Source organism: Herbaspirillum sp. AP02 (assembly GCF_015767275.1).
GTDB lineage: Bacteria > Pseudomonadota > Gammaproteobacteria > Burkholderiales > Burkholderiaceae_D > Herbaspirillum.
In genome coordinates this window covers 115,344-173,014 of record NZ_JADWMY010000010.1, presented here as the reverse complement: position 1 = coordinate 173,014, position 57,671 = coordinate 115,344, and the positions used below count along the sequence as shown (strand labels likewise).

Here is a 57,671-nt window from a genome sequence, read left to right as displayed (position 1 = left end):
GAAATATCCTACTTTAATATATTTATCATTTATTGAATAAAAATCACCGCTTAAACAAATAAAAATCACGAATGTGGTTGTATTTTAACTATTAAAAAATGATGAAAATAAAAAATATTAAAGTTTGAGCTATCTGGGTTTATAATTTTTTTGAGAGCTTATCTGGACTTCTCACTTTAAGAAACGTATTGCATCTGCGACCTTTTCGCCGCAATCAGGGGTGGCGATAACAGACGCATAGACTCTGTCCAGCATCGCTCTGCAGGCTTGCCTGCGTTGACAGCGACGCCCGATAAGGGTGGGCTGATCCGATGAGGGCGAGTTGAGAACGCGCCGAGATCGAGTATCCGAATGAACATCCGGAGCGGCGTCGATCAAGGTGAGCGATAACAAATCGGGGAACGCGCCTACGTAAAATAAAAATGGATGACATGCAATCTGAGGAGCGATTCCAGCGGCTGAACTGGCTGGCTGCGGAATTGCTCGACGTACCGGTGTCGTTGGTGGGACTGCTTGCAACCGATACCGTGATTTTTCGCGGAGCAGTAGGCTTGCAAGTCGATGAGACGTCGCGCCCACACGCCTTTTTCAGGCACACGCTGAGGCATGAAGGTATTTTGCTGGTGCCGGATGCCAGTCAGGACATGCGCTTTTATCAAGAATCCTTGGTCGTGACACCGCCGTTCGTCAGGTTCTTTGCCGGTATCCGGCTGTTGTCGTCTGACGGGACGCCTTTCGCCGGTCTCTGTGTCATGGATACCGAACCAAGGATTTTTCGCGCGCGAGAGAAACGTGCCTTCGAGGGGCTGGCAATGATTGCTGCAGACATGCACAAGCTCTACCTGTTGGAGCGTCAGTCCCATTAATGGAAGGGGGGGTATCGCTCGTGGCCCACCCTTTCCCAAGATCGCATTTCGAAATAATTAACCATGTCGCCCAATATTTCGCCGTCCTTGATTGCATCCGTACCGTTGGGGCGGATGGACGATCGTTCGCCTGGACATGATGTATTAGGTAACCCGCTGGACGAGGAAACCGGCTACGCCAGAGGCGAGATCCTCCGGTGCAACGCAGACGAGGCGCAGCGCTTCCAGCATGCGCAGCGATTGAGCGCGGAAAGACTACACCTGTTCGGTGAGGCCTCCATCGGCGTCTTTACCGGTAACGCCAGGGATTTTTTCCTGCGTCATGGAGACATGCGTAACTGGTGTGAAGAGTGGCTCGGTCCGGGTCGCATGGATGCGTCGTTCCAGAACGTGGCGCGCATGCACTTGGGTGCCCCGGTTCATGCCGGAGCAGCTTTGTTGAATAGAACGTCGGCAGGGATCATCGCAGCTTCCGGTGCGCTTGCAAGTGAGGGAAGCATCATTTCTCTTCTCCCGCCATGTTCACGTTCGCACGTCTCGGTACGTCGCGGCGCAGCACTTGCCAGAGCCCGCTTCCACGAGTTCACGGTTGGACAGAACTGGGTCCAGGCAGCCGAGCGTATCAGGCCGGCCCTGGTGATCGTCACTCCGGTCACTTGTGAGCTCGAGATCCTGCGCGACGACACCCTGCTGTACATGATCCAGATCGCCCACTCGGTGGGGGCTGTGGTACTGGTCGACGACGCATATGGAGCGCGATTGCGCCCCGTGATGTGCAATGGTGTATCAGCGATATCGCTGGGCGCCGACCTGGTCATCACCAGTTGCGACAAGGCCGGCATGCACGGGCCGCGAGCGGGGCTGATGGTGGGAAATCCCGCCTTGGTCGCGATGGTGCAGACGCAGGCGCAGCAATGGGGAATGGACGCTCGCGCACCGGCGATGGCTGGCGTGCTCAGGGCTTTGCAGGCCTATACGCCACTGTTGCTGCTCAGTGAAGCGGCGTATGGCCGACGCCTGACGGAGGCGGTGCGCCATGAGTTCGGTGACTGGATCAGGCCGACCCCTCTGGGGCCCTTGCTCAATGCCGAGGCGCTATTGAGTCATCTGCTCATGCTCAAGGACATGGCGGTCGAGTCCTGCCCTTTGGTCCCCTGCGAGGCCAGTGCAGCGGTGGCAATGGTGCTGCTGCGCGATTTCGGCGTCTTGACGGCGCGGACCCATGGCGACCCTGGGGAAACGGCCGCGTTGCATCTCAAGCCGAGCAGCAAGGCCCTGGCACGCGCGGGCGGGGTTGCCGCGGTGGTGCAGGCGCTGCGTGACTCGTTCAACACGGTGGCCGCCATGATCGATCAACCCGATCAGCTCAGAATCCTGCTCTTCGGAAAGGCGAGCCAGTGAGGTTTCGCCGTCCGTTAGTGTCCAGATCAACCAGGAAAATGCCTGCAACGTATTACTACAAAGAGGGGGGGATCAATGCTTTCTTCACTAACGGTCGCTAAAAAACTCGGGCTCGCTTTCTCGTCCATCGTCGTCGTATCGCTGGTTGGAAGTGCTATTTCGCTGATGAGCTTTCGACATCAGGAACAGGTCAATGCCCTGAATCAACATACCTATGAGGTCATCGAAACGGGTGGAGCGATGTTGATCAACATGGTCAACATGGAAACGGGGGTGAGAGGCTATCTGGTGTCGGGCAACGAAAACTTCCTGGCACCCTATCGGCTGGGCAAGGAGAACGTCGACGGTGCGCTTTCCAGGGCAAAATCCCTGACGACGGACAATCCTGTCCAGCAAAATCGGCTGATCGAGTTGCAAGGCCTGCGAAGCAGGATCGAAGACATCGATGGCGAGTTGATCCGACTGCGCGAGAGCGTGAATACGGGGGCCTCAGAGCAGTCGCTGGTCAGCTACTTCTCCGCTGGGCATGACAAGATCATCATGGATCGCTACCGCGAAACGATCAGGCAGTTCGTCGAGGAAGAGCAGGCCCTCTTGTCCGTGCGTCGCGACGACCTGAGTGCATCCAGCCGGATGACAATTTTCGCGCTGCTCGGCTCGGGCGCCTTCATCATCCTGCTGTCGATGGGCGTTGGTTACGTGCTGACCCGTAGTATCTCCAGGGCGTTGGGTGGAGAGCCCGAGGATGCCAAGACGGTAGCCCAGCAGATTGCGGCCGGCAATTTATGCGTCCTTGTCCCGGTCAAGACCGATGATGACCATAGTCTGATGAGCTCATTGGGTAGGATGAAGGATCAGTTGACGGTAACAGTGCGAGGGATTCAGGCCTCAGGGGAATCGATCGCACTGGCCGCCGGAGAGATCGCCACCGGTAATACGGATCTGTCCGAGCGCACCGAAGCGCAAGCCAGCTCCCTTGAGGAGACAGCGTCAAGTCTGGAGGAGCTGACCGCCACCGTGCGCCAGAATTTCGAAAGTGCCAAGCAAGCCAATAACCTGACGATCAATGCTTCCCAGATTGCCGCCAAGGGCGGTGAAGCGGTGGGGAGGGTGGTCGATACCATGTCCGACATTTCCGAGAGCTCGGCCAAGGTGTCGGAGATCATTGCGGTGATCGAAGCCATCGCTTTCCAGACCAATATCCTGGCCTTGAACGCCGCAGTCGAATCCGCGCGGGCGGGAGAGCAGGGTCGCGGCTTTGCGGTCGTGGCCAGCGAGGTGCGGTCTCTGGCCCAGCGTAGCGCTGCTGCGGCCAAGGACGTGAAGGACTTGATCAAGCTTTCTTCGGAGCGGGTGGCGCGAGGAACCCGGCTGGTCGTGGAGGCCGGCGAAGCCATCGATGATACGGTCATTGCAGTTCGTCGCGTTACCGACATCATGCGCGAGATCACGGAAGCTTCGTCGGAGCAGACCATTGGCATCGAGCAGGTGAATCAGGCCGTCCTTCAGATGGACCAGATGACGCAACAGAACGCCGCATTGGTCGAGGAGGTGGCGGCTGGTGCCAAGACCATGGCCGAACAGGCCATCGAGTTGCGGTCTGCCGTGAGCGTATTCAGGCTCGACCAGGCATCGGAGGCAGCTGTATCAGCGCATTCTGCCGCCGGTCATCGGGAAGAGCAGCCGATGTCGTCGGTTCACCCAATGGCCGGCAATTCGTCCGCGCGCATGCGCAACGAAGGGCAGAAAAAGGAAGATGCGCGTCGTCAGGAAGCGCTCGACTGGGAGCTTCTATAGGCCAGTTCGCCCTGGATCGTATTGGTAGATCCAAGCTCGAACGGCATCCGTCCTGAGCGGATATTTTCAGTGGAACAGAGCAGGCTAGGTCCTCAGTCTGCAGCTAACCGGACAAGGTCAATAGCGTGAAGAACCCTCAATTAGGCAAGTTGAAGATCGCGGCAATGCAGCCGCAAGAGATCAGGACCATGATCAGTTCAGTGACCAGGCTGACCGAACAGATGGCCATGCTCACGACTTATTTCGAGCGTGCCGGGGATCGACTGCATGTACAGAAAACGGAAGAACTGGATCAGGCAGTCGAGCGGATCCTGCATGAGCAGTATGGCCTGGATGATGACACCCGTGTCGAATTGGCGTTGGCCATGACGATGATGCGTTCGCTGGGCGCGGAACTCTTCGTCAAGAAGCTGCTCTGGGGCAGCGATGAGCAGGATCGGGGCCTGGCTGCCTCGCTGGCGCAAGTGATCCCCCGATTCGAACTGTTGGTCCAGGAACATCCCATATTGCTCTTGAGCCAGGCCGCGGATTGCCTGGCTGCCATCGAGAAGCTGAAACTTTCCGGAGTCGCCAATGATGGTCGCACGGCGTGAGGCAATGGCGGGCCGCGACCTTTTATTCCCCATCATCCTGCACGGTCCGGGCAAGTACCGACCGTATCCTTGAGGAGGGGCGACTTGCGATGAGTACCATGAATCCGGCCTTGAAATACGCGCACCGTCTGCGTGATCTTGCTCTTCAGGCGAGCGCTGGCGAGGACATGATCGAGAAACTGCACTTTGCGCTTTCCGATGCGAAACTGGCCCTCGGTGGCAGTGCTTGCACCGCCGTGGTCGCCTGTCAGCAGCATCTGCTTTCATTCATGCGCGACACCACAGACGGCGACTCGGCCGTCATGTATAACGCTGTGCTGAATTGGGCGATCAGGGGTCTCGGCCAGGATTGAGCAGGTGCGCGTTCTTGCGCAACAGGTGCGTCAGCGAGACTCCAGGATGTGTAGCCTGAGGATGTCGGTGGCAAGCAAGGCGAGTTCTTCGAGGGCTTGCCGTTCGTGCGAGCGCAATATGCGCGGTTCGGTGTCGATGGCACACAAGGAGCCGAATGCCTTTCCCTCGTACATCAGGCGGATGCCGGCATAGAAGCGGAAAAATGGCGCGGACGTGACCATGGGGTTGTTCATGAAACGGGCGTCTGTCTGCGCATCCGTCACGCAGAACACCCCTGGCTGATTGATCGTGTAGTTACAGAATGCCCACGCGCGTGGCGTCGAGCTCAGATTGACGCCGTGAGCCGATCTGAAGAGCTGGAGCTCCGAGGTCAGGAAGGTGATCAGCGAAATCGGAACGTCCAGCAGTTCACTGACCAGCCAGGTCAGCCGGTCAAAGCGGGCATCGGCTTGCGAGCGTGCATTGACCTCTTCAACAAACCTGGACCGCCCGGCTTCCTCGCCGGTGATCGCATAGGTCGCCGTTCCCGGTTCGTCGCCAGCGGCGGTCGCATCCAGGGCCGGCATGTCCTGGTGCCCGATCAGCGTCATCACCGAGCTCAAGCGTGTCCGGCGATGGCCGCCAGGTGTCTTCCAGGATGCCAGCATTCCGCTCTCCATCCACATCTGGGCGGTGGTGATGGAAACGCCCAACATCTTTGCGGCCTCTCGCGAGGTCATCGCAGGGTCGGAGTTGGACATGTTCGGTCCTCCAAGTGGTGGTGTTGCGCGACCCATCAGTTGATCCCTTGCAGATAGTGTCGATTAAAAGCAATGTTTCAAGTTTTCATATTTCATATATTTATTTTAAAAATAATGGAAATATGAAATTTGATACTTGCTTCATCGTTCAGTGAAGGCAATTAAAAACGTTTTCATGCACCAATCCGCGAATTTGCACGATACGGAGGCATTCGTTCCAGGCCAGTTTTGATGGTTGTTGTTCTGAAAATGCCAAGATAGCAACACTGCTGCCTTATAGAACGCTGACCTAAAATCGGAGGATTGTAACCTACACGATATTTGATTGTTTGACATTGCAATGGCGTTTGATATTAAGGTGACGGAGATCATGGAACGTGTGAAGTTTGACCACAACTCAAGCTGGCCTTGGCTGCGAGATGAGGGATGGACGGCTGTTGTGATCCGACGTCCGGTTGAGATACGTCTGTCAGGGGAGCGGCGCATGGCATGGCGGTCGCCGGGCGGCAGGGACGGATGCCTGCATGCCTTGGATCCGGTTGCCGGATCCAAGCTCGGCGCGCTGTGGGTGGCGTAAGTCCATCTGGAGCATTTGATGCCCTCCAGGCAGGGTCAGCGACAACACACTGAGCCGGAACTCGTGCATGCACATCGCTTCAAGCGGGGATCTGGCCGGATCGGGGCCGGCCAGATGGGTTTACTTTTTGGGAGGGCGGGTCATCGATGAGTATTTCCACTCCTCGGGGAGAAACGTATTGATGTTGTCGATGTACGTCTGGATAAAGCGATTGTCCACATCCATGCCCATCTGTTGATTCAGACGTGAGGCATGGATGTCCGATAGCAGCTTGTGAAAATTCGGGTCATTCCTGGCAATTGCCGTCAGTGTATGCAGAATCGACGTATGTGCCTCCCGGATGGCAATGTCCGTCTCGAGCAGCTTCGTAATCTGGACCAGCATCAGATGCTGCTCCTCGGCGATCCGGGACAGCGCAGCAAGGTCATTTTCCATGATGTAGATAAGAGGGGTGGATGATGGGTCATTTGCGGCAGATCGATGTACTGAAATCATCCCGTCTGGCGCAGCCAGATCGCGGTGAAATCGCCGCTATGTTGCCGAAAAAAGGCCGCGATAGCGCCGGGATCTCCCGTTCTATTCCAGTTTCGAATACGCCTCGCAAAGTGCCAGCAGCGCCGGCATCGAGTCGATATCCGGGCGCTGGTGCAATATCTCCAGTACCTGTGCAATCTGTTTGCGACTCGGAATGATCTCGACGGCACTCTTGTAAATCCAGTTGCGTATCAATCGATGCAATTCGTCCAATGGCAATGCCGCTACCTCGGCGCGCGTGGGTACCCTGACGTTCCTGGGCCATGGGCGAGTCGACTGGTGGGCAATTGCCGCTTCGATGTTTTCCGAGGGGACATTGAAATAATCGTGGGATTGCATCAGGTATCAAGCTCCGGCGTGTTGTCTGAAAATGGTCTGTCATTGGGCGATAAATGAAGAAAGTCCTGTCCGCCTCGCGCAGGATCACATCGACAGTGACTGTGCACCTGCCCAGATGGTGTACGGGGGATGAAGTGGGCGCGACAGGTGTTGATTCCCGCGTAGCCGATACCACTACGGATGGCATTCCGTCTCTCCCTCTCCATTGGATGGCAGCTTATGGGCTCCCCATGGTGCGTCGGCGCTGCAGGATCTTGCTGATCTTTTCATCGAGGGTCGCTGCATTGAATGGTTTGACGATGTAGCCGTCGGCACCTGATTCGGCGGCCAGAACAATGTTCTCCTTCTTTGCCTCGGCGCTCACCATGAGCACGGGGAGACGCAACAATTTCGGGCTTTCCCGGATCTTCTTCAACAGGGTGAGCCCGTCCATGCCCGGCATGTTCCAGTCGGTGATCACGAAGCTGATCGGCAATGCTCCCGATTCCAGGATTTTCAAGGCCGATGTGCCGTCATCGGCATCGGTGGTTTTCAAATACTCCAGTTCCTTGAGTAGTCCGATGATGATGCGACGCATCGTCGAAAAATCATCTACCACCAGAAAGTGTTGATCCGTGCTCACTACCGGCTCCTTTCAGCCTGATGAACGTGTCTTGCTTGCGTTCAGGATTTGAAGTTCAGCGCGTAGCCACCTTGGCCAGCGCGCCTCTGGACACCCAGTCAATTACCGTTGATTGAGATCGGAGATCAAGAGGGATGTCGCCTAAAAGTACAAAATATACAAAAAGTGACCTATCCGCTGTACATAATATGCAAAATATGTAAAATGTGTAAGAACTTTTAAAGACGACTTGCATTCGGGCCAGTTGTTCATGGAAGTTTTTTATCAACCTGATTACGTAACTATCGTGCAAATTCAGGTGCTCTTACGCGGGGAGCTGGCTGATATGGCTGGCACAGACCAATAACGAAAGCTTCAGTAGCAGAGGTGGGGTAGCTCGCAATTGTCGTGGCTGATGGCGACTCGGATGTCCCAGTCCTGGCAAGGCCGTGTTCGAATCCCGACCGCCATTTCATCTGAAAGGAATTCACGTGGCCTTGGTTAAGAAAAACATCTTCAACTCATCTGCCGCCCTCTCGCAGGGCGACGCCGATCGCAAAGTGGGTGTTTCCGCGCGCGATGCGGAGGTGCAGCGCAAGCGTGCTCGCACGCTGGCCAAGCAGCAGCAGGCGGCAGAACGCATTGCTGCGGCCACTGGAGAACTGTCTTCGGGCATCAACGAGGCAGCCTCGGCGGCGGAGCAATTACGCCGCGCCGCCGACCAGATTTCCACGGGAGCGGAGGAAGCCTCCGGAGCGGCCCAGGAATCCACCAGCGCCTTTCATCTGGTGACGGAATCGATCGGCAGTCAGTTGCGGAATGCCGAGACCAGCGAAACCAAGGTCAATGCCTGCCAGATCCTTCTGGCACGAACCTCGGGTGATGTCGCCAATCTGATCGCCAACGTGGCCGTGGCCAGTCAGCGTCAGCTGGGTTCGGTCGTCATGGTGAGCGAACTGGAGGCGCAGGCATCGAACATCGGAGATATCGTCAAGGCCGTTGCCCGCATTGCCGACCAGACCAATCTGCTGGCCCTGAACGCGGCCATCGAGGCGGCGCGTGCCGGCAAGCACGGCAAGGGTTTTGCCGTCGTGGCCGATGAAGTGCGAACCCTGGCGGAAACTTCGGAGCGCAGCGCCAAGCAGATTCAGGACCTGGTCGGTCAGATCCAGCAGGACGTCAAGTCCATTGCCGAAGGCATCAACGATTCCGCCAAGGTTCTGGGCGGGGAGGTAGAGAACGGCAAGGTCATTACCGCGCAGGTCGAACGCATCAGCATCGATTTCCGTGATGTCGCTGCCGGCCTTTCCGACATCGCATCGGGGGCGAAGCAGTCCGACAATGCCGCGCAGCAGGCCATGAAAGGGTCCCAGGACATTGCCGCTGCAGCCTTGCAGCAGGCCGCGGCAGCAGAGGAAACCGCCAAGACCGTCAATGAACAGGCGCAGGCCCTGGCCGAGGCGGAACAGGCAGCACAGGCACTAGCCGAAGTCGCTGAGGATCTCAAGAATTCCACCGATGTGGGCAAGAGCGCCGAAGCGGTTGCCTCCAGCGCCGAACAGCTCTCTGCCGCCGTGGAGGAAATCAATCGCGCCAGTGCACAGATCATGGGGGCGTTGGAGGAAATCAGCAAGGGTACCCAGGTGGCGGCGGCGGCCAGCGAAGAGTCATCGGCCGCGATCGGTCAGATCGAGAAGGGATTGGATGTCGCGCAACAGCGGGCGGTGCAGAGTGGCGACAAGGTCAAGAATATCCAGGCCCTGCTGAGCACCAACAAGGACGATGTCGGCAAACTGATCGAAGGCATCTCCAATTCGGTCAGGACCACCCAGGACAGTATCAAGCAGGTGAAGGATCTGGAGCAGGTCTCGCGTCGCATTGACAAGATTGTCGAAGCGATCACGACAGTCTCGATCCAGACCAACATGTTGGCCGTCAACGGTTCGGTCGAAGCGGCTCGCGCCGGTGAATTCGGTAAGGGCTTCGTCGTGGTGTCGACCGACATTCGCAACCTGGCGCGTGACTCGGCAGAAAATGCCGATCGAATCAAGGACCTGGTCAAGGCGGTGCAGGACCAGATTGCTCTTGTCAGTGCCGACCTGGACGACATCGTGAAGTCAGCGACCGCCGAGGCAGAGAAGGCCAAGATCACCACCGAGAACCTGGTCCTCATCGAGACCGACGTGGCCGAGATCGAGCGGGGTACTGCGGCCGTCCTGGCCGCGGCAAGCGAGATCGCCACTGCCATCGGGCAGGCCAAGAAGGGCGTGGATCAAATTTCCAGCGCGGCACAGGAAGCGGAAAAGGCTACTCGCGAGGCCTCCGGTGCCGCCGAGGAGCAATCGAAGGGAGCGCGTGAACTGGCAGCCGCCATCGAAGAAATCTCCTCGTTGGCGGACGAACTGCAAAGCGCAGTCTAGGGTGTGGCCATGACAAGCGATATGGTCACTAGCAATGAAGTGTCGGATCCGGATGGGCAAGCGGGTCAGGAGCGTGTCACCACGCAGCAGTTCGTGACGTTCGTCGCGGGCGACGAAGTCTTTGCCGTGGACATGGCCCCCGTACAGGAAATCATCCGGTCGCCCGAGGTGGTCCGATTGCCCCTGGCCCCGGCCACGCTGGACGGATTGGCGAACCTGCGGGGGAAGATTCTTCCCATCGTCTCGCTGCGGCGCATCTTCGGTTTTCCCGATCGCGACAAGGACGACGCCACCCGGGCAGTGGTGATCAATGTGGGACAGCCACTGGGGTTCATCGTGGATCGGGTGGCCAGTGTCCTGGATGTGGATGTGGACAAGATCGAAGCCCCACAGGGATTGCAGAGCACCATCGATACCGAGCTGCTGGCGGGGCTGCTCAAGAATGTCGGCGACTATCCGGTGATCATGGTGCTGGACTTCAAGAAGCTGGTACAGCGTGAGTTTGCCCACATCGCCACCGCGGCCAAGAGCGAGGTACGTCTTCACGGCGGCCTTGAAGTGCAGAAACCGGAGGGTGAAGAACGTCAGAACGATGAACTCCAGTTGGTCAGTTTCCGGATCGCTTCCCAGGAGTACGCGATCGATATCGCCGATGTTCAGGAAATCGTGCAGGTGCCGCCCGGGATCATCCGCGTGCCGCATTGTGCGCCTCATGTGGTCGGGGTCATGTCGCTGCGCAACCGACTGCTACCGCTGGTGGATTTACGCCAGATGTTCGGCTTGCCTGTGCAGGTGCTGGATGACAGGTGTCGCATCGTGGTCCTGGCGCACGGAGCCAGTTCCATCGGGGTGGTGGTCGATGGCGTGAGCGAAGTGCTCCGTGTTGCCAAGGAACTGGTCGACCCGCTGCCGGCCTTGCTCGCCAAGGGCGGCGAGATGCCGGAGATCGCCTCCGTGTGCCGGCTGGAGCAGGGCAAGCGCCTGGTCTCGGTCATCACCAGCAAGAACCTTCTTGATCACTCAGCCTTCAAGGATGCCATCAATATCATGAGTGAAGCCAATCTGGACGAAGCCGCGCAAGCCGACGAACTCGACACCACGGTCGACGACGATGAACAGGTGGTGATCTTCCGCTTGGACAAGGAAGAGTTCGGCGTTCCCATTCACAGCGTGCAGGAGATCGTCAGGGTCCCGGAAGAGCTGGTGCACGTTCCGGGTGCACCGGATTTCGTCGAGGGAGTCATCAATCTGCGTGGAAGCGTGCTGCCCGTGGTCGACTTGCGCGCGCGGCTTGGATTGCCCGGGATCGAGCGCAGCGATAGCCAACGCATCATGGTGTTCCTCATTGCCGATGTGCGTACCGGCTTCATCGTGGACCAGGTGGCTGAAGTGCTGCGCATCGCCAGGGACGTAATAGAACCTGCCCCCAGTTTTTCGGGACAGCAAAGTGCGCTGCTGGCGCGCATGGCGAACATGGAAAAGCAAGGTCGAATGGTGCAATTGCTGGAACCTACCCAATTGGTCAACGCCGATGAAATGGCTGGCCTGGCCAGCCTCGGGTAAGTAGAGCCTGCGTTTATTTATGAATTGAGTTCTGGAAATGATCAAACTTCTGATCATTGATGACTCTGCCTTGATGCGGCGTCAGCTGATGCAGATCTTCGAAAAAAAAGAGGAATTCGATATCCGCCTGGGGCGAAATGGGCGGGAGGCTGTCGAACTCAATCGGACTTTTGAGCCCGATGTCGTCACTCTGGATATCAACATGCCGGAAATGGATGGGCTGTCGGCATTGTCGATGATGATGCTCGACAGGCCAGTTGCGGTGGTGATGGTCTCCTCCCTGACCGAACAGGGTGCGCTGGCAAGTTTTGAAGCGATGAACCTGGGAGCGGTCGACTATGTCGCCAAGCCGGGTGGGACGATCTCGCTGTCGATCCACGAGATCGAAGAAGAGCTGGTGAGCAAGGTGAGGGTGGCGGCCAAGGCCAGGATCAGGTCGCGTGGGAATGCGCGCCCGCCAATACGCGCTCCTGCATTGCGAGCGAAGGCTGAAAAGACTGCAAAGGCGGAAAAAACGGAAAAGGCGGAGGGTGGGGCAGGCGATCCGCAACGGCGGGGAGGTGATGGCCTGGTGCTCATTGGTGTTTCTACCGGGGGGCCGAGCACGCTGGAAGAGATCCTGCCCCACCTGAGTGCATCGTTTCCCTGGCCGGTTCTGATTGCCCAGCATATGCCGGCCTCCTTCACCAGGTCTTTCGCAGATCGTCTCAATGGCCTCTGCGCACTGAATGTGACTGAAGTGTCGGCGCCCACTGTGGTCGAAGGCGGCAATGTCTATATCGCCAAAGGCGGCGCGGACATGGTGGTGGTTCGGCGAGGTACGCGGTTGTCGGTGCTCTCCAAGCCGGAGTCACCCTCGCACCTCTGGCATCCCTCGGTGGAGTTGCTGGGCCGCTCGGCGCTGGAACATGTGGACGCAGGCAAATTGATCGGCGTCATGCTGACCGGCATGGGAAACGACGGCGGTTCTGCCTTTCTTGAGATACGTCGCAAGGGGGGGCGCACCATCGCCGAGTCGGAATCTTCGTGTGTGGTCTATGGCATGCCCAAGGATCTGGTCGATCGGGGCGGGGCCAGCATCGTGCTGCCGGCATCGAAAATCGCAACCCAGCTCAACGTCTGGGTGGAACAGTAAAGGAGTAGAACATGGCATTGATCAAGGGGACGCATTCCCTTCCGCCTTCCGGGTCGCCGTCCGGCCGCGATTGCAGCACGTTGCTACAGGAGCTCGCCGCCGACGATGCCTCCGCGCGCCGTTCGGCGGCACGCGAGCTCGTCCACTGCCCGGATGCTTCTGCCGCGTTGCTGCAGAGATTGAAGGTGGAGATCGTACTCTCGGTACGAGAGGTCATCATCACCACCTTGGTCAGGCTGGGCGATCCCGCCGCTGCTGCGGGATTGATCGAATGCCTGCGCAGCGACGATGCGGCCCTGCGCAATGAGGCCATCGACGCCATGAAGCAATTGCCCAATGAGGTCGCGCCGCTGATGCAAGAGTTGCTCGCTGACGGGGACGCCGACATCAGGATCTTCGCCGTCAACGTCCTTGAGTCCATGCGTCATCCCAAGGTCGAGGAATGGCTCACCCAGGTGATCCTTGCCGATCCCCATGTCAATGTCTGTTCGGCAGCGCTGGATTTGCTCAGTGAGGTGGGAACGATGAAGTCCTTTGCGGCAATAAAGCAGGTCAAGGCACGGTTTGCCAACGACCCCTACATCCAGTTCGCTGCCAACTTGGCTCTTGGTCGCTTACGCGAAGAATAAATTCGACATGAATGAGATCGTCATCAGTGAATCCGACTTTCTAAAGTTCAGAGAATATTTCTATCGCAAGACGGGCATCAATTTCGAGGCAACCAAGAGGTACTTTGTCGACAAACGTCTGGTCGAACGCATCGAGGCGACCGGCAGCGTGAGCTTCCGTCATTATTTTTCCCTCCTGCGGTTCGAGGCTGACGGCAAGGAACTGCAGTTGCTGACCAATCTGATGACCGTCAACGAAACCTATTTCCTGCGCGAAAAGTACCAGTTTGATTGTCTCGTCAATTCCATGTTGCCCGAGATCACCGGCATCAAGCGCGACAACGCCCCCATACGGATCTGGTGCATCCCCTGCTCGTCGGGAGAAGAGCCTTATACGCTGGCGATGTACCTGATGGAATACTGGGCAGGCATTGACAAGTGGGATGTGGAAATCATTTCTTCCGACATCGATACCGGGATGCTGCGCAAGGCACAGATCGGCCGCTATTCTGCACGTTCGATCCAGAATGTCCCTGCCGCCTGGAAGAGCAAGTATTTCCGTCGGGAGGGGGATGAACACCAGATCTGCGATGAACTACGCAGCGCCGTGGAGTTCACCCGGGTCAATATCGCCAAGGCGGAAGATACAAGAGGCTATCGCAATTTCGACGTGATCTTCTGCCGCAACCTGCTGATCTATTTTGACGATGTGTCACGCAAGGAGGCGGCCGAGACCTTCTACGAGGCATTGAACCTGAATGGGTTCATCTGCCTGGGACATTCCGAGTCGATGAGCCGGATCTCTTCGCTGTACCGAGTCAGGAAATTTCCCGAAGCCATTGTTTATCAAAAAACTGCGGAGGCCCAATGAAGCGCATCCTGCTTGTCGATGATGCGGCTACGGTGCGCATGTACCATCGCAACATTCTTGAAGCTGCCCATTACGTGGTGGAAGAAGCCGTCAATGGCATCGAGGGCCTGGAAAAGGCATTGCAGCAACCATTTGATCTCTACATCGTGGATATCAACATGCCCAAGCTGGATGGCTATGGTTTTCTGCGCCAGTTGCGGGGGGAGCCGCTGGTCCACGCGCCGGCCATCATGATATCGACCGAGTCCGAAGCCAATGATCGTACCCTCGCCTATCGCGCCGGTGCCAACGATTATCTGGTCAAGCCGGTCACGCCAGCGCAACTTCTGATGCATGTCAGGCTGCTGGTGGGAGAGGCTGAACAATGACTCTTTTGCGTGATCAATTCATCAGCGAGACACGGGATCTGCTGCAGGGCATCAGTGAAAAGCTGATGCAACTGGAGGACGTTCCCGAGGACGTGGAACTGCTGGAATCGCTGTTTCGCATGGTCCACACGCTCAAGGGAAATAGTGGTCTCTTTGATGTGCCGGAGATGACCCGGGTCCTGCACGCGGGCGAAGATCTGATGGATGCAGTCCGGCGCCGGCAGATCAGTTATAGCGAGGTATTGGCCGATCGTCTTCTCGATGCCATGGATTTTGTGGCCGCACTCTGCGATGGCATGGAGAGCGACGAAAGTGGCGGGCCGACGCGAGTACAGGAGGCGCTACAGCTCTCCGCTGCGCTGCGCGAGCTCATCGCAGATGAGGCAGTGGCGGAGGAGCCGGCAGCGAACCATGACATGGGGGCGGGCGCAGTGCCTTCGGCACGGCAGATATTGCCATTGTCGGATATTCCGGAGTCATTGCGCATCGAGGCCTTCCGTGAGGCCCATGCCAAGGGCGAGCTGCATTGGGTCGCCTACCATCCTGCCGGGGACTGTTTTTTCCAGGGCGATGACCCCTTTTACCGTGCCCGCAATACGCCAGGATGCATCTGGGGAGCGATTCAGGTTCCCCCAGCCTGGCCGCCGCTGGTCGAACTCAACGCCTACGATTGTGTCTTGCGCTTCCAGATGCTGGTGGTCGCATCACATGCAGAACTGATGGATTACTACCGCTATGTTCCTGATCAGGTGGCGATCACGTCTCTGGACCCGCCATGCCTGGTCGTTGCGCAGGGCGAGCACGCACATGATGAGGAATCTGCCAGGCTGGTCGAAGTGCTGGTTTCCGCATTCGAAGCGGGTGACCTGGCGCTGCTGCATGACCCTCTCGGAACAGCCCTGCGGACGGCCACACCGGGATCCTGGCTGGCATCAGCCCTGCGGTGGCTGCAACTGGTGGTGCAGGTCGTCCCCGGCGACAGGGAATTGATCAGGAAGCTCATCGGGTCCATGCAGACCATCGTCTCCGAAGGAGAGGGTGACAAGGCGATCCGGCAGCCCCGGGAATCGGGAATGCAAGCCGATCTGTCGATCGAGGAAATCGGCCGGGCAATCGACGAGATATTTGCCATCCAGCAGCAGATATTGCAGTCCGAAGCCAACATGGGATGGCAGGACGGTCGTACCCAGGCGGTCGCGTCGACGTTGATGAACTGCTGCTCTTCCATGGGATGTCTCGATCTGGTCGGTGAGCTGGAAATAGCGCGCCAGCAAGCGTTGCAATTGCGAAGCTGCGAGCCGTTGCTGACCTGGTTGAATACTGGTCGCCGGCCCTTGCCACGCGCCGGCGAAATGACAATGCATCAGGACGAGGTTCCTGCCGTGACCCATGTTGCGCTACCTAATCGGGTCAAGGAGAGTCCGTCCGAGGAGCCGGGCAGAGCAGGTCGGCGTGCCGAGGACAGCATCTCGACACCCCGCAGCGTCAAGGTGGAACAGGTCAAGATAGATCGGCTCATGAACCTGATTGGCGAGATGGTCGTGTCCAAGAACGCTCTTCCATATCTGGCGCAGCGTGCCGAAGACCAGTTCCGCGTCCGTGAACTCTCGCGCGAAATCAAGGCGCAGTACGCGGTGATCAACCGCATCGCCGAGGAAATGCAGGACGCCATCATGCAGGTGCGGATGATGCCGGTATCGGTAGTCTTCCAGCGCTTTCCCCGACTGGTCAGGGATATCTCGCGCAAGCTCGGCAAGGAAGTGCAATTGGTGCTGGAAGGCGAGGAGACGCAAGCCGACAAGAACATCATCGAGGCTCTGGCCGATCCACTCATCCACATCGTGCGCAACAGTCTCGATCATGGTCTCGAAGAGCCAGGGCATCGTCGTAGTGCCGGCAAGCCAGCTATCGGCACCCTCACGATCAGTGCGGCCCATCAGGGCGACCAGGTCGTCATCGTGATCCAGGATGACGGCCGCGGAATCGATCCGGCCCTGGTCAAGCGCAAGGCCTACGAAAAGGGCCTGATCGATGAAGTCCTGCTGGAACGCATGAGTGACCAGGAAGCGGTCAATCTGGTGTTCGCTTCCGGCTTCTCTACGGCAGAAGTCGTCTCCGACCTCTCCGGTCGTGGAGTGGGAATGGATGTGGTGCGCAACGCAGTGGAAAAGATCAATGGCAGCATTTCCTTGCAAAGCATGGTCGGCAAGGGAACTCGTCTGCAGATCTCGCTACCGCTGTCGATGGCCGTCACCAAGGTGATGATCATCGAATCGCACGGTCAGTTGTTCGGCGTGCCGATGGAGCATGTGATGGAGACCGTGCGGATCCCTCGCAGCGCGCTCAATTTCGTGAAGCGAAGCGCGACGATGGTCTTGCGTGGTCACGTCCTCGGGCTCAAGAGCATCAACCAGATGCTCAGCATTCCAGCGGAGCAGAAGACCAATGCCGATGACGAGGTGGCGGTGTTGGTGGTACGTGTCGGCGGGCAGTCAGTGGGGCTGATCATCGATGATTTCAGGGAAGCCATCGATGTGATCCAGAAGCCGCTGGTCGGCATCCTGGGGGGGCTCTCGATGTATTCCGGGTCAGCCTTGATGGGCGATGGCTCGGTGTTGATGGTCTTGAACGCAAGGGAAATGTTCTGATGTCGATTGAGTATATCGAGGATCTGGCGGTGTTTCGGGATGTGGCCTCCGGTGAGGATGCCGAGGCGTTGCTCGGTTGGTTGCAAGACAGGCCGCAGGCGAAATTGGATCTGCGGGACTGTACCCATATCCATCCTGCAACGCTGCAGGTCTTGCTGGCCACGCAGGTGGAAATCCGGGACTGGCCGCAGGAGCTGTCGTTGCGCGGGTGGCTGGCACCGCTGTTTCAGGCGGGACGGCGGTAGGCGTTTGCAGGCAACTGCGGTGGACAAGACGGGTTGCGGAGCGCATTTCAGCAATGGACATGCGTGCGATCTATCCCGACAGAGGGCGCGTTCCTGCTTACGCCAATTGAAGAAACAGGTTTTAGCTCAGAAGGGGAAATGTGATGTCCAAATCTATCTTCCTGGTCGATGACTCGGCCACGATGTTGATGAGTGTGCGCAGCAATCTCGAAATGGCCGGGTTCAAGGTTGAAACCGCCGAGGATGGCGTGAAGGCATTCAAGAAAATGCAGACGGGATACAAACCGGATCTGCTGATTACGGACATCAATATGCCAAATATGGATGGTCTGGAGTTGATTCGTAACGTCAGGGCGCTGCCAGGATGTCGTTTCCTGCCCATCCTTACCCTGACCACCGAGAGCCAGTCGGCCAAGCGCGATGAGGGAAAGAAGGCCGGTGCGACCGGATGGCTGGTCAAGCCGGTGGGAGGGGCCGATCTCTTGAAGATCGTCAGGCAGGTCTTGCCCGGTGCGTGATTCTGGCAAGTTTGTTGCAAGTCGAGATGCAAGAGACCATGAACGTTAAAACCAGATCCGGTGGTGTGTCCATTTTTCGGGAGGTACTGTCAAGACAGGAGAATCGCTGTCTTGTCGGGACGACGTTGTTGGCCTGGTTGATCCTCCTGCTGCATTTCGCGGTCGATCCGGGTGTCAGCCGGACCTCTTTGCTGGTGAGCGTAATGGTCGTGCTGGGTAGCCATCTGCTGCTCTATTGGCAGTTTCGCCAGTTGTCGATGCGCAGAGGCGATGTCATCAAACATGTCGTTGAACAGCATCTGGACCTGGAAAAGGAAATCGGGCTGCGGCTGGATGAGGCGGTTGGCGACACCGAGTTTGCGGCCATTGCACTGGTCAGGCAGGTCAAGACGATTCACGAAGCAGCCGCTTCCCTGGTGCGCTATCTGGATCAGACTTCTTCGCAATCGGTGGCGCTTGAGCAGGAAATCGATACGAGCATGGACAAGATCTCCACCATCGGCGATTTCATCCTGGAGCTACCCAATCGTATCAAGCGGGACATGGATGCCATTCACGAGGCTTCCAAGGAGATACAGCAGTTGGGAAAACTCGTGGTGCTGATCAAGCAGATCGGACGCCAGACCGAATTGCTGGCCATCAATGCAGCGATTGAGGCAGCACGCGCGGGCGATGTCGGACGCGGTTTCGCTGTCGTGGCAGCGGAGGTGAGGCAACTTGCGCTGAGTGCAACGCAGGCAGCCGGCATCATCGAGGAGGGCTTGACGAAGGCGCAGCAGAAGGTCGATGCGGGTCTCAAATTCAAATTCCTGGAAGAGTCGGCGCAGCAACTGAGCGAGGCTGCCATCCTGACCGAATCGACCCTGCGCCTGCGGGAGCATCACGAGGTGGTGAGACAGTTTTACAAGAGTGCCTTTTCCGTCGTCGCAACACATGATGCACAACTGGCTTCTGATCTGGGTGAGATTCTGGGCGAGATACAGTTTCAGGACATCGTGCGCCAGCGTATCGAACGTCTGCGGGAAGCCGGCGAGCAGCGCAACGCGCTGTTTGTCGAAATGACCGAAGGGGGAAACGGGCTCGATACCGGCGTGCAGGCAGTGGCCGAGAAGCTGAATCGGGTGATCCAGGACTACCTGGTCAAGGAATCGCGCCATTCCAAGATGATGTCCCAGGGCAGCAACGGCGACGGCGATCTACCCAAGTTCGAGTTCTTCTGAGCTGCCCGGCGATGTCTGCTTGCAAAGATGCGGCGGGCGCAAAGAGTGTATGCGACTGGTTGGAATCTGATGTGGGCGTTTCCACCAAGTTTCGTTGGATTGACACTTGATCACAGGGCCAGGAATGGAAGCCATGAGCAGAGATGCGCTCCGAGATATTGCGGAGAAATATGTCGTGCTGTTGCACGAGTTTCTCCTATCCACCGAACAGGACATCCTGGATGCGCAGCTGGAGCAGGCGCATCGTCTGGGGCATCTTCTCGTGCAATCGAGGATTGCTCCCGTCGAGATCCTGGAAATTCATCAAGGCGCGATACAACGGCTGGTCGGGGTATGCCCTGCAGTCAGCTTCTCCGACTTCGGAGCGCGCCTGAATCTGCCCCTGATCACGATGTACCGGGCGTATGAGAACGCATTCAGGGAGCGCATCGCCATGCGCTACCAGGACCTGGCCTCTTCCTTCTTCGGTGTGGCCGGCGAGCAGGAGTTGATTGCGCAACAGATCGGCGATGTATTCAACGATTTCAACACCCATCTGGGTAGTATCATCGGTTTTGCCGAGATGGTCGAAGATGAACTCTCCCGCAAGTCGTCTGCGCAGCAAAGCCTGCACATGCTGATGCAGAACCTGACGGCCCTGCTCAAGGCAGAACATGCCATTCAGCAGCGCATCAGCAACAGCGAACGCCAGTTTCGCACCCTGGTCGACAATTCCCCCGACGTGATTCTGCGCTATGACATTCACGGCAAGTGCATCTTTGCCAATCCCGCATTTACTCGCGAGACCGGATTGCGGGCCGATCAGGACATCCATACCATTCTGGATCACTCCGCCGGCCGGCGGCGCGGCGACGAATCGCGTGGCTTCGACGAGCGGGTCAGGCAGGTCGCAGCCACCGGCGTTGCCGATGTGGTCGTGCTGGAATGGCGCCATCCGCTGGGGCATCTGGTGTCCCATGAGATGCACATCGTTCCCGAATATGACGCCGACGAAAAGATCTTCGGCATGCTTGCCATTGGACGGGATGTCACCCGACGCAAGGAGGTGGAATTGAAGTTGCGCCACCAGGCCAACTACGATCTCTTGTCCGGCCTGCCGAACCGGCGTCTGCTGGGCGATATGCTGCAGCGGGAAGTGGCCAGTGCCAAGGGGGAGGGATATCCTTTGTCGGTTCTGTTCATCGACCTGGATCGCTTCAAGGATGTCAACGATACCCTGGGACATTCGGTGGGCGACCAGCTTCTGGTGGTGGCGGCGCAGCGGATACGTGCAAGTGTACGCGAGTACGATCTGGTGGCGCGGCTCGCCGGCGATGAATTCGTTGCCGTCCTGCCCAAGCTGGAGGCATCGGAATCGCTCACCCGTATTGGATATGACATTGTGGCGGCACTGGTCGAACCTTTCCAGCTGGGTCCGCACAGGGTCCGTATCTCGGCCAGTGTCGGGATTGCCATCTATCCACACGATGCAAGCACCGTCACCGCGCTCATCGGCTGCGCGGATCAGGCCATGTTCGCTGCCAAGGCGGGCGGCCGGAATGGCCTGGCCTTCTTTACCCAAGGCATGCGAGAGCGGAGCTTCGAGCGTCGTCGCCTGCTCAATGATCTCTACGATGCGCTTCAGGAGAGACAGTTTGAATTGCATTTCCAGCCGGCGCTGGAACTGGATAGCGGACATATCCACAAGGCCGAGGCGCTGGTCAGGTGGCGGCATCCGAGCCTGGGCATGATCTCGCCGGAGAGATTCATTCCCCTGGCCGAAGAGAGTGGCCTGATTTTCGAGTTGGGTCGCTGGATATTGCAGGAGGCTGCCAGGGTCTCGGTACGCTGGAATGCACTGGCCGGTTCGGTTTTTCGCAAGCAGATCAGTGTCAATCTCTCTCCGGCGCAATTCCTGAATGGTCACTATGACAGCGTGGTGCTGGAGCAGCTCGCTCAGCAAGGTTGTGCTTCGCAGCTGATTGCCATCGAGATCACTGAAGGGCTACTGCTGGATGATAGTGAAGCGGTACGGTCGCAATTGAACAATTTGCGGGAAGCCGGCATCCAGGTGGCGCTGGACGACTTCGGCACGGGGTATTCGGCGATGTCCTACCTCAAGAAGTTCAGCATGGACTACCTGAAGATCGACCGCTCCTTCGTCAAGGATATGGTCGATGCCGACAGCAACCGGGCTATCGTCGAAGCCATCATCGTCATGGCACATCGCCTGGGCATGAAAGTCATTGCCGAGGGCGTGGAGACGATGATGCAGGCGCAACTGCTCAGGGATGCCGGTTGCGAGTACGTACAGGGCTACCTGTACGCCCGCCCGCTACCCGAGGATGAATTCCTGAAGTTCGCCACCGCCGGGCAGCCGGTTGCCGATGTTGTGGTTCTTCGATAAGGAAGCGCTGCCCAGCATGCTTGCCGGCTTTGATATCGATGTCTTCAGTGACCGGGTGGTACATCTTCCGGGGCTTCGCCGTAGGCCGTGCAAGGATGCCGGCTCGCGTGAACCCGCTTGCCTGTTGGTTGCCCGCAGTGGGGCCGTGCACAGCGGTGGACTGGTCGCCATCGGGGCAGGATCATCGTGTGCCGACCTGACGGCGAATGGGGGCTAAGGTGGTGCGCCTGGAAAATAGCCAGCTCTCCGTGGCTTTTCTACTGTGGCCGGGCTTTCCCCTGCTGTCCTTGGCGGGATTTTGCGACGCCTTGCGGCTGGCCGCCGATGGCGTGGAGTCGAATCCATCCCTGCGCTGCTCGTGGAGCATCATCGGTCTGCAGGGCGAACAGGTACAAGCCAGCTGCGGTATTTCGGTGGCGGTGCAGTCGCCTCTGCCGGAGCCCGGTCAATTCGACTACATCGTCGTGATTGGCGGTCCGCTGTCACGCCTCGATGATATCAACGCTGGTTATTGGCACTATCTGCATTCTGCTGCGGCGGCCGATCTTCCGTTGGTCGGTCTGGGTACCGGCAGTTTCGTGTTGGCGCGGGCGGGATTGCTGGATGATCGTGTCGCCTGCGTCCATTCCTTTCACCATGAAGACTACCGACGCCTGTTTCCACAGCAGCGCGTGATCAGCCATACGGATTATCTGATCGACGGCAAGCGGATCACCTGTGCTGGCGGTATCGCTGTCATCGAACTGGCTTCCCAGCTGATCCGGATACATTGCGGGCCGGAGCGGGCGGCCAAGGTGATTCATCAGATGACGGTCAACCACGGTGGCCCTCTCCTGCTGGGCGAGCGACGTCATGTGTTGGGAGAACTGAGCGTGCAGGATGTTGCGATTCGTCATTGCATCATGCTCATGGAGGAAAACCTGGAGTTGCCTTTGTCAATAGCGACACTGGCCGATCATGTTGACCTCAGTTCACGCCAGCTGGCACGTAAATTCCATGAAGAGTTGGGGGTGGCACCTCAGGAGTTTTATCGCCGCATGCGCCTGCGATACGGCAGATGGTTGTTGCTGACCACAGAAAAGAGCATCACCGACATCGCCTACGAATGCGGCTTCGCAGATGCCTCGCATTTCATCCGCGGATTCAAGGAGGCCTATGGCACTTCACCGGCACGCTTGCGTGCCCATAGCGTACCGTCCATGTGATCAGGCGCATTGCCAGTGGTGGGGTCAGGAGCCGCACCAGTGTTGATTATGGCGGGGTTTCTACATGGAAATGGATTGTCAATTTTATGTCCGAAATATTCCATCTCCCTGCGCATCGATGCAATGCCGTTTTCTGCGCGCGAGTTAAAGTTTGCAAGCATTGTCGCGTTGCTATTCTTGATGCCCGATTTCGGACTGTTCAGGTGGCGAGATGTCCGGTGCCATGAGCGGGAAGTTGCCGGGCCTTCAGGAAAGGGGGCTGCGCATGTTCTTTGAAGAGGGAGTCGGTAGTTGCCGGACACGAGAGATATCTGAATGCTGAAGTTTATTTTACCGTCACAGTTGCGTCTCGGGATGTATGTCCAGTCCCTCTCCGGGGCCTGGCGGGCGCCGGCGTCCTTGCGCAAACCGTTTTTGCTGGAGAAGGAGGATGATCTGCTCACACTGCAGGACAGTCCTCTGCGCGCAGTCCTGATCGATACGTCCAGAGGTAGCGATACGGAATCGGACCCAGCTGCACGGCGACGAGGCGGCGATCCGGGTGATCGTGAACTGGACGCCCCCGACAAACACCCATCAGCGGTCCGTTCCACCAGGAAAGTCGATCTCAGACGGGAGAGAGAGCAGGCTGCACGGATCATTTCCAGAGCGGAAGAGACGGTGGTGAACATGTTCTCCGAGGCGCGCATGGGACGTACGATCGATTTGCTGGAGGCGGGCGATCTGGTGTCGGAGATCACCGCGTCGGTGTCACGTAATGCAGATGCCCTGGTGAGTCTGGTGCGGCTCAAGACGGCCGACAACTATACCTATATGCATTCAGTGGCGGTGTGCGCCATGATGATTTCGCTATCCAACCAGCTTGGTCTGCCTGCCGCTGAAAGGGAGCAGGCAGGTATGGCGGGATTGCTGCACGATATTGGCAAGATGGCTGTGCCGCTCGATATCCTCAACAAGCCTGGCCGTCTGACCGACGAAGAGTTCGCCACGGTGCGTTCGCATCCTGTGACGGGATACGGTCTGCTCAAGGAGCTTCCGGGGATAGGCAGCGCGACGCTGGACGTATCGTTGCATCATCACGAAAGAATGGATGGGGCCGGTTATCCCTACCAGCTCGCCGGTGAGAGGATATCGATCTTTGCCAGGATGGGGGCGGTATGTGACGTGTATGACGCCATCACTTCCAACCGACCTTACAAATCCGGCTGGGATCCTGCACGCTCATTGCAACACATGGCGCAGAGCAAGGGCCATTTCGATTTCGACGTGCTGCAGGGCTTTGTAAGGGCGGTGGGCATCTATCCTATCGGTTCATGCGTCACCATGCAGTCGGGACATCTGGCCATCGTACTGGATCAGCAACCAGGGCATCTGCTCAATCCGTTGGTCAGGATCTTCTATTCGATTCGCGACAACCGGGAGGTCGGGCCGGCGCTGCTGGATCTGAGACATTCCACCGACAGGATCCTCGGTCACGCCGATCCCGAAAAGTTGGGATTGATGGATGATGTCCTTGCCCAGCAGGATTTGAGTTACTGATATGCGGCGTACTCACGCCCATTGATGAGATGAGATAACTTTCAGCACATTGGAGGGAATGTGGATTCTTCAGAGGAGCTGGTCGCGGTGCAGCATACCTTGATTGAACTGACCATAAACGAGACGACCTACACCGTCGAGAACCGGATCTACGATGCACCAGGTGGTGAGCATGTGGCCGAATACCGGGTGCTGTTGGGCCAGCAAGTGATCAAGGACTGGACGCGGGGAAATTTCGTCAAGTACGTTCATACGCAATATAACGATAATCGACTTCATTGATTCGGACTCGCTGTTCCCCCCTTTCTCGAAGCGTCTGTGTCTCGAATGACGATCTCCCGGCAGGGTCTCTCTGACCGAAAGGGCCGCAGACGCCAGAACATCCGCCAATCAGGAGACAACGCGGGCCAGCCTTCGCCAGGAAGCTGGCTCTGTCTGCAATGTCGGTCGGGGGGACTGCCCACTCTCCTTTTGTGCATGCCGTTCACTCCATTGGCAAGACACGTCAGCCTGGAGAGCGCGTGGCGACCATGCAAACGGTGCACATCGTGGGCGTCGTATGCAACGTCCTTATCAAAGTCCTTATCAAAGTCCTTGCACAAGAGTGATATCACTCAAATGCATGCTGAGCCGGGGCGATGGAAGCTTGCGGATCTGCGATCGATATGGTCCATGAACGGGGCGGTAGTGCCTGTTGCCCACGGCCCGGCTTGGTGTGAGTGGGTAATGCGTGTGACACCATCGGGGCAGCGAGGAGGAAGGGGATGCAGTTCCTGACCCGGTCGACAGCTGCCGATAGATGCAGACGGCGGGTCATCGATTGGAGGTTGGCACGATGACTCCGCACTTCGTAATCATCACGCTGCCCAAGTGGCTGTGATATCGGGATGAAGTTCATGTACAGAAGTGCGAATCAAGAGACCTCGAAAGTAGCGCGATTATTCGTGGTGACGGTATGCGTGATTCTGGTGGTGCTCGAGAGCTGGTCGTTATGGCGCGAGCGGAGCACGGCGCTGGAACAGGCCAGTCGCTCAACGGCCAACATGGCCATGGCCTTGTCCCTGCATGCGGAGGTGACCGTCGAGGAAGTGGATATCGTCCTGAGGTCGGTATTGCGGGAGCTGGCCAACGAAAGAAATATGACGATGCATCGCGATCGCCTCCATGAGCTGCTCGTGGAAAACGTTGCGGCACTGCCGCAGCTGGCGGGGCTGTTTGTCTATGATGAAAAGGGGGAATGGGAGGTCAATTCGCAGCCCTTGCTGGAAACGAGATTCAACAACAGCGGCCGTGACTATTTCATTTATCACCGCGAGCATCGTCAGGCACAGCCTTTCATCGGTAAGCCGGTTCAGAGCAAATCGACTGGGCACTGGGTATTGACCGTCAGCCGGCGTGTGGACAGACCCGATGGTTCGTTTGGCGGTGTCGTGCTGGCCACGCTGGATCTTGGCTTCTTCGAGCGCCTCTATCAGCAATTCGATATTGGCAAGAAGGGGCGTATCTTGTTCGGTGCAAACAATGGTGTGCTCCTGTATCGCAGGCCGCTGTTGGCTAATTCGCTGGGCAAGAGCCTCGGTGAGTCAACGCTGTTCCAGAAATACATCAGGCTTTCCCGATCGGACACGGTCGAGATGATGTCGAACCAGGATGGCGTCCTGCGCGTGAACAGCTTCCAGCATGTTGCGGGCTACCCGTTGTTCATTGTCGTCGGCGTCTCCAAGGATGAAATCCTGCAGGCCTGGAACTCGCACACCCTGCGCAGCGCCATCGTCCTGATGATCCTGTTGGCGCTGGTGTATTGCGGCGGCATCAAGATCGTACGACAGGTTTCATTGAGAGAGAAAGCGCAGGCACAGACGGTGCGAGCGCACGAAGATCTGGAGAAGATGTTCCATGCGCTGGAGGCCCAGTCCCAACGGGATGGCCTTACCGGCGTCTTCAATCGCCGTTATTTCGATGCCGCCATGGATGCCCAGGCAGCCCGGTTTGCCCGGGGCGGCGGCAGTATTTCCCTACTGATGATCGACGTTGACCACTTCAAGCAATTCAACGACAGATACGGACATGTGGCGGGAGACCAGTGCCTCAGGAGCGTGGCGACGGCGATTGCGGCGACCGCGCGGCGCGAGATCGATATTGTGGCGCGTTATGGGGGAGAGGAGTTTGCGGTCCTGTTACCGTTTTGCGAGGAGTCGGGGGCTGCGGTCGTCGCCAATCAGGTCTGCCAGGCCGTCAGGGCATTGTGCATTTCGCATGTCGCCGATGCAGGAGGCATCCTGACGGTCAGTGTCGGGGTGGTCGTCCTGCAGTCGGGCCAGGGCATGCAATGCTCTGCCAAGGAGCTGGTCGACAGGGCGGACCAGGCACTGTATCTGGCCAAGGAGACGGGACGCGATAAGGTCGTCTTTTATCATCATCCGCTCCCCGAGCGTGATCGGGATCCTGCTCTGACGCCGGCCAGCCCTTGATGGTCCCAATCGCTTGCCGGTCTTCTCGCCAGCCCAGGCGAGCGCCGTGCGCTGACCGCCACCGCCGCTCTTGCCCTCCTTCCTTGCTTGCAGACCCGTGTGAGCAGCCAAATCCAAATGAGAATCATCACGACGTGATGTAAAAGCGACAGCAGACGAATAAGGCTTTACGACGAAAAGCCTTCCATGAGTAAATGTGAAAAATATATTAAATGTTAAATTTAAGAGTTAAATATTTTTAATATTGATATATTTTTCTTCTATCACATCAGCCCATGAGAATTTAATGAAAATATTGACGGAAATGAGGATTGGTGTGAAGCTCAGCCTGGGCTTCGCTAGTCAACTGATGATGTTGCTGGTGCTGGTCGGCACGGCCATCGTCGGGATCAATTCCTTGCGGGCGACCATCGAGCGAGCCAACCAGGTTAAGAACGAAAAGCTTGAGCCACTTTATGCTGCCCGGGAAGCGTTGGACCAGACGGGGATCGCAGCGCGCAATGCCTATGTTTTCATGCGTGACGCCGATGCACAGGCAGAACTGGCGATCGTCGACCAGCAGAAGATCCTCTACCTTGCCCAGCTACAGAAGCTGGAATCGCGTCTGGCAGACCGCCCCAATTTCAAGGTGGTACGCAGCGGCCTGCTGCAGATGGCCGACGAACTCAAGCTCCCACGTCAATATCGTGAAAGTGGGGCGATGGAAGCCTATCGCGATTTTCTGGTCAACCAGTGCAGCCCCTTGCGGCGCAAGATCGTGGCCGACATCAACCGGCTCCTCGACGAGATTTCTGCCGACAGCCTGGCAGCGGATCTGGCCGCTGAAAGTGCCGCCAAGGATGTGCTAAAGCTCATTTCCCTGCTGGCCATCGTGGCAACCCTGATTGCCGTGGTCATCGCCTTCCTGATCACGCGCAGTCTGTTGCGCCAGTTGGGCGGTGAACCGGCCTATGCGATGACCATCGCACAATGTATCGCCCATGGCGATCTGGCCGTCAACGTGGCCACTCGCCCTGGGGACGATAGAAGCCTGCTGTATGCAATCAGGATGATGCGCGACAGTCTGGCGGGCATCGTCGCCGAAGTGCGTCAGGGGACAGAATCGATCGAACGCGCATCGTCCGAAATCGCCAGCGGCAACATCGACCTGTCCAGCCGCACGGAGCGCCAGGCCAGCTCCCTGGAAGAAACCGCCAGTGCAATGGAACAGATCACCTCCGCCGTGCGCCAGAATGCCGAGAACGCGTCCCAGGCCAATACGCTGGCAGGAACGGCGTCGACCATTGCGCTTAAAGGCGGCCGCATGATGGGAGACGTGGTCGCGACCATGGAAGATATCCACCACTCGTCGGTGAAGATCGTCGACATCATCAGTGTCATCGACAGCATCGCCTTCCAGACCAATATCCTTGCACTGAATGCGGCTGTCGAAGCAGCGCGTGCGGGCGAGGGAGGGCGTGGTTTTGCCGTGGTGGCCTCGGAGGTGCGTACGCTGGCTCAGCGTAGCGCCGCCGCCGCCAAGGAGATCAAGGAATTGATCAGTGCCTCGGTGGCCAAGGTGGAAAGTGGCAGCGGCCTGGTCAAGGGTGCGGGCGAGACGATGGAAGAGATCGTGGGCAGTGTGCACAAGGTCAGCAGCGTCATCGCCGAGATCACCAACTCCAGTCGTGAGCAGAGTGCCGGGATCGAACAGGTCAATGATGCCATCACGCATATGGATGAAGTCACGCAGCAGAATTCGGCGCTGGTCGAACAGGCGGCCGCCGCGGCCGAGGCGCTCACCGCTCAGGCGAAGTCGTTGGCGGGCCTGGTGTCGACCTTCAAGGTCGCATCGGATGCGCACATGTCGAGGTAGCCCGGTGTTATTGGAGAACGAAGAAGCCGTAGAACAGGAGCCGGCATCGCATCGCGAGCGCCAGCGGCTGGTGCAGCTCAAGAGCTATTGCGTGCTCGATTCACTGCCCGATAAACAGTGCGACCAGGTGACCGAACTGGCGCGATCGCTCTTTGGTGTGGACATCGCTCTGGTCTCGCTCATCGATGAACATCGCCAATGGTTCAAGTCCAGGGCCGGGCTCGATGTGAGCGAGACGCCGCGCTCGGATTCGTTCTGTAACCATGCCATCGAGATATCGGGAGGCATGGTGGTACTCGATGCACAGGAGGATGTGCGCTTTGCCGGCAACGCGCTGGTGACAGGAGCGCCGCATATCCGGTTCTATGCGGGCGCCCCGCTGGTGACGTCGCGGGGACTATCGTTGGGAACGCTGTGCATCATCGATTCCAGGCCGCGCTCCGAATTCGGCGCGAACCAGCTGGCCCAGCTCCAGCAACTTGCTGCCATCGTGATGGAGCGGCTGGAACAGTTGCGCAACCGCGGCTACATCGACCACGTGACGACCTTGCCCAATCGCGCCCGCCTCATGGAGGTGTTGCGTACCCGCAGACATGAGGCCACAAGCTTGCCCTGTGCTGCATTGGCGGTGGACATCTGCCCGCGTGAGTATCTTTTCGATATGGTCAAGGCGCTGGGATGGGATTATGTCGAGGGTTTCCTGATGGAGGTCAGTCGCACGCTGCGACAGGTGCTGGCGGGCATTGAGGTCTATCGGGTGACTACGACCACCTTCGTCTACCTGGATGACAGCGATCCGGTGACACGCCGACGGCATATCGCCGACCTTCAGCAACGCTTTTTCCAGGTACTGGAGTTCCAGGGCATTCCGCACCGGCTCGCCATCGCCATCGGTGTGCTGCCGGCGCTCGACGAGATCAGCGGTAACGACGTGGTGCGCTCCTTGCTCACGGTCATCGACGTGAGCCGGGAGGAGGCGATATCGCCTCGCATCTTCGAGTCTGCGCACGCGGAAAACCAGCGCTATGCGTTCTGGTTGCTATCGGCCTTGCCGATGGCGCTCAATACGCCAGGCGAGCTGATGCTGCACTACCAGCCCAAGGTCCGCTTGTGCGATGGGGCCTGCGTCGGTGTCGAGGCGCTGATCCGCTGGCATCACCCTATCCAGGGCAGCATTTCGCCGGAGACCTTTATCGCTCTGGCCGAGAAGACCGGGCAGATCCGCCAGATCACCGCCTGGGTGCTGCGAGAGGCAGTCATGCAGGTGGCCCGCTGGCTGGCACAGGGCCGCTCGCTCCCGGTGGCGATCAATACCTCGGCGCGGGATTTCGATTCGGACGAGTTGTATCACCAGCTCTCCGCTCTGTTGATCCAGCACAAGGTGCCGGCAGAGCTGATCGAAATCGAGTTTACCGAGCACGCCATGGCCAACAATCCGGAATTGGTCCGCCAGCGAGTGCTAGCCATTCAAAAGCTAGGCGTCAAAGTGGCCCTTGATGATTTTGGTGCCGGTTTCAGCAACCTTGCCTACCTGAAGAACATTCCGGCAGACAGCATGAAGATCGACCGTTCTTTCATCTGTCGCCTGCTCGACGACCAGGTAGATCAACTGATTGTGCCCGCCATCATCCATTTGGCGCACAACCTGGGCTTTAGTGTCGTCGCTGAAGGTCTGGAGAACGAGCGTACCGCCAAGATCCTGCGCCATCTGGGATGCGATTACGCGCAGGGATATGCGATTGCCAGGCCGATGCCGGTCGAGGACCTGGAAGAATGGATGCAGACGCGCTGGTGCGAGGTATTCAATGTGCTGCCGTCTAATGCTGTTTCGCTTCCATGATCTGCAGCGCCAGCATGTCGGTCGCCAATGCCGCCAGTTTAAGCAACCCACGCCTCTCGTGGGAACGCAGGATGCGTGGTTCGGTATCCATGACGCACAGCACGCCCAGGGCCTTACCCTGATACATCAGGGGCGCTCCGGCATAGAAGCGGATGAAGGGCGCCGAGGTGACCATCGGGTTGTTGGTGAAGCGGGGATCCTTGCTGGCATCGGAAACGGCTAAGACGTCGTCGTCCGTGCTTGCGTGATTGCTGAAAGCCCATGAGCGTGGGGTGGCTGCGATATTGAGGCCATGGGTCGCATGGAAAATCTGCACATCGGACGTCAGAAAGGTGATCAGCGCGATCGGCACTTCCAGCAACTCGCTGGCGAGCCAGGTCAGCCGATGAAAGCGTGTCTCGGAATGTGGGTTTTTGATCGTTTGCGCGATGAAACGGCCAAGGTCAGCATCCTCCTCATTGGTCGGGTGGGTCGCTTCGATGTCGGGGAGGGCTTGCTCCGAAGCTTGCGCGCGCCGCTTGACGTCGCCGTGACCAAGCAAAGTCATGACCGCGCTCAGTCTCGTCCGCCGATGACCTCCCGGTGTCTTCCAGGACGCGAGCATGCCGGTTTCCATCCACATCTGGGCGGTCGTGATGGACACCCCCAGCATATTGGCGGCTTCCCGGGAGGTCATTGCGGGGTCGCTGGAGGGGGCGTCGCTTTCATGCAAGGTTGCAGCGCGTGCCATTTGGTTAATCCTCAAAAAGTATGGCGCTAAGTTGGGTAAATCGCATATTTGATATTTTATGAAGGCACGTAGCGCAGCGAAAGTGGAATATTTAATATATTCCACTCTACGATTAATTTAATGTTTAAAAAATGATGAATAAGAGATTTTTAACGTGACGCGCAGAAAACCTGCGTGCGTGGTGCGACTGGGAAAATATATGTTGAAAAATTAATAATATTATTTAGGCAAATTTCCCGTACGCTCGTGCAAATTCGGCATTGTAGTCTCCATTGAGCTATGCCGTCCGGGTAGCCCACGTTTCTGTATTCGCAGACTGACCTGGGTCAGGGATCATGCGCTTGCCTTCCAATAGGAAACACCCGGGCCCCTGCCTCAACAGGAAACCCCCAATATGAAGTTTTTGCCTGGACAGATCTGCGGCATCTTTGTTGACCGGGGAAAACAGGATTCTATTGCTCGCAGACAAAACCCGAGCCAGCCCCTTATCCATGCGGCTTGTATGGAGATTGTAGGGATCGGCCTCGCATTATGACGAGGTCAAGTGGTATGACCTCCTGCAGAAATGCACTGTTTGTGCGAACATTGTGCCCTGATGCGGTCAAGGGCAAGGCATTGCTGAGCTGGATTCTGGTTTGCCTTGTCGATTCAGCGGCCGCAATCCGCGCCAAATACAAGTTTCCTGAACGCCAGCCGGTCTCCACGCCGGCCGGCGTTTTCCACTCAAAGGAGCCTCCATGTCCACGTCCTGGAACACCGCCGCCATCGCTGCCAAGCTCGGCATCGCGATCAACGATCTTGCCCTCGAAACGATTTCCCACAGCGCCGATGGCGTCGATTACGAAAGCGTCCTGCTCTACAACAAGGCTCAGCCGCCCGTCTCGGGTGTGCTGTCGGTGCCCAACTATTTCGGCCTGCGCCAGCAGGCACTGGAAATCGCCGCCACCACCATCGGTGCCGGCCATGCCATCCTGGTCGCCGACGTGTTCGGCAAGTCGGTACGTCCTACCGATGGTGACCAGGCCCTGGCCGCCATCATTCCCCTCAAGAAGGACCGTGCAGAACTGCGCCGGCGCATGCAGGCGGCGCTGAAGGTCTTGCGCGAGCAGACCTTCGTCAAGATCGCAGCCGACAAGCTCGGCGCCTGCGGCTTCTGCTTCGGCGGCACGGCCGCGCTGGAACTGGCACGTGATGGTGCCGAGTTGCGCGGCACGGTGTCGCTGCACGGTGCGCTGGATACCCCGGCGCCGGCCGAGAGCAAGATCAAGGGCGCGGTACTGGTGCTGCACGGCGTGCAGGACCCTTCGGTTCCGCGTGAGCAGGTTAATGGCTTCATCGACGAGATGAGCGCGCTGAAGATCGACTGGCAACTGGTCAACTATGGCCAGGCCGGCCACTCCTTCACCGATCCGGATGCCAACAACCCCGGCTTCTTCTATCACCGCCAGACCGCCGAGCGCGCCGCCGTGGCGCTGCAGGCCTTCTTTGGCGAAGTGCTGGCCTGAGTTCGGACCGTGTTCGTGACCCTGCCGGTCGGCGCCAGGAGCCGGCCGGCAGGGGGCATCACCACAACAACAAGAGACAGGCGTCCATCAAGGGGGCAGGGTGCGCATTCCTGCTTCCGGCCATGGCGTAGCGTCCGCGTTTTCCCTCGTCAAATCCCACGTCCAAAGGATAGTCATGTCACAAGATAAAGAGCCGAGGCGGCGTTTCCTGCGTCAGGTATTGGCCATCGTCCCAGCAGCAACAACGCTAGGTGGCGCCACTACCGTCGCAGTCAGCCAGCCGGCAATCGCCGACAGCAGTACCCCGGGCAAGCCCCGCGCCTACACCCCCACCTACTTCAGCGCGGTCGAATGGGCATTCATCAATGCCGCCGTCGACCACCTCATCCCCTCCGACCAGTACGGTGCCGGCGCCCTCGAAACGGGCGTGCCGGAATTCATCGACCGCCAGATGGAAACCCCCTATGGCGCCGGCAAGCTGTGGTACATGCAAGGCCCTTTCCATCCTGACAGCGTCCCCGAACTGGGTTACCAGCTCTCGCTGGTGCCGCGCGACATCTATCGCCAGGGCATCGCCGCCTGCAACGACTGGTGCAGCAAGAACCACGGCAAGGTCTTCGCCGAACTGGACAAGGCCAAGCAGCTGGAAGTGCTGAAGATGATGGAAGGCGGCAAGATCGCCTTCGAGACCGTCCCGGCCAAGACCTTCTTCAGCTTCATGCTGGGCAATACCAAGGAAGGCTACTTCGCCGATCCGATGTACGGCGGCAACCAGAAGATGGGCGGCTGGAAGATGGTCGGCTTCCCCGGCGCGCGTGCCGACTACGCCGACTGGGTCGATCAATACAACGTTAAATATCCATACGGCCCCGTGTCGATTCTGGGAGAGAAGGGCTGATCATGGCTATCAAAAAAGACAAAGTGGATGTAGTGATGGTGGGCCTGGGCTGGACCGGTTCCATCATGGGCATGGAACTCACCGAAGCCGGCCTGAACGTGCTGGCGCTGGAACGCGGCGACATGCGCGACACCAATACCGACACGCCCTATCCCAAGGCGGTCGATGAACTGAAATACTCCGTGCGCGGCGCACTGTTCCAGGACCTCTCGCGCGAGACCGTGACCATCCGTCACACCCTCTCCGACGTGGCTGTCCCGTATCGCCAGCACGGCTCCTTCCTGCTGGGCGATGGCGTGGGCGGTGCCGGTTTCCACTGGAACGGCATGATGTACCGCAACCTGCCCGAAGAGCTGGAGATGCGTACCCACCACGAGCAGAAGTACGGCAAGAAATTCATTCCCGAGGACATGACCATCCAGGATCACGGCGTGACCTACAAGGAACTGGAGCCGTTCTACGACTTCTCGGAAAAGGTCATGGCCGTCTCCGGCAAGGCCGGCAACCTCAAGGGCAAGATCGTCCCCGGCGGCAACCCGCTGGAAGGCGAGCGCACCGACGAATTCCCGACCCCGCCGCTGCAATACCAGTACAGCGCCTCGCTGGTGGAAAAGGCCATGCGCGACGTCGGCTACCACCCGTACCCGGCGCCGGCCGCCAATGCCTCGCAACCCTTCACCAATCCGTATGGCGTGCGCATTGGCCCCTGCAACTACTGCGGCTTCTGCGAAAACTACGGCTGCTACATGTATTCCAAGGCCTCGCCGCAGACCACCATCCTGCCGGTGCTGTTGAAGCGCAAGAACTTCGAGGTGCGCACCAAGGCCCAGGTGATCAAGGTCAACCTGGACGCCTCCGGCAAGCGCGCCACCGGCGTCACCTACATCGATGCGCAAGGGCGCGAAGTGGAACAGCCGGCCGACCTGGTGCTGCTGACCGCCTTCCAGACCCACAACGTGCGCCTGCTGCTGCTGTCCGGCATCGGCAAGCCCTATGACCCGGTCACCGGCGAAGGCGTGGTGGGCAAGAACTTCGCCTACCAGTACAACGGCGGCATCAACGTGGTCATGCCCAAGGGCACCCAGTTCAACCCCTTCATCGGCACCGGTGCCGGTGGCGTGGGCATGGACGACCTCAACGCCGACCAGTTCGACCACGCCCCGCTGGGCTTCATCGGCGGCGCCTCGATCCGTCACGTGCGCTACGGCGGCCGTCCCATCAAGCAGGCCGGCACCATGCCGGGCGAGAAGGTGCCCAACTGGGGTTCCGAATGGAAGGCCAGCGTGCAGGATGCCTACCAACGCACCCTCACCATCGGCATGTCCGGTTCGGTGATGGCCTATCGCGACTGCTACCTGTCGCTGGACCCGACCTACAAGGATGCCAACGGCCAGCCGCTGCTGCGCATGACCCTGAACTGGAAGGAAAACGAAGGCAAGATGCTGACCTACATCGCCGGCGAGATGGAAAAGGTCGGCCAGGCCATGAACCCCGAGAAGGTGGTCAAGGCCGTGCGCAAGACCGGTTCGTCCTGGGATACCCGGGTCTACCAGTCCACCCACCTGACCGGTGGCGCGATCATGGGCACCACGCCCAAGAACAGCGTGGTCAACAAGTACCTGCAGAGCTGGGACGTGCCCAACGTGTTCGTGTATGGCGCGTCGGCTTTCCCGCAGAACATGGGCTACAACCCGACCGGGCTGGTCACGGCGCTGGCGTATCACTCGGCCAAGGCGATCCGCGAGCAGTATCTGAAAAACCCCGGCCCGCTGGTACAGGCATAAGGATAACGACCATGATCAAGCACTATCTCATCGCCGCCAGCGCGGCAATCATGACGCTGTCCGCTGCCGTGGCATCAGCGCAAAATGCGCCCGTGGACCAGCAACTGGTACAGCGGGGCGAATACCTGGCCAAGGCCGGTGACTGCGTGGCCTGCCACACTGCCAAGGGCGGCAAGCCGTTTGCCGGTGGCCTGTCCATCGACACGCCGGTAGGCAAGGTCTATTCGTCCAACATCACGCCGGACAAGGACAACGGCATCGGCAGCTACAGCGAGGAGGATTTCGACCGCGCGCTGCGTCACGGCATCCGCAAGGATGGCGCGTCGCTGTACCCGGCCATGCCGTATCCGTCCTATGCCAAGGTCAAGCCGGCCGATGTGAAGGCGTTGTATGCCTACTTCATGAACGGCGTGAAGGCCGAGCCGACCCCGAACCGCAACGTCGATATCGTCTGGCCGCTGTCGATGCGCTGGCCGCTGTCGATCTGGCGCAAGGTGTTTGCCCCTGCCGTGGCCGTGGATGGCGTGGCTGACAACAGCCCGCTGCTGCGCGGCCAGTACCTGGTCGAAGGACTGGGTCACTGCGGCGCCTGCCACACCCCGCGCGGCGTCGGCATGCAGGAGAAGGCCCTGACCGACGACAGCAGCCAGTACCTCTCGGGTGGCGTGATCGACGGCTTCCTGGCCAACAACCTGCGCGGCGATGCCCGTGACGGCCTGGGCAACTGGACCGAAGCGGACATCGTGGCCTTCCTCAAGACCGGTCGCAACAGCCATTCCGCAGCCTTTGGCGGCATGGCCGATGTGGTGGCGGAAAGTACCCAGCACATGACCGACGAAGACTTGTCGGCCATGGCCAAGTACCTGAAGTCCTTGAAGCCGGTCAAGGATGGCATCCCGGCCCTGGCCTACGACGACAAGACCCACCAGGCCTTGCGCAAGGGCAGCGACCAGAGTCCGGGCGCGATGGCATTCCTGAACAACTGCGCGGCCTGCCACCGCAGCAGCGGCAAGGGTTATGACGAGACCTTCCCGACCCTGGCACTGTCGCCCACGGTCAATGCGGAAAATCCGGCCTCGTTGATCCGCATCGTGCTGGAAGGTGCCGAAATGCCCTGGACCCACAAGGCCCCGACGCAGTTCGCCATGCCTGGCTTCGCCAGCCGCCTGTCGGACCAGGAAGTGGCCGACGTGGTCACCTTCATCCGCAGCAGCTGGGGTAACCAGGCCTCGTCGGTGAGCGCTTCCGATGTGGCCAAGGTACGCAAGCAGGTGCCGGAGAAGAAGACGGTGGAGGCGGGTACGGTACCGCTGGCCAAGCAGTAACGCAGTAATCCGCCAGTCAACGGCAATAAAAAACCCGGCGTCCGCAAGGACGCCGGGTTTTTGTTTTGGAGCCTGTGGTGCTGGTGTCGGCGCTTTATTCCTTCACCGCCCCGGTCATCCCCGAGACGTAATACTCGACGAAGAAGGAGTACACCACCGCCACCGGCAGCGAACCCAGCAGCGCCCCGGCCATCAGCGCGCCCCAGTGGTAGACGTCGCCATCGACCAGCTCGGTGACGATGCCCACCGGTACCGTCTTCACTTCGGATGAAGAGATGAAGGTCAGCGCATAGATGAACTCGTTCCACGACAGCGTGAAGGCGAAGATACCAGCCGAGATCAGGCCCGGCACCGCCAGCGGCAGGATGATCTTGACCAGGATTTCCCAGCGCGTGGCACCGTCGATGAGCGCGCATTCTTCCAGCTCATACGGGATCGAGCGGAAGTAACCCATCAACAGCCACGTGCAGAACGGGATGAGGAAGGTCGGGTAGGTCAGGATCAGCGCCCAGCGGGTGTCGAACAGGCCCAGCTTGAACACGATCGCCGCCAGCGGGATGAACAGGATCGAGGGCGGGATCAGGTAGGCCAGGAAGATGCCCAGGCCGACCTGCTTGGAACCCTGGAAGCGCAGCCGTTCGATCGCATAGGCAGCAAAGACGCTGGCCGCCAGCGAGGCGAAGGTCGACACCACCGAGACGATCACCGTGTTCAGCAGCCAGGCCGGATACTGGGTGTCGAACAGCAGCTTCTTGAAGTGCGCCAGGGTCGGTGCCACCACCCAGAAGGGATTGCCGGTCTGAGAGAGCAGTTCGCCGTCAGGCTTGAAGGCGGTGATCACCATCCAGTAGAACGGGAACAGCAGCACGAACAGGAAGATCAGCAGCGGGATGTAGATCGTCACCCAGCGGCGCGGTGTCGATTGCAGGAAATCCATGCCCTGGGTTTCCTGTTGGTCGTCTTTTTTCTTGGCCATTATTTGTCACCTCCTTGTTGCCAGCCGCGACGTTGCAGGCCGAAGTACGAGAACATGATCGCTGCCAGCAGGAACGGGATCATGTAGGTGGCCATGGCCGCACCCTCACCCAGTGCACCACCGGGGATCGCACGCTGGAACGAGAGCGTGGCCATCAGGTGGGTGGCATTCAACGGACCGCCGCGGGTCAGCACGTAGATCAGTTGGAAGTCGGTGAAGGTGAACAGCACCGAGAAGGTCATCACCACCGCGATGATCGGGGTCAGCAGTGGCAGCGTCACGTGGCGGAACTGCTGCCAGGGCGTGGCGCCGTCGATGGCGGCCGCTTCATACAGCGAAGGCGAGATGGTCTGCAGCCCGGCCAGCAGCGAAATGGCCACGAACGGGATGCCGCGCCAGACGTTGGCAAAGACGGTGGACCAGCGCGCATTCCAGGGGTCGCCCAGGAAGTCGATGTAGTGCTTGATCAGGCCCATCTTGGTCAGCGCCCAGCTGATGACGGAGAACTGCGCGTCATACAGCCACCAGAACGCCAGCGCCGACAGCGCGGTCGGCACGATCCAGGGCAACAGCACGATGGCGCGGAAGAAGGTCTTCAGCGGCACGTTCTTGTTGAGCAGGATGGCCAGCCACAGGCCCAGTGCGAATTTGAGGATACTGGCGCTGACCGTGTAGAACACGGTGTTGAACAGCGACAGCAGTGCCAGCGAATCGCCGGCCAGATAGGTGAAGTTGTCCAGGCCGACGAAGCTGCCTTCGCCACCGATCTTGGTGTCGGTGAAGCCCAGCCAGATGCCCAGTCCCAGCGGGTAGGTCAGGAACACCACCAGCAGGATCACGGCCGGGGCCATGAACAGCATGCCCAGTACGTTACGGTTGTTCAGGAATCGGGATAGCATGATTTGCCTCGATGAAAGGGCCGCAGGACAGGCCTGCGGCCGATACGGTGTTTGCTTCTGGTGCTGGCTGGACGCCGTCGCGCCGGGTCGGCAGGCCCTGACAACCTGCCCCTTGCCCGCTGTCCCGAGGGAACCCGGCGCGGCGCCATCCCGCCATCATGCCGTCGGCATCAAGCCTTGTAGTAGCGCTTGGCGCGTTCGGCGGCGCGGTCGATGGCCTGCTGCACGGTCTTGGAACCGCTGGCCGCTTCGGCCACCATGTCCACCACCACGTAGTCGGCCATGCAGGCCGCCGAGGCTTGTCCCAGCGGACCTTCGTGACCGTGGTCCAGCATCAGCGAAGCCGAGTCGCGGTAGACGGTGGCCTTCGGGTCTTCGGTCCAGATCGGGTTCTTCTCGTAGGCCTTCAGCGGCTGGCTGACGTAGCCGATGGATGCCTTCATCCACGGGTTGTACTGGTCCGGCTCGAACATGAATTGCACGAAGGCCTTGGCCGCATTGGGGAATTTGGTGTGCTTGAACACCATCATCTGGGTGATCTGCATCAGTTCGGTGGGCTTGCCGGCCGGGCCGATCGGGAAGTGCGCGTGCTGCGTATCCTTGCCGATGTCCTGCATCTTCTGATCGGTGGAGTTCTTGGCCGCGTAGTACACCGAGATGCCGTTGGCGGTCATGCTGATCTGGCCGTCCAGGTAGGCCTTGTTGTTGGACGGGTCCTGCCACGACAGGGTACCGGGTACGAAGGTGGCATACAGCTGCTTGGCGTACTCCAGTGCTGCACGGGTCTCGGGCGAGTTGATGGCGACCTTGCCGCTCTTGTCCACCAGCTTGCCGCCGTGCGACCACAGCAGCCAGTGCGCCCAGTTGTTGGCATCACCCACGGCCTTGCCGAGGGCGAAACCGACCGGGGTGTCCTTGGCCTTCAAGGCCTGGCACAGCTTGAGGAAACCGGCGGTGTCCTTGGGGATGGCGTCGAAGCCGGCGGCCTTGATCTGGCTTTCGCGATAGACCAGGGCATTGCCGATCACGCCCAGCGGCAGGGCGATCCACTTGCCGTCCTTGGTGCCGTACTTGCGGCAGACGTCGTACCAGCCGCCATAGCGCTTGCCCAGCGAATCGGCCAGGTCGGTCATGTCGATCAGCTTGGTCGGATACTGCTGCGGGTCGTCGAACCAGCCCAGCACGATGTCCGGGCCGCTGCCCACGTTGGCCGCCACGGCCGACTTCGGACGTACGTCTTCCCAGCCTTCGCTGTCGGTACGCACGGCCACGCCGGTCAGTTCGGTGAATTTCTTGACGTTGGCGTTCCACAGGTCTTCGTCACCCTGGACGAAGCGCTTCCAGCGCAGCACGCGCAGGGTTGCGCCTTGTTCGATCGGGTACTTGATACTGTCGGCGCCGGCAGCGCCGGGGCCGGCGGCAAAGGCATTGACGCCCATGCCGGAAGCGGCCGCTGCGGCCGCACTGGTGACCAGGAATTCGCGTCGTGTCAGCTTGCTCATGTCTCCTACTCCTTCGGTTGAAAGTCGAATTGGACCGCTGTCGGATCGCGACGGAATCGCTCCCCTGCGGATGGACTCTTGTTTTTCTGATGCTGCGCTACTGGTGTTGCCTGGGTACTGCGGTAATGGAGCTTGCGGTTCAGCGGGCCGCCAGCGACTTGCCGGATTCGGCGTCGAACAGGTGCGTGCGGCCATGGTCGGGGACCAGGTGGATCACATCGCCGGCGCCGAAGTCATGGCGTTCGCGGAAGATCGACGTCAGGCTGGTTTCACCGAAGCGCGAGAACACTTCGGTGTCCGCGCCCGTCGGCTCCACCACGATGACCTTGGTGGCGATGCCCTGGCCGGCGCCGCCGATGGAGAGATGTTCGGGACGCACGCCATAGGTCACCTTCTGGCCATCGCTGCCCTGCAGGGCGCTGCCATAAGGGGCTGGTACGCGGGTGCCGTCGACGAACTCGACCTCGGCCGCGCCGCCGTTCTTGCGCAGCGTGGCGGGGATGAAGTTCATGGCCGGCGAGCCGATGAAACCGGCCACGAACAGGTTGGCCGGATGATCGTACAGGTCCAGCGGACGGCCGCGCTGCTCGACCAGGCCATCCCGCATGACCACGATCTGGTCGGCCATGGTCATGGCTTCGATCTGGTCGTGGGTCACATAGATGGAGGTGGTCTTGAGGCGCTGGTGCAGTTCCTTGATCTCGGTGCGCATCTGCACGCGCAGCTTGGCGTCGAGGTTGGAGAGCGGTTCGTCGAACAGGAACACCTGCGGATCGCGCACGATGGCGCGACCCATCGCCACGCGCTGGCGCTGGCCACCGGAGAGCTGGCGCGGGTAGCGGTCCAGCAACTGGTTCAGGCCGAGGATGTCGGCGGCTTTCTTGACGCGTTCTTCGACGAAGGACTTTTCCTTCTTGGCCAGGGTCAGCGAGAAGGCCATGTTGTCGCGCACGGTCATGTGCGGATAGAGCGCGTAGTTCTGGAACACCATGGCGATGTCGCGATCCTTGGGCTGGACATTGTTGACCACCGTGCCGCCGATCAGGATTTCGCCGCCGGTGATTTCCTCCAGCCCGGCCAGCATGCGCAGCAGTGTCGACTTGCCGCAGCCGGAAGGGCCAACCAGGACCGTGAACTCGCCATCGGCGATATCGATGTCGACGCCCCGGATGATCTGGGTGCTGCCGAACTGTTTCTTGACTGCGCGAATCTGTACTGATGCCATCAAATGCTCCTCGTGTGTATCCTCGTATCGACGCTGCGGAACCGGTTCCAGGCGGAGACGGCCACAACGCACTTTGTTCATGCACACCCTGCTCGGGCATGTGGAGGATCGGTCCGATCCTCCTTTTTTTTCTGTTTTCTACACTGATGCATCGCCGGCTGGCGGCCGGCGACGGTGCTGCATTGGCGCCCCGTGGCGGGGTTGATGATTATGGATTCTTGCCAGTGACGACCACGTAGGAAGGCCGTCCGTTGCGGTCCCAGTCGATCAGATTCTGAGCCGCCTTGCGCCGCAGTTCGCGCGCTGCGACATCGGAGAAGAATGCCGCGTGCGGCGACAATAGCACACGTGGATGCTGGACGATAGCCGCCGCTGTCTCGGGTGGTTCGACCGGCAACACATCCAGCGCAGCACCCTTGAGCTTGCCGTTTTCCAGCGCCGCCAGCAGGTCGTCGATCTTGATCAGGCCGCCGCGGGCGGAGTTGACCAGATAGCTCTGCGGCTGCAGCAGGTTCAGCAGCGAGGCGTCGATCATGTTGCGCGTTTCATCGTTGAGCGGGGTGTGCAGCGAGACCACATGGGCCTGGCGGAACAGTTCCTCGCGGCCGACGCGCTCCACGTAGGCGGGGAAGTCGCCGTCGATGATGTAGGGGTCATAGGCGATCACGCGCTTGAAGAGATTGCGCGAGATATGCGCCATGCGCTTGCCGATGCGACCCAGGCCGATGATGCCGATGGTCAGGTCGGAGGCGCGCGGGATGATGCCGGCCGTGGTGTAGTGCCATTCACCGGCCTTGACGGCGCGGTCATAGACGGTGATGTTGCGGATCAGGTCCAGCGCCATCGCCAGGGCATGGGTAGCAACTTCGCCCACGCCATAGTCGGGCGAGTTGGCGACCCAGACGCCGTGCTGCGCGGCGTCGGCGGTATTGATGGTGTCAAAGCCGGCGCCATAGCGGCTGGCGATGCGGATTTCAGGACGCGCCGCGAACACCTTGGAGTTCACCGGTGCGTATTGCACCAGCAGGCCCTGGCAGCCCTCGGAGGCGGCGATCACCTCGTCTTCGGTGCGGCATTGTGCGGTCACGACTTCCACGCCGGCCTCCTTGTAGAGCGCCAGCTCCAGGTCGACATCGGGGAAATCGTAATCGGTAATCAGTACTTTCATTGCTCGTCTCCGTGATGGTTGTCTTGGTCCACCTGATGCAACTACTTCCAGGAGCACGGCCGCCGCTTGTGTGGCTGTACCGTGATCCCGGGTACGACTGATGCTGATATTAATGGGCTGCGAATGCTGATTGAGTTGCCGTTAATCCTTGCTTAATGTTGCTCGATATTGCTTGATGTTGCTTCAGGTGGAGTTCGCTGCAATCGGGTTTCTTGAAAAAGTCCTTGCTGCCCGCGCCCCGGCCAGCCAGCCAGCCAGCCGGGACGCGGATTGTTCTGCCTGCCTAGTGGTTGTCCTTGGGCACATAAGGTCCGCTCTTGCCGACCAGGAAATCGAGGTCGGCACCCTGGTTGGCCTGCTGCACGTGATCCACATAGAGCTTGACCCAGCCACGCTGCATCTGCGGCGGCAGTTCCGGCTTTTGCCACTGGGCGCGGCGGCGTGCCAGTTCTTCCTCCGACACATCCAGATGCAGCTTGCGGGCCTCCACATCCAGTTCGATGAAGTCGCCGTTCTGCACCAGCGCCAGTGGTCCGCCGGCGGCGGCTTCCGGCGAGACGTGCAAGACCACGGTGCCATAGGCGGTACCGCTCATGCGCGCATCCGAGACGCGCACCATGTCGGTGATGCCCTTGCGCAGGACCTTCGGCGGCAGCGGCATGTTGCCGGCTTCGGCCATGCCCGGATAACCCCTGGGGCCGCAGTTCTTGAGCACCAGCACGCAGGTTTCGTCGACGTCCAGGTTCTCGTCGTCGATGCGCTTGTGCAGGTCATCGCTGTTCTCGAAGACCACGGCGCGGCCGCGATGCTTCAACAGCGCAGGGGTGGCGGCCGAAGGCTTGATGACCGCGCCGTCGGGCGCCAGGTTGCCCTTGAGGATGGCGATGCCGGCCGCTTCCTTGAATGGCTTGTCGAAGGAGCGGATGACTTCCTCGTTCCAGTTCGGCGCGTCCTGGCAGTTTTCCCACAGGGTCTTGCCGTTGGCGGTGAGGGCGCTCTTGTCGATCACGCTTTCCAGCTGGCGGATCACCGCCGGCAGGCCGCCGGCATAGTAGAAATCTTCCATCAGGAATTTGCCCGAGGGCTGCAGGTCCAGCAGGCAGGGCAGCTTCTGGCCGATGTCGTCCCAGTCCTTGAGGTCGAGATCGATGCCGATGCGACCGGCGATGGCCAGCAGGTGGATCACCGCATTGGTGGAGCCGCCGATGGCGGCATTGACGCGGATCGCATTTTCGAAGGCCTGGCGGGTCAGGATCTTGGACAGCACCAGGTCTTCCTCGACCATCTGCACGATGCGGCGGCCGGCATTGCGGGCCAGCACATTGCGGCGCGCATCCACGGCCGGAATGGCGGCATTGTGCGGCAGACCCACGCCCAGTGCCTCGACCATGCTGGCCATGGTGGAAGCGGTACCCATGGTCATGCAGTGGCCGTGCGAGCGGTGCATGCAGCTCTCGGCCTCGAAGAATTCTTCCTGCGTCATCTTGCCGGCGCGCACATCTTCCGACATCTGCCACACGCCCGTGCCGGAACCCAGTTCACGGCCACGGTACTTGCCCGAGAGCATGGGGCCGCCGGACACGCCGATGGTCGGCACGTCCACCGAGGCTGCGCCCATGAGCAGGGCAGGGGTGGTCTTGTCGCAACCCATCAAGAGCACCACGCCATCCAGCGGATTGGCGCGGATCGATTCTTCCACATCCATGCTGGCCAGGTTGCGGTAGAGCATGGCAGTGGGGCGCAGCAGGGTCTCGCCCAGCGACATCACCGGGAATTCCAGCGGGAAGCCGCCGGCTTCCCAGATGCCGATCTTGACCTGTTCGGCCAGGGCGCGGAAGTGCGAGTTGCAGGGGGTGAGTTCGGAATAGGTGTTGCAGATGCCGATCACCGGACGGCCATCGAACTGGTCGTGCGGGATGCCGCGGTTCTTGACCCAGGAGCGGTAGATGAAGCCATCGCGGTCCTGGCGGCCGAACCAGGCCTGGCTGCGGCGGGTGGGTTTTTTGGTGTCGTCAGTCATGATCTTCCCTGACAGGCAGGCCGGATTGGGTGGCGCTGCCCGTGCAAATCCATCTGCTGCAGGCCGGATGGGCCTGCAGTGCGTGCAATGCGGTTGGTGCTTGCGTGATGCTTGCGTGCTGCTGCGCGCCGGCCCGGTCAGGACTGGCGCGCGGGGACCGGGTGACTGTCGCCCTGGTCAAAGAAATAGCGGGAAAAATCGATCAGCAAAAAGGCCAGCAAAGACCCGAAGGAAGAGGCGCGATGCAGGGCGCGACGCGCACGCACGCTGGAGGCCGAGGCGGCACAGACGCTGTGCGTCCAGCCAGCCAGGGTCCTGCGGTTCAGACTCGTTGCTCTGCCTTGGTAAGCCAATGAGATGTCTCCGTTGCCTGAAGCCGCCGGCATCTGCCGTGGCGGCTGGGTCTGTGCCGTCCGTTCTGCATGCGCTGCGGTCTACAGGTAAAAACCACCTGGGCCAGGCTGCGGATGCGACGTGACTTGTTCGATTGGCTGCGAGTCTATTGCAGCCGGATTTGTTTGGTCAAGTGGTAATACCAGAACGCGGGAAAGCTTTTTTGCCGATACCACACCCCCGTCAAACGCTACGCCCCTGCAACATGCGATGAAACCGGCTTTGTGGCTATAAGCTAGTGCTGGCAAGGGTTTGCGGCCGGGTAAAAATGTTGCGGAGCACCAAGGATGAATTATTTTGATGCGTTCCATTCATCCTTGACACTGCCGGAGTGATGTGAAATTCTAGGACCCGCTGGTCAGACCACATTACCTGTCGCTTTCATTTGTTCATGAATGAAGGACGACGGGCAAGCGTCCAAAACAAACATCCGGCCCGAACCGGAGCATAAAAAAGCAGCAAGGCACCAGGCCTGCACAACGACGAGACAGTCGGAGACATCCAGAAAGCGCAGGGACACCATCCTGTCCTGCCGTTTCGGTGCGCTCATGCAGGTCATGCAGCGGCAACGAAAGTCCTTTGCCAAACGTTGGCCGTCACCCAGTGTTAGCCGCAACCGACAACGGAGGAGACAATGGAATTGACCCGTAGAACCCTATTGAAGAGCCTGCTCGCGGCCAGTGCCGCCTGCAGCATGCTGGCCGCACCGGTAGCCTTTGCCGCCTGGCCGGAACGTCCCGTGACCCTGGTCGTGCCCTGGGGCGCCGGCGGCGGCACCGATGCCACCGCCCGCATCATCGGCGCCTTGCTGGAAAAAGACCTGGGCCAACCGGTCAACGTGGTCAACCGTACCGGGGGCAATGGCGCGGTGGGCCACCAGGCCATCGCCAGTTCGACACCGGATGGCTACACCATCGGCATCGCCACCGTGGAAATCTCGATGATGCACCACCAGGGCCTGACCAAGCTGACCCCGCGCGACTTCACGCCACTGGCGCTGATGAACTTCGACCCGGCGGCCCTGACGGTGAGCCATGATTCCCCCTACAAGAGCTTCGATGACCTGCTCAAGGCGGTCAAGGCCAATCCGGGCAAGCTCAAGGCCTCCGGCACCGGGCAGGGCGGCATCTGGCACCTGGGTCTGGCGGGCATGCTGAACGACCTGAAGGTGGCGCCCAATGCGGTGCGCTTCGTACCATCCAACGGCGCGGCACCGGCCATGGTGGACCTGGCCGCCGGTGGCGTGGACATCGTGGCGGCATCGCTGCCCGAGGCGCGTTCGCTGATCGATGCCGGCAAGGCGGTGCCGCTGGTGGTGATGGCCAATGAACCGGCAGCGCTCTATCCCAAGGTGCCGACCCTGAAGAGCCTCACCGGCAGCACCTGGACCAATGGCGCCTGGCGCGGCATCGTCGCGCCCAAGGGCTTGCCGGCCGACGTGCAGGGCAAGCTCTCGGCCAGCCTGAAGAAGATCTATGAGAGCAAGGAGTACAAGGACTTCATGAGCGGGCGTGGTTTCGGCGTGATGTATGCCGATTCGGCCGAGTTCGGCAAGTTCATGGACAAGAGCGACCAGGACATGGGCGCCATCCTGAAGACGCTTGGCATGGCCAGGTAATGCCGTGAGCGCGCCCTGCCTCGTTGGAGGGGGGCGCGCCGCTGTCGTCGTTTCTTTTCCAGGATCGTTTCCATGAAAATCAATGATGCCTTGTCCGGACTGCTGGTCGCGCTGTTCGCGGTGGTGCTCTGGATTGCCTCTTCCCGCCTGCCCGCGATGGGCCAGGATATCGGGCCCCACGTGTTTCCGCAGGCGCTGGCCGGCGGCCTGATGATCTGCGCCGTATTGCTGGTGCTGCGCGGCCTGCGTGGCCTGCGCAAGACGCGTTCGTCCCACGGCACCACTCTCTCCACGATCTCCACCACCGGTGCCGATGACCAGGACGCGCACTGGTTCACGCTGCCGGACTGGTTCGGCAGCCGCCATGCGGTGCTGGCCTTCCTGCTCGTTCCGGCCTCGCTGCTGTTCTACATCTGGGTGTCGGAACCACTGGGCTTCCTGCCCACCGCCGTGGTGCTGCTGCTGGTGCTGTTCCTGACCTTCCGCACCCGTCTGATGGTGGCCGTGCCGGTGGCCCTGGTCAGCGCGCTGCTCATTCACACCATCTTCTACAAGTTGCTCAAGGTACCCCTGCCCTGGGGCATCCTGACGCCGCTGGCCTGGTAAGGAGACGACATGCTTGCCAATATCTATGCCGCCTTTGGGATGGTGTTCGATCCCTACGTGCTGGCGGTCATCCTCGGTTCGTCCATCTTCGGCCTGTTCATGGGGGCCGTGCCGGGTTTGTCGGCCACCATGGCCGTGGCGCTGCTGGTGCCGGTGACCTTCTTCATGCCGCCGGTGCCGGCCATCGCGGCCATGGTCTCGGCCACGGCCATGGCGATCTTCTCGGGCGATATCCCGGGCTGCCTGCTGCGTATTCCCGGCACGCCCTCGTCAGCGGCCTACACCGACGAAGCCTATGCCATGACCATGAAGGGGCAGGGCGAGATTGCGCTCGGCGCCAGCCTGGTGTTCTCGGTCATCGGTGGCCTGTTCGGGACCATCGTCCTGATCCTGGCCGCGCCCGCGCTGGCCGAGCTGGCCTTGAAGTTCTCCTCCTTCGAATACTTCTGGCTGGTGCTGCTGGGCTTGACCTGCGCCATCTTCATCGCTTCCGACAATCCCCTGAAGGGTTTCGTATCGCTGTTCCTGGGCATGTTCATCGCCTCGGTCGGCATGGGCAACCCGGCCGGCGCGCCGCGCTTTACCCTGGATCAGCCGGACCTGCTGGGCGGGGTCTCGCTGGTGCCGCTGATGGTGGGCATGTTCGCCATGTCGGAGGTGCTGCGCTTCGCGGTCTCGCGCGACTTCACCATGAAGGTCGCCAAGAGCGAGGTCGGCAACGTCTTCAAGGGCATGTGGGGCCTGATGGTGAAGTACCCCAAGTCGGTACTGCGCGGCAGCGTGCTCGGTACGCTGGTGGGTGCCTTGCCGGGCGCCGGCGCCGATATCGCGGCCTGGATGTCGTATGCGATGAGCAAGAAGATGTCCAAGGAGCCGGAGAAGTTCGGCACCGGCCATCCGGAAGGCATCGTCGAATCGGGCGCGGCCAACAATTCGGCGTTGGCCGGTGCGTGGATTCCGGCGCTGGTGTTCGGCATCCCCGGGGACTCCATCACGGCCATCGTCATCGGTGTGCTGTACATGAAGAACCTCAATCCGGGGCCGATGATCTTCGTCGAAAATCCGGTGTCGATGTATGCCATCTTCCTCGTCTTCATCCTGGCCAACCTGCTGATGCTGCCGCTGGGCTTCTGGTGTATCAAGATGGCCAAGCGTATCCTGTCCATTCCGCGTGGCATCCTGATGCCGCTGATCCTGCTGTTCTGCATCGTCGGTTCCTACGCCACCAACAACAGCGTGACCGATGTGGGCATCATGCTGGTGTTCGGCCTGTTGGCCTATGTGATGGAAGAGAATGGTTTCCCGGTCGCACCGGCGGTCCTGGGCGTGGTGCTGGGCGGCATGCTGGAGGAGCATTTCGTGACCTCGATGATCAAGTCGGACGGTCAGTTCCTGGCCTTCTTCGAGCGTCCCATCGCCGGCACGCTGGGCGTGATCACGTTGCTGCTGTGGTTGCTGCCGCTGGTGCTCAGGCTGGTGCGCAGGAAGAGCATGGTCGCCGCATAAGCGCATGAAAAATTTCAGTTTCTGTCAATGATTCAAGCAAGGAAAGGATGGTTGTTGCAATGGCTGCACCCGAACGTTTTTCCGCTGATGCGTTGCGTCAGTTCGCCACCACGCTGCTGCAGAAGGCCGGGCTGGAAGCCGACAAGGCCGACAGCGTCGCCGCCACCCTGGTGGACGGCGACCTGCTGGGCCACGACACCCACGGACTGGCGCTGCTGGCGCCCTATGTCAAGGAGCTGGAAAAAGGCAGCATGACCAAGACCGGCCAGCCGGAAGTGCTGTCCGAACGCGCCGCTGCACTGGCCTGGGATGGCCGTCGCCTGCCGGGGCCGTGGCTGGTGCATCAGGGCATCGATGCGCTCATCCCCAAGGCCCGTGACTACGGCACCGCCTCATTGACCATCCACCATAGCCATCACATCGCCTGCCTGGCCGCCTATCTGCTGCGCGCCACGCAGGAGGGCTTCATGATGATCCTGGCCAGTTCCGACCCGGCGGTGCAGAGCGTGGCGCCGTTCGGCGGGACCCAGGCGGTATTTACGCCCAATCCGATTGCGGCCGGCATTCCTACCTCCGGCACGCCATTCCTGGTCGATATCTCGGCCTCGATCACCACCAATGGCATGAGCAACCGCCTGCACAAGGCCGGCAAGCAGTTCGAGGAAGAATGGCTCATCGATGGCCACGGCAATCCCAGTCGCGACCCGGCCGTGCTGGCCACCGACCCACCCGGTACCATCCTGCCGCTGGGGGGCTTGTCGGCCGGGCACAAGGGCTTCGGGCTGGCGGTGCTGATCGAGGCGCTGACCGGTGGGCTGTCCGGTTTCGGTCGTGCCGATCCGCCGGCGGGATGGGGCGCGACGGTGTTCATGTCGCTCTACGATCCTTCGGCCTTTGGCGGCGAACAGGACTTCCGGCGCCAGATGGACCATATCGCCGCATCCTGCCGCAACAATCCGCCGCGTCCGGGCGTGGGCCAGGTGCGCATGCCGGGCGACCGGGGCATGCAGCGTCGGACCGAGCAGATGGCCCAGGGCGTGGCGCTGCATCCGACCATTGCGCCCATGCTGCGCGAAAGTGCCGCCGCCTACGGCCTGGAGTTTCCCGCCACCCTGAGCTGATCACACACAACATGCCCATCGAAGCGATCGAACCGCAGCGGCTGTACCGGCAGATCAGCGACCAGTTGCGCAAGCTGATCGTGGATGGCGAGTTTGCGGTCGGTTCGCGCCTGCCGTCCGAGCGTGACCTGGCGCTGCAACTGGGGGTGAGTCGGCCCTCCTTGCGCGAGGCCCTGATCGCGCTGGAGGTGGAAGGGCATATCGAGGTCAGGATGGGCTCGGGCATCTATGTCTGCCCGCCGGTGCAGCGCGAGCGGCGCAGTGACCTGTCCGGCGAGGAGGGGCCGCTGGAGCTGATCCGCGCCCGCGAGATGATCGAAGGGGAGGTGGCCTATGCCGCCGCCCAGCATGGCAGCCGGCAACAGATCGCCGCCATCGAGGAGGCCTATGCGCTGATGATTTCCAATGCCGAGGCCGGCATCGATCCGCTGGTGGCTGACCGGCTGTTCCATATCCGGATGGCCGAGGCGACCGGCAACAGCGTGCTGGTCGGGCTGGTGACGCAATTGTTCGATGCCCGCCTGGGACCGCTGTTCGAACGCCTGCACAGTCACTTCGACGGGACCCGGGTGTGGCAGGAAGCCATCGACGAACACGGCCTGATCATGCAGGCCCTGCGCGAGCGCAATCCCGAGCAGGCCCGTGCGGCCATGCGGCGGCACATGGATATCGCTTTCACGCGCTACAGCGCCAACCTGATCCGCGAATACGGCAATCGCCAGCAGCAGGAGGGCAAGCCGCGCAAGCGCACGGCCCGCAAGGTCGAGACTCAGTTGAAATAGGTGCGCGCCATCTCGAAGCGGGTGGCGAAGTAGGGGTTGTCCATACGCGTGATGTGCACCTTGCCGTTGGTGGAGGGCGCATGCACGAAGCGGCCGTCACCGAGGTAGATGCCCACGTGCGAGAAGGGCTTGTTCATGGTGTTGAAGAACACCAGGTCACCGGCGCGCAGCTGCGAGGGATCGATCTGGCGACCACGCCGCGCGATGTCGGCGGCGCTGCCGCTGATGCGGTAATGGGCGGCCTGACCGAAGATGTAGGAGACCATGCCGCTGCAATCCAGGCCGGCCGAGGGATTCTTGCCGCCGAAGCGGTACCCGGTGTCGATCAGCGAGAGCGCATAGAGCGCCACTTCATTGCCGTTTTCACTGGCCGGCAGTGCCGGCACCTGCGATTGCGGGGCGCCGGGCAGCCGTTCGATGGGGGGCGCGGTCGGTGTGGTGCCGCAGGCGGCCAGCACCAGCGCGGTGGCCAATGCGGCCACTGCAGCCAACGACGACCGGGTGGATGGCGCGCTGGCCATCCGGTTCGAAGCAATCCGCACGCGCCCCGCCATCGCTTACTTCCCGATCTTGGCCAGGACCACTTCCAGCATGTCGAACATCTGGTCGATTTCTTCCTTGGTCACGTTCAGGGCCGGCATGAAGCGCAGCAGGTTCGGGCGCGGCGAGTTCAGCAGCAGACCCACCGGCTCCAGGTTGCGTGCCGCTTCGACGATCTGCGGGCCGACGTCGCGGCCCAACTGCATGGCGCGCAGCAGGCCTTCGCCACGCTCGCCTTCGAAGCCGTACTTTTCCGAGATTTCCAGCGAACGCTGGCGCAGGTACTGACCGCGCTCGCGCACGCCTTCCATGAAGCCGGGCTTCAACAGTTCCTTGATCACGGCCACGCCCACTGCGGTCATCAGCGGATTGCCGTTGTAGGTGCCGCCCTGTTCGCCGGCTTCGAAGCAGGCGATCTCTTCACGCGCCAGCAGGGCTGCCAGCGGCACGCCGCCGCCGATGCCCTTGGCCAGGGTCATGATGTCGGGTTCGATGCCGGAATGCTGGTAGGCGAACAGCTGGCCGGTACGGCCCATGCCGCTCTGCACTTCATCGACGATCAGCAGCAGGTTCTTTTCCTTGGTCAGGGCGCGCAGGCCCTGCATGAATTCCTTGGTGGCGGGGATCACGCCGCCTTCGCCCTGCACCGGCTCCAGCATCACGGCCACGGTGTGTTCGCCGATGAGCGCCTTGACGCTGTCCAGGTCATTGAGGATGGCCTTGGGGAAGCCCGGCACCTGCGGGGCGAACATGGTATCCCAGCCGTCCTTGCCGCTGGCCGACATGGTGGCCAGGGTACGGCCGTGGAAGCTGTGCTTGAAGGTGATGATCTCGAAGCGCGCCGAACCGTTGGCGGCCGGGTTCTTCTTGCCCCACTTGCGGGCCAGCTTGATGGCGCCTTCGTTGGCCTCGCCGCCGCTGTTGGCGAAGAACACGCGGTCGAACACCGAGTTCTCGGTCAGCAGCTTGGCCAGCTCGATGGAGGGCTGGTTGTAGAAGGCCGGGGAGGGATTGATCAGCTTCTTGCTCTGCACGGCCAGGGCATCGGCGATACATTGCGGCGCATGACCCAGGGTGTTGACGGCCCAGCCCTGGAGGTAGTCGAGGTAACGCTTGCCGTTATGATCGGTCAGCCACATGCCCTGGCCTTCGGTGAAGACCAGCTCGGGGCGGTTGGTGACGTACATCAGCTTGTTGGCGTCGGACTGGCTGTATTGCATCGATGGACTCCTGCAAGGATTGCTTGCGATAGGGTGATAGGAATGGTGCGGGACAGACCGTTGCTGACACACTGGCAGGAAGCGGTAGGCGCACGACAGACCCGGATGGCGGATAAAAAAAAGCCACAGGGTTTGCCTGTGGCTTCGCGATTCGTTTCACTTCACGCGCGCAGCAGCAAACCTTTCTCAGGTTGGCTGCGACGTCGTAAAAATGTGGCGTTGGCGATCATTCGGTGAATATTAGGACGTTTTGCGCATAGCGTCAAAAAGAAATTTCCCGCCGGACCCGCTCACGGGCGCATCCGGCGGGCCACCGTTGCAATTTCATCGCATCGCGCCGGGCCGCGTGGCGTCAGGTTTGGGCGGCATCTTCGCAAATGCGCGTGACGCCGGCATGACAGTACGCTGCTCAGCTTGCCGGGCTGTCCGAGACGGCCTTGGCCAGGTCGGCTTCGGAGGTGAAGGAGTCGGCGTAGAACTCGTCGTCCGGCAAACCGCACTGGGCGCTGAAGTCGCGCTGTGCCGATTCGACCACGATGGGCGCGCCGCAGGCATAGACCTGGTGGCCGGAGAGGTCGGGGAAGTCTTCCATCACGGCACGATGGACGAAGCCGCTGCGGCCGCTCCACTGGTCTTCCGGCTGGGCGTTGGACACCACCGGCACGTAGGTGAAGTTGGGCAGGTCGCGCTGCCACTGCTGGCACAGCGCGTCCATGTACAGGTCCTGCGGCCGACGACCGCCCCAGTACAGGGTGATCGGGCGGGTGGAGCCGGCATGTTCCAGCTGCTCGACGATGGCCTTGATGGGCGCGAAACCGGTGCCGGAGGCCAGCAGGACGATGGGCTTGTCCGAATCCTCGCGCAGGAAGAAGGTCCCCAGCGGGCCTTCGATGCGCAGGATGTCGCGCTCCTTCAGGGTGGTGAAGACCTGGTCGGTGAACAGGCCGCCCGGCAGATGGCGGATATGCAGGCTCATGGGCTCCTCCTTGTGCGGGGCGGTGGCCATGCTGTAGCTGCGGCGCTTGCCGTCGCGCAGCAGGAACTCCACATACTGGCCGGCCTTGTACTGCAGGCGGTCGTTGGCCGGCAGTTGCAGCGAGAGCACGATGACGTCGTCCGCCACCTTGTCCAGCTTGGCCACGCGCACCGGCAGCTTGCGCACCGGGATTTCGCCCACGCCGGCCACTTCGCGGGCCTCGATGGTGACATCGCTCTGCGGCTTGGCCACGCAGAACAGGGCAAAGCCCAGTTGCTGCTCGTGCGCCGAGAGGGCGCGTTCCTGGTGCGGGCCGTGCTCCACCTGGCCGGCCACCAGCTTGCCCTTGCAGGAGCTGCAGGCGCCGTTCTTGCAGCCGTAGGGCAGGCCCACGCCGGCGCGGATGGCCGCAGTGAGGATGGATTCACCTGCGTCGCAGGAGAACTGACGGCCGCTAGGCTGGACTGTGACTTGGAAACTCATACAATTCTGCTTCTGGATAAATTTGGATTGAATACCGTGAAAAAACTGGGCCTGCCCCGCGTACTGATCCTGGGTTGTGGCGATGTCGGCCTGCGCCTGCTGCCGCTGTTGCTGCCGCGCTATCGCGTGCTGGCCGTGACCAGCCACCCCGAACGTTGCGCCGAACTGCGCGCGGCCGGTGCCATTCCCATCGTCGCCGACCTCGACGCGCCCCTGACACTGGGCCGCCTGGCACGCCTGGCGCCGACCATCCTGCACCTGGCACCCCCGCAGTCGGACGGCCGCATCGACCGCCGTACCCGCAATTTGGCCGCCATTTTACCCGAGGGTGCGCGCCTGGTTTACATCAGCACCACCGGGGTGTACGGAGATTGCGCTGGCGCAAGCTTCGACGAGACCCGCCGTGTCAACCCGCAGAACCTGCGCGCCGTGCGCCGGGTCGATGCCGAAACGGTGCTGCGGGCCTGGGCGCGGCGCCGGCACGGTCGCCTTTCCATCCTGCGCGTGCCGGGGATCTATGCCGCCGACCGCCTGCCGCTGGAACGCCTGCAAAAGGGCCTGCCGGCGCTGGTGGCGGGGGAGGACGTGCATACCAACCACATCCATGGCGACGACCTGGCCCGCATTGCCGCCGCTGCCATGCGCCTGGGCGCGCCCAACCGCGTCTATCATGCCGTCGACGACACGCAACTGAAGATGGCCGACTACTTCGACGCCGTGGCCGACGCCGCCGGCCTGGCCCGTCCGCCGCGCCTGCCGCGTGCCGAGCTGGAACGCAGCGTCTCGCCGATGATGCTGTCCTTCATGTCGGAATCGCGCCGTCTGGCCAACCAGCGCATCAAGCAGGAACTGGGCGTGCGACTGCGCTATCCCGACGTCCAGGCCTTGTTGACTGAATGGAAACTGACGAAAACCTGACGTCTTTATGCGTTTTGGGCGTCTTTCTTATTCGAAATACGAATAAGCATACGATTTTTAAGTAGTTGTTCGGCCTGGCCGGCAACAGTACAGTGCATCCCTGACAAAAAGGGGAAAGCGCGCCCGGGGGCGCTCTGTGATCCCTCCCACGCCTCCTGATCCAGGCATTTCAACCGCATCTCAACCTGCGCGGCCCGGCCGCCGGACGACATGAAGCTATCTTTCAACAACGTCGCCAAGCGCTTCGGCGACCTGCACGTGATCGAGGAATTCACCCGCGACATCGCATCGGGTGAGCTGGTCGCGCTGGTCGGCCCTTCCGGTTGCGGCAAGTCCACCCTGCTGCACATGGCTGCCGGCCTGGAAAAGCCCAGCAGCGGCACGGTCGCCGCTGACGGCCAGGTCATTCGCGGCCCGCACCCCGAGCGCACCCTGATGTTCCAGGAAAACGCGCTCTATCCCTGGCTGACCCTGCAGCAGAATGTGGCCCTGGCCCTGGAATTCCAGAACGTCGACAAGAAGAAGGCCGCCGAGCAGGCCGCCGTCTGGCTGGACAACGTCAAGCTCAAGGGCTTCGAACACTACTACCCGCACCAGGTCTCGGGCGGCATGCGCCAGCGCGCCGCGCTGGCACGCGCCTTCATCTCGCAGCCCAAGGCCCTGCTGCTGGACGAGCCCTTCGGCGCCCTTGATGCGCTCACCCGCATGACCCTGCAGGATGCCCTGCGCGACCTGATCCGCCAGCAGGGGCCGACCGTGGTACTGGTCACCCACGATGTGGACGAGGCGCTGTTCCTGGCCGACCGCATCTTCGTGTTCAGCCCGCGCCCGGCCAAGGTCTTGAAGGAATTCAATCTCGTGCATCACGAAAAGACGCACGACCTGTCCGAATTCGCGGCCACCCGTCGCGAGATCCTCTGCCTGCTGGGCATCCACGCCGAGCAGGACGAATTTGCCAAAAACATTGAAGGGGTAGGAGTATGAAACTCGCACGCATCCTGGCACCGGCCATCGCCGCCGCTGCCCTGGCTTTCACCGGCAACGCCTTTGCCCTGGAAAAATTCAAGATCGGCTACCTGCGCGTCATGGACGATGCCCAGGCCATGGCTGCCTATGAAGCCGGCCTCTACAAGAAGTACGGCCTGGATGTGGAACTGATCGAGTTCAAGTCCGGCACCGACCTGGTCAAGGCCATCGTCGGCGGCCAGCTCGACAGCGGCGTGTTCGGTTTCTCCAATGCCGTGGCCTGGGCCTCCAAGGGTGCCGACCTGAAGGTGGTGGGCGGCGCGCAACTGGGCTATCACGCCCTGGTGGCACGCGAGGATTCGGGCATCAACAAGGTCGCCGACCTGAAGGGCAAGACCCTGGCCTCGCAAGCCGAGGGCAGCACCGCGGACACCGTGCTCAAGGGCGTGGTCCTGCGCGACGCCGGCGTCAAGCCGGATGACGTCAACGTCATGGGCGTCTCGCCCCAGGTGGCGGTGCAGTCGCTGGTGGGCAAGCGCGTGGACGCGGCCTTCCTGTTCGAACCTCAGGCCCGCATCGCGCAACTGATCGCACCGGTCAAGCAGATCTACGAGATCGGCGAAGTCTGGCCCTTCCCCTGCATGGTGGTGATCACCTCCGGCGAGACCCTGAAGAAGAAGCGCGAGGCCGTCTGGAAGTCGCTCGACGCCCAGCGTGACGCCATCACCCTGCTGCAGAAGAAGCCCGCCGAGGCCTCCAAGCTGATCGCCGGCTATTTCATCGCCGAGCCGACCCTGAAGACTTTGAAGCACGGCGAGATGCTGCGTGAAGACGTGATCCGCGATGCCATCAAGAGCCAGACCTTCACCCCCAAGATCAACAAGAAGGACCAGGACCGCATGCAGGAGATTGCCGATATCCTGCAATCCCAGGGTTCGCTCAAGACCCGCGATGGCAAGCCCTTCGACGTGAACTCCATCACCGACCTGTCGTGGCAGAACGCCCGCAAGCTGTAAGGTTCGGGTTGTCGGGATAGGTCGTATTCGTTCTTACCCTGGCCGGACCCAGTCCGGCCATCGTCTTTTATTCGTCTTATGAGCTCACAGCGTCGCGTTACCGGTCTCCGCAAGAAGCTGGCCATGGTCCTGGCCATCGCCTTCATCCTCCTGATGTGGCAGATCGCGGCCTGGTCGCTGCCTTCCTTCCTGATGCCGGGCGTGCCGTCGGTGGCGGCGCGCCTGTTTGAAGAGGTGCAGTCCAGCAATTTCCGCCTGGCCTTGTTCGGCAGCCTCTATCGCCTGGGCCTGGGCTATGGCTCGGCGCTGGTGCTGGGCATCGGTTTCGGCCTGATCGGCGCGGTGCTGTTCTTCTTCCGCGAAGTGCTGAAGTCGGCCATCGTGATCCTGCAATCGATCCCGTCCATCGCCTGGGTGCCGCTGTTCCTGATCCTGATGGGCTTCGGCAACCTGCCCATCGTGGTGGTGGTGGCCATCGCCGCCTTCTTCCCGGCGGCGCTGTCGGTGATGAACGCCACCGAGAGCGTGCAGCAGGTGCATGTCTCGGCGGCCCGCGTGATGGGTGCGTCGCGCCTGTCCATGCTGCGCCGGGTCTACCTGCCGGCGGTGATGCCGGAACTGATCACCGGCGCCCAGCTGGCCTTCGGTAATGCCTGGCGTGCACTGATCTCGGCCGAGATGCTGGTCGGTTTCGGCAAGGGGCTGGGGCGCACGCTGGCCTACTCGGGCGAGACGGCGGACATGATCGGTGTGATGGCCAATATCCTGACCATTGCCATCCTGGCGGCGCTGATCGACCA

51 protein-coding genes (1 of these 51 only partly in view) are annotated in these 57,671 nt (G+C 60.5%); 35 read left to right on the top strand and 16 right to left on the bottom strand.

The annotated features are described in order from the left end of the window. Nucleotides 1-422: 422 nt before the first annotated feature. The 5 genes from I5R65_RS19370 (at nucleotide 423) to I5R65_RS19350 (ending at nucleotide 5,010) form a co-directional block, all read left to right on the top strand. A complete protein-coding gene (locus I5R65_RS19370) occupies nucleotides 423-866 on the top strand; it encodes a GAF domain-containing protein (protein ID WP_180670516.1) in 444 nt (147 codons plus the stop codon). Between the two features lie 63 nt (nucleotides 867-929). Then, on the top strand, nucleotides 930-2,267 hold the full coding sequence (locus I5R65_RS19365; RefSeq protein WP_180670514.1) for a selenocysteine synthase: 1,338 nt from the start codon (nucleotides 930-932) through the stop codon (nucleotides 2,265-2,267). A gap of 75 nt (nucleotides 2,268-2,342) precedes the next feature. Further along, complete coding sequence (locus I5R65_RS19360; protein ID WP_180670512.1) at nucleotides 2,343-4,064, top strand: methyl-accepting chemotaxis protein; 1,722 nt, start codon at nucleotides 2,343-2,345, stop codon at nucleotides 4,062-4,064. A gap of 125 nt (nucleotides 4,065-4,189) precedes the next feature. After that, on the top strand, nucleotides 4,190-4,657 hold the full coding sequence (locus I5R65_RS19355) for a hypothetical protein (RefSeq protein WP_196872206.1): 468 nt from the start codon (nucleotides 4,190-4,192) through the stop codon (nucleotides 4,655-4,657). Nucleotides 4,658-4,746: 89 nt separating this feature from the next. Next, nucleotides 4,747-5,010, top strand: coding sequence for a hypothetical protein (locus I5R65_RS19350; protein WP_180670508.1), 264 nt, complete (start codon nucleotides 4,747-4,749; stop codon nucleotides 5,008-5,010). Between the two features lie 30 nt (nucleotides 5,011-5,040). Here I5R65_RS19350 and I5R65_RS19345 read toward each other — a convergent pair whose 3' ends face one another. From I5R65_RS19345 to I5R65_RS19330, 4 genes are all read right to left on the bottom strand, one after another. Further along, on the bottom strand, nucleotides 5,041-5,751 hold the full coding sequence (locus I5R65_RS19345; RefSeq protein WP_180670506.1) for a GAF domain-containing protein: 711 nt from the start codon (nucleotides 5,749-5,751) through the stop codon (nucleotides 5,041-5,043). A gap of 697 nt (nucleotides 5,752-6,448) precedes the next feature. After that, entirely contained in the window at nucleotides 6,449-6,823 is a 375-nt protein-coding gene (locus I5R65_RS19340; protein ID WP_180670504.1) for a hypothetical protein, read from the bottom strand. Nucleotides 6,824-6,904: 81 nt separating this feature from the next. Beyond that, the gene (locus I5R65_RS19335) at nucleotides 6,905-7,201 is read right to left on the bottom strand and encodes a hypothetical protein (RefSeq protein WP_180670502.1); all 297 of its coding nucleotides are present in this window, start codon (nucleotides 7,199-7,201) and stop codon (nucleotides 6,905-6,907) included. Nucleotides 7,202-7,418: 217 nt separating this feature from the next. Further along, nucleotides 7,419-7,823 (bottom strand): response regulator, encoded by a 405-nt coding sequence (locus tag I5R65_RS19330; protein ID WP_180670500.1) that lies wholly within the window; start codon nucleotides 7,821-7,823, stop codon nucleotides 7,419-7,421. Between the two features lie 470 nt (nucleotides 7,824-8,293). Here I5R65_RS19330 and I5R65_RS19325 point away from each other — a divergent pair, with 470 nt between their 5' ends. The 17 genes from I5R65_RS19325 (at nucleotide 8,294) to I5R65_RS19245 (ending at nucleotide 30,694) form a co-directional block, all read left to right on the top strand. Beyond that, nucleotides 8,294-10,222 (top strand): methyl-accepting chemotaxis protein, encoded by a 1,929-nt coding sequence (locus tag I5R65_RS19325; protein WP_180670498.1) that lies wholly within the window; start codon nucleotides 8,294-8,296, stop codon nucleotides 10,220-10,222. A 21-nt stretch (nucleotides 10,223-10,243) separates the two neighbouring features. Then, nucleotides 10,244-11,785 carry a chemotaxis protein CheW gene (locus I5R65_RS19320; RefSeq protein WP_231395250.1) on the top strand — a complete coding sequence of 514 codons (1,542 nt, stop codon included), beginning with the start codon at nucleotides 10,244-10,246 and terminating at the stop codon, nucleotides 11,783-11,785. Nucleotides 11,786-11,822: 37 nt separating this feature from the next. Then, nucleotides 11,823-12,920 (top strand): chemotaxis-specific protein-glutamate methyltransferase CheB, encoded by a 1,098-nt coding sequence (cheB, locus tag I5R65_RS19315; RefSeq protein ID WP_180670494.1) that lies wholly within the window; start codon nucleotides 11,823-11,825, stop codon nucleotides 12,918-12,920. Between the two features lie 11 nt (nucleotides 12,921-12,931). After that, nucleotides 12,932-13,549 (top strand): HEAT repeat domain-containing protein, encoded by a 618-nt coding sequence (locus tag I5R65_RS19310; RefSeq protein WP_180670492.1) that lies wholly within the window; start codon nucleotides 12,932-12,934, stop codon nucleotides 13,547-13,549. 7 nt (nucleotides 13,550-13,556) lie between these two features. Then, the gene (locus tag I5R65_RS19305) at nucleotides 13,557-14,399 is read left to right on the top strand and encodes a protein-glutamate O-methyltransferase CheR (protein WP_180670490.1); all 843 of its coding nucleotides are present in this window, start codon (nucleotides 13,557-13,559) and stop codon (nucleotides 14,397-14,399) included. Further along, on the top strand, nucleotides 14,396-14,767 hold the full coding sequence (locus I5R65_RS19300; RefSeq protein WP_180670488.1) for a response regulator transcription factor: 372 nt from the start codon (nucleotides 14,396-14,398) through the stop codon (nucleotides 14,765-14,767). Before I5R65_RS19305 ends, I5R65_RS19300 begins: the two co-directional genes overlap by 4 nt. Then, nucleotides 14,764-17,415, top strand: a complete 2,652-nt coding sequence (locus I5R65_RS19295) for a chemotaxis protein CheA (RefSeq protein ID WP_180670486.1) — start codon at nucleotides 14,764-14,766, stop codon at nucleotides 17,413-17,415. The genes I5R65_RS19300 and I5R65_RS19295 overlap by 4 nt, the downstream gene beginning before the upstream one ends. Further along, a complete protein-coding gene (locus I5R65_RS19290) occupies nucleotides 17,415-17,660 on the top strand; it encodes a hypothetical protein (protein ID WP_180670484.1) in 246 nt (81 codons plus the stop codon). Before I5R65_RS19295 ends, I5R65_RS19290 begins: the two co-directional genes overlap by 1 nt. A 143-nt stretch (nucleotides 17,661-17,803) precedes the next feature. Beyond that, nucleotides 17,804-18,178, top strand: a complete 375-nt coding sequence (locus I5R65_RS19285) for a response regulator (RefSeq protein ID WP_180670482.1) — start codon at nucleotides 17,804-17,806, stop codon at nucleotides 18,176-18,178. Between the two features lie 38 nt (nucleotides 18,179-18,216). Next, nucleotides 18,217-19,398, top strand: coding sequence for a methyl-accepting chemotaxis protein (locus I5R65_RS24435; protein WP_180670480.1), 1,182 nt, complete (start codon nucleotides 18,217-18,219; stop codon nucleotides 19,396-19,398). A gap of 124 nt (nucleotides 19,399-19,522) precedes the next feature. Continuing rightward, nucleotides 19,523-21,784, top strand: coding sequence for an EAL domain-containing protein (locus I5R65_RS19275; RefSeq protein ID WP_180670479.1), 2,262 nt, complete (start codon nucleotides 19,523-19,525; stop codon nucleotides 21,782-21,784). A 218-nt stretch (nucleotides 21,785-22,002) separates the two neighbouring features. Then, the gene (locus I5R65_RS19270) at nucleotides 22,003-22,989 is read left to right on the top strand and encodes a GlxA family transcriptional regulator (RefSeq protein WP_370460999.1); all 987 of its coding nucleotides are present in this window, start codon (nucleotides 22,003-22,005) and stop codon (nucleotides 22,987-22,989) included. A gap of 315 nt (nucleotides 22,990-23,304) precedes the next feature. Further along, complete coding sequence (locus I5R65_RS19265) at nucleotides 23,305-24,528, top strand: HD-GYP domain-containing protein (protein WP_180670475.1); 1,224 nt, start codon at nucleotides 23,305-23,307, stop codon at nucleotides 24,526-24,528. Between the two features lie 60 nt (nucleotides 24,529-24,588). Then, nucleotides 24,589-24,810, top strand: a complete 222-nt coding sequence (locus I5R65_RS19260; protein ID WP_180670473.1) for a hypothetical protein — start codon at nucleotides 24,589-24,591, stop codon at nucleotides 24,808-24,810. A gap of 605 nt (nucleotides 24,811-25,415) precedes the next feature. After that, nucleotides 25,416-26,999, top strand: coding sequence for a sensor domain-containing diguanylate cyclase (locus tag I5R65_RS19255; RefSeq protein ID WP_231395249.1), 1,584 nt, complete (start codon nucleotides 25,416-25,418; stop codon nucleotides 26,997-26,999). Nucleotides 27,000-27,285: 286 nt separating this feature from the next. After that, entirely contained in the window at nucleotides 27,286-28,854 is a 1,569-nt protein-coding gene (locus tag I5R65_RS19250) for a methyl-accepting chemotaxis protein (protein ID WP_180670471.1), read from the top strand. A 4-nt stretch (nucleotides 28,855-28,858) separates the two neighbouring features. After that, entirely contained in the window at nucleotides 28,859-30,694 is a 1,836-nt protein-coding gene (locus I5R65_RS19245) for an EAL domain-containing protein (protein ID WP_370460998.1), read from the top strand. Here the strand turns inward: I5R65_RS19245 and I5R65_RS19240 are convergent. Then, nucleotides 30,672-31,424, bottom strand: coding sequence for a GAF domain-containing protein (locus I5R65_RS19240; RefSeq protein ID WP_180670468.1), 753 nt, complete (start codon nucleotides 31,422-31,424; stop codon nucleotides 30,672-30,674). The genes I5R65_RS19245 and I5R65_RS19240 overlap by 23 nt on opposite strands. Before the next feature lie 737 nt (nucleotides 31,425-32,161). On the opposite strand from I5R65_RS19240, the gene I5R65_RS19235 reads away from it, so the two are divergent. The 4 genes from I5R65_RS19235 to I5R65_RS19220 all read left to right on the top strand — a co-directional run bounded on the left by I5R65_RS19235 (nucleotide 32,162) and on the right by I5R65_RS19220 (nucleotide 36,936). Then, complete coding sequence (locus tag I5R65_RS19235) at nucleotides 32,162-32,929, top strand: dienelactone hydrolase family protein (RefSeq protein ID WP_180670466.1); 768 nt, start codon at nucleotides 32,162-32,164, stop codon at nucleotides 32,927-32,929. 175 nt (nucleotides 32,930-33,104) lie between these two features. Beyond that, nucleotides 33,105-33,827, top strand: coding sequence for a gluconate 2-dehydrogenase subunit 3 family protein (locus I5R65_RS19230; protein WP_180670464.1), 723 nt, complete (start codon nucleotides 33,105-33,107; stop codon nucleotides 33,825-33,827). A gap of 2 nt (nucleotides 33,828-33,829) precedes the next feature. After that, a complete protein-coding gene (locus I5R65_RS19225) occupies nucleotides 33,830-35,611 on the top strand; it encodes a GMC family oxidoreductase (RefSeq protein WP_180670462.1) in 1,782 nt (593 codons plus the stop codon). 11 nt (nucleotides 35,612-35,622) lie between these two features. Beyond that, nucleotides 35,623-36,936 (top strand): cytochrome c, encoded by a 1,314-nt coding sequence (locus I5R65_RS19220; protein WP_180670460.1) that lies wholly within the window; start codon nucleotides 35,623-35,625, stop codon nucleotides 36,934-36,936. Between the two features lie 94 nt (nucleotides 36,937-37,030). On the opposite strand, the gene I5R65_RS19215 is transcribed toward I5R65_RS19220, so the two are convergent. The 8 genes from I5R65_RS19215 to I5R65_RS19180 all read right to left on the bottom strand — a co-directional run bounded on the left by I5R65_RS19215 (nucleotide 37,031) and on the right by I5R65_RS19180 (nucleotide 45,669). Continuing rightward, entirely contained in the window at nucleotides 37,031-37,912 is an 882-nt protein-coding gene (locus tag I5R65_RS19215; protein WP_006462792.1) for a carbohydrate ABC transporter permease, read from the bottom strand. Next, complete coding sequence (locus I5R65_RS19210) at nucleotides 37,912-38,811, bottom strand: carbohydrate ABC transporter permease (RefSeq protein ID WP_180670458.1); 900 nt, start codon at nucleotides 38,809-38,811, stop codon at nucleotides 37,912-37,914. Before I5R65_RS19210 ends, I5R65_RS19215 begins: the two co-directional genes overlap by 1 nt. Before the next feature lie 170 nt (nucleotides 38,812-38,981). Then, nucleotides 38,982-40,313: an ABC transporter substrate-binding protein gene (locus tag I5R65_RS19205; RefSeq protein WP_180670456.1), complete on the bottom strand. Its 1,332-nt coding sequence runs from the start codon at nucleotides 40,311-40,313 to the stop codon at nucleotides 38,982-38,984. Between the two features lie 139 nt (nucleotides 40,314-40,452). Then, a complete protein-coding gene (locus I5R65_RS19200; RefSeq protein ID WP_180670454.1) occupies nucleotides 40,453-41,538 on the bottom strand; it encodes an ABC transporter ATP-binding protein in 1,086 nt (361 codons plus the stop codon). Between the two features lie 208 nt (nucleotides 41,539-41,746). Continuing rightward, a complete protein-coding gene (locus I5R65_RS19195) occupies nucleotides 41,747-42,706 on the bottom strand; it encodes a C-terminal binding protein (RefSeq protein ID WP_180670452.1) in 960 nt (319 codons plus the stop codon). Nucleotides 42,707-42,989: 283 nt separating this feature from the next. Further along, on the bottom strand, nucleotides 42,990-44,726 hold the full coding sequence (locus tag I5R65_RS19190) for an IlvD/Edd family dehydratase (protein ID WP_180670450.1): 1,737 nt from the start codon (nucleotides 44,724-44,726) through the stop codon (nucleotides 42,990-42,992). Between the two features lie 137 nt (nucleotides 44,727-44,863). After that, nucleotides 44,864-45,079: a hypothetical protein gene (locus I5R65_RS19185; protein WP_180670448.1), complete on the bottom strand. Its 216-nt coding sequence runs from the start codon at nucleotides 45,077-45,079 to the stop codon at nucleotides 44,864-44,866. A 398-nt stretch (nucleotides 45,080-45,477) separates the two neighbouring features. Next, nucleotides 45,478-45,669 carry a hypothetical protein gene (locus I5R65_RS19180; RefSeq protein ID WP_196872204.1) on the bottom strand — a complete coding sequence of 64 codons (192 nt, stop codon included), beginning with the start codon at nucleotides 45,667-45,669 and terminating at the stop codon, nucleotides 45,478-45,480. Nucleotides 45,670-45,753: 84 nt separating this feature from the next. On the opposite strand from I5R65_RS19180, the gene I5R65_RS19175 reads away from it, so the two are divergent. The 5 genes from I5R65_RS19175 (at nucleotide 45,754) to I5R65_RS19155 (ending at nucleotide 50,752) form a co-directional block, all read left to right on the top strand. Next, complete coding sequence (locus I5R65_RS19175) at nucleotides 45,754-46,737, top strand: tripartite tricarboxylate transporter substrate binding protein (protein ID WP_180670447.1); 984 nt, start codon at nucleotides 45,754-45,756, stop codon at nucleotides 46,735-46,737. 72 nt (nucleotides 46,738-46,809) lie between these two features. After that, nucleotides 46,810-47,343, top strand: coding sequence for a tripartite tricarboxylate transporter TctB family protein (locus I5R65_RS19170; protein WP_180670445.1), 534 nt, complete (start codon nucleotides 46,810-46,812; stop codon nucleotides 47,341-47,343). A gap of 9 nt (nucleotides 47,344-47,352) precedes the next feature. After that, nucleotides 47,353-48,849: a tripartite tricarboxylate transporter permease gene (locus tag I5R65_RS19165; RefSeq protein ID WP_180670443.1), complete on the top strand. Its 1,497-nt coding sequence runs from the start codon at nucleotides 47,353-47,355 to the stop codon at nucleotides 48,847-48,849. A 59-nt stretch (nucleotides 48,850-48,908) separates the two neighbouring features. Further along, entirely contained in the window at nucleotides 48,909-49,970 is a 1,062-nt protein-coding gene (locus tag I5R65_RS19160; RefSeq protein WP_180670441.1) for an Ldh family oxidoreductase, read from the top strand. Nucleotides 49,971-49,981: 11 nt separating this feature from the next. After that, the gene (locus I5R65_RS19155; RefSeq protein ID WP_180670439.1) at nucleotides 49,982-50,752 is read left to right on the top strand and encodes a FadR/GntR family transcriptional regulator; all 771 of its coding nucleotides are present in this window, start codon (nucleotides 49,982-49,984) and stop codon (nucleotides 50,750-50,752) included. Here the strand turns inward: I5R65_RS19155 and I5R65_RS19150 are convergent. The 3 genes from I5R65_RS19150 to I5R65_RS19140 form a co-directional block, all read right to left on the bottom strand. Beyond that, entirely contained in the window at nucleotides 50,740-51,273 is a 534-nt protein-coding gene (locus I5R65_RS19150; RefSeq protein ID WP_180670562.1) for a C40 family peptidase, read from the bottom strand. The genes I5R65_RS19155 and I5R65_RS19150 overlap by 13 nt on opposite strands. Before the next feature lie 36 nt (nucleotides 51,274-51,309). Further along, nucleotides 51,310-52,512: an acetylornithine transaminase gene (locus I5R65_RS19145; RefSeq protein ID WP_180670437.1), complete on the bottom strand. Its 1,203-nt coding sequence runs from the start codon at nucleotides 52,510-52,512 to the stop codon at nucleotides 51,310-51,312. 409 nt (nucleotides 52,513-52,921) lie between these two features. Next, a complete protein-coding gene (locus tag I5R65_RS19140) occupies nucleotides 52,922-53,971 on the bottom strand; it encodes a CDP-6-deoxy-delta-3,4-glucoseen reductase (RefSeq protein WP_180670435.1) in 1,050 nt (349 codons plus the stop codon). Nucleotides 53,972-54,007: 36 nt separating this feature from the next. Between I5R65_RS19140 and I5R65_RS19135 the strand changes: the two genes are divergently transcribed. The 4 genes from I5R65_RS19135 to I5R65_RS19120 form a co-directional block, all read left to right on the top strand. Then, complete coding sequence (locus I5R65_RS19135) at nucleotides 54,008-54,889, top strand: sugar nucleotide-binding protein (RefSeq protein WP_102663418.1); 882 nt, start codon at nucleotides 54,008-54,010, stop codon at nucleotides 54,887-54,889. 210 nt (nucleotides 54,890-55,099) lie between these two features. Further along, on the top strand, nucleotides 55,100-55,873 hold the full coding sequence (locus I5R65_RS19130) for an ABC transporter ATP-binding protein (protein ID WP_180670433.1): 774 nt from the start codon (nucleotides 55,100-55,102) through the stop codon (nucleotides 55,871-55,873). Next, nucleotides 55,870-56,871, top strand: coding sequence for an ABC transporter substrate-binding protein (locus I5R65_RS19125; RefSeq protein ID WP_180670431.1), 1,002 nt, complete (start codon nucleotides 55,870-55,872; stop codon nucleotides 56,869-56,871). Before I5R65_RS19130 ends, I5R65_RS19125 begins: the two co-directional genes overlap by 4 nt. Nucleotides 56,872-56,949: 78 nt before the next feature. Beyond that, a protein-coding gene (locus tag I5R65_RS19120; protein WP_180670429.1) for an ABC transporter permease crosses the window boundary here: on the top strand, nucleotides 56,950-57,671 show its 5' portion. Its footprint extends 52 nt past the window's final position; the window shows 722 of its 774 coding nt (coding positions 1-722); it begins with the start codon at nucleotides 56,950-56,952; its stop codon lies beyond the right edge, outside the window.

Excerpts from the sequence above, each read along its gene's own strand:
- I5R65_RS19370 (WP_180670516.1), top strand. The coding sequence starts at position 423 with ATGGATGACATGCAATCTGAGGAGCGATTCCAGCGGCTGAACTGGCTG.
- I5R65_RS19365 (WP_180670514.1), top strand. The coding sequence starts at position 930 with ATGTCGCCCAATATTTCGCCGTCCTTGATTGCATCCGTACCGTTGGGG.
- I5R65_RS19360 (WP_180670512.1), top strand. The coding sequence starts at position 2,343 with ATGCTTTCTTCACTAACGGTCGCTAAAAAACTCGGGCTCGCTTTCTCG.
- I5R65_RS19350 (WP_180670508.1), top strand. The coding sequence starts at position 4,747 with ATGAGTACCATGAATCCGGCCTTGAAATACGCGCACCGTCTGCGTGAT.
- I5R65_RS19345 (WP_180670506.1), bottom strand. The coding sequence starts at position 5,751 with ATGTCCAACTCCGACCCTGCGATGACCTCGCGAGAGGCCGCAAAGATG.
- I5R65_RS19340 (WP_180670504.1), bottom strand. The coding sequence starts at position 6,823 with ATGATTTCAGTACATCGATCTGCCGCAAATGACCCATCATCCACCCCT.
- I5R65_RS19335 (WP_180670502.1), bottom strand. The coding sequence starts at position 7,201 with ATGCAATCCCACGATTATTTCAATGTCCCCTCGGAAAACATCGAAGCG.
- I5R65_RS19320 (WP_231395250.1), top strand. The coding sequence starts at position 10,244 with ATGGTCACTAGCAATGAAGTGTCGGATCCGGATGGGCAAGCGGGTCAG.
- cheB (WP_180670494.1), top strand. The coding sequence starts at position 11,823 with ATGATCAAACTTCTGATCATTGATGACTCTGCCTTGATGCGGCGTCAG.
- I5R65_RS19310 (WP_180670492.1), top strand. The coding sequence starts at position 12,932 with ATGGCATTGATCAAGGGGACGCATTCCCTTCCGCCTTCCGGGTCGCCG.
- I5R65_RS19305 (WP_180670490.1), top strand. The coding sequence starts at position 13,557 with ATGAATGAGATCGTCATCAGTGAATCCGACTTTCTAAAGTTCAGAGAA.
- I5R65_RS19300 (WP_180670488.1), top strand. The coding sequence starts at position 14,396 with ATGAAGCGCATCCTGCTTGTCGATGATGCGGCTACGGTGCGCATGTAC.
- I5R65_RS19295 (WP_180670486.1), top strand. The coding sequence starts at position 14,764 with ATGACTCTTTTGCGTGATCAATTCATCAGCGAGACACGGGATCTGCTG.
- I5R65_RS19290 (WP_180670484.1), top strand. The coding sequence starts at position 17,415 with ATGTCGATTGAGTATATCGAGGATCTGGCGGTGTTTCGGGATGTGGCC.
- I5R65_RS19285 (WP_180670482.1), top strand. The coding sequence starts at position 17,804 with ATGTCCAAATCTATCTTCCTGGTCGATGACTCGGCCACGATGTTGATG.
- I5R65_RS24435 (WP_180670480.1), top strand. The coding sequence starts at position 18,217 with ATGAACGTTAAAACCAGATCCGGTGGTGTGTCCATTTTTCGGGAGGTA.
- I5R65_RS19275 (WP_180670479.1), top strand. The coding sequence starts at position 19,523 with ATGGAAGCCATGAGCAGAGATGCGCTCCGAGATATTGCGGAGAAATAT.
- I5R65_RS19265 (WP_180670475.1), top strand. The coding sequence starts at position 23,305 with ATGCTGAAGTTTATTTTACCGTCACAGTTGCGTCTCGGGATGTATGTC.
- I5R65_RS19255 (WP_231395249.1), top strand. The coding sequence starts at position 25,416 with ATGAAGTTCATGTACAGAAGTGCGAATCAAGAGACCTCGAAAGTAGCG.
- I5R65_RS19250 (WP_180670471.1), top strand. The coding sequence starts at position 27,286 with ATGAAAATATTGACGGAAATGAGGATTGGTGTGAAGCTCAGCCTGGGC.
- I5R65_RS19240 (WP_180670468.1), bottom strand. The coding sequence starts at position 31,424 with ATGGCACGCGCTGCAACCTTGCATGAAAGCGACGCCCCCTCCAGCGAC.
- I5R65_RS19235 (WP_180670466.1), top strand. The coding sequence starts at position 32,162 with ATGTCCACGTCCTGGAACACCGCCGCCATCGCTGCCAAGCTCGGCATC.
- I5R65_RS19230 (WP_180670464.1), top strand. The coding sequence starts at position 33,105 with ATGTCACAAGATAAAGAGCCGAGGCGGCGTTTCCTGCGTCAGGTATTG.
- I5R65_RS19225 (WP_180670462.1), top strand. The coding sequence starts at position 33,830 with ATGGCTATCAAAAAAGACAAAGTGGATGTAGTGATGGTGGGCCTGGGC.
- I5R65_RS19220 (WP_180670460.1), top strand. The coding sequence starts at position 35,623 with ATGATCAAGCACTATCTCATCGCCGCCAGCGCGGCAATCATGACGCTG.
- I5R65_RS19215 (WP_006462792.1), bottom strand. The coding sequence starts at position 37,912 with ATGGCCAAGAAAAAAGACGACCAACAGGAAACCCAGGGCATGGATTTC.
- I5R65_RS19210 (WP_180670458.1), bottom strand. The coding sequence starts at position 38,811 with ATGCTATCCCGATTCCTGAACAACCGTAACGTACTGGGCATGCTGTTC.
- I5R65_RS19205 (WP_180670456.1), bottom strand. The coding sequence starts at position 40,313 with ATGAGCAAGCTGACACGACGCGAATTCCTGGTCACCAGTGCGGCCGCA.
- I5R65_RS19200 (WP_180670454.1), bottom strand. The coding sequence starts at position 41,538 with ATGGCATCAGTACAGATTCGCGCAGTCAAGAAACAGTTCGGCAGCACC.
- I5R65_RS19195 (WP_180670452.1), bottom strand. The coding sequence starts at position 42,706 with ATGAAAGTACTGATTACCGATTACGATTTCCCCGATGTCGACCTGGAG.
- I5R65_RS19190 (WP_180670450.1), bottom strand. The coding sequence starts at position 44,726 with ATGACTGACGACACCAAAAAACCCACCCGCCGCAGCCAGGCCTGGTTC.
- I5R65_RS19180 (WP_196872204.1), bottom strand. The coding sequence starts at position 45,669 with ATGAGCGCACCGAAACGGCAGGACAGGATGGTGTCCCTGCGCTTTCTG.
- I5R65_RS19175 (WP_180670447.1), top strand. The coding sequence starts at position 45,754 with ATGGAATTGACCCGTAGAACCCTATTGAAGAGCCTGCTCGCGGCCAGT.
- I5R65_RS19170 (WP_180670445.1), top strand. The coding sequence starts at position 46,810 with ATGAAAATCAATGATGCCTTGTCCGGACTGCTGGTCGCGCTGTTCGCG.
- I5R65_RS19165 (WP_180670443.1), top strand. The coding sequence starts at position 47,353 with ATGCTTGCCAATATCTATGCCGCCTTTGGGATGGTGTTCGATCCCTAC.
- I5R65_RS19160 (WP_180670441.1), top strand. The coding sequence starts at position 48,909 with ATGGCTGCACCCGAACGTTTTTCCGCTGATGCGTTGCGTCAGTTCGCC.
- I5R65_RS19155 (WP_180670439.1), top strand. The coding sequence starts at position 49,982 with ATGCCCATCGAAGCGATCGAACCGCAGCGGCTGTACCGGCAGATCAGC.
- I5R65_RS19150 (WP_180670562.1), bottom strand. The coding sequence starts at position 51,273 with ATGGCCAGCGCGCCATCCACCCGGTCGTCGTTGGCTGCAGTGGCCGCA.
- I5R65_RS19145 (WP_180670437.1), bottom strand. The coding sequence starts at position 52,512 with ATGCAATACAGCCAGTCCGACGCCAACAAGCTGATGTACGTCACCAAC.
- I5R65_RS19140 (WP_180670435.1), bottom strand. The coding sequence starts at position 53,971 with ATGAGTTTCCAAGTCACAGTCCAGCCTAGCGGCCGTCAGTTCTCCTGC.
- I5R65_RS19130 (WP_180670433.1), top strand. The coding sequence starts at position 55,100 with ATGAAGCTATCTTTCAACAACGTCGCCAAGCGCTTCGGCGACCTGCAC.
- I5R65_RS19125 (WP_180670431.1), top strand. The coding sequence starts at position 55,870 with ATGAAACTCGCACGCATCCTGGCACCGGCCATCGCCGCCGCTGCCCTG.